At 30.5% G+C, this 57,671-nt stretch carries 44 protein-coding genes, 2 pseudogenes and 1 other annotated feature (2 of these 47 cut by a window edge); of the genes and pseudogenes, 7 read left to right on the top strand and 39 right to left on the bottom strand.

The genetic code is table 11. The annotated features are described in order from the left end of the window. The 7 genes from BR66_RS0116105 to BR66_RS0116065 form a co-directional block, all read right to left on the bottom strand. On the bottom strand, nucleotides 1–1,143 hold the 5' portion of the coding sequence (locus BR66_RS0116105; RefSeq protein WP_026883810.1) for an ABC transporter ATP-binding protein. It extends 651 nt beyond the left edge of the window; only the first 1,143 of its 1,794 coding nucleotides appear in the window; it begins with the start codon at nucleotides 1,141–1,143; its stop codon lies beyond the left edge, outside the window. Nucleotides 1,144–1,660: 517 nt separating this feature from the next. Then, on the bottom strand, nucleotides 1,661–3,097 hold the full coding sequence (gene proS / locus BR66_RS0116095; RefSeq protein ID WP_026883809.1) for a proline--tRNA ligase: 1,437 nt from the start codon (nucleotides 3,095–3,097) through the stop codon (nucleotides 1,661–1,663). Between the two features lie 63 nt (nucleotides 3,098–3,160). Next, nucleotides 3,161–3,367 (bottom strand) — a binding site (T-box leader). Nucleotides 3,368–3,578: 211 nt separating this feature from the next. Continuing rightward, nucleotides 3,579–5,993 carry a beta-glucosidase family protein gene (locus BR66_RS0116090; protein ID WP_026883808.1) on the bottom strand — a complete coding sequence of 805 codons (2,415 nt, stop codon included), beginning with the start codon at nucleotides 5,991–5,993 and terminating at the stop codon, nucleotides 3,579–3,581. A 290-nt stretch (nucleotides 5,994–6,283) separates the two neighbouring features. Beyond that, complete coding sequence (locus BR66_RS0116085; protein ID WP_051624275.1) at nucleotides 6,284–6,922, bottom strand: hypothetical protein; 639 nt, start codon at nucleotides 6,920–6,922, stop codon at nucleotides 6,284–6,286. Nucleotides 6,923–6,942: 20 nt separating this feature from the next. Beyond that, on the bottom strand, nucleotides 6,943–9,369 hold the full coding sequence (locus tag BR66_RS0116080; RefSeq protein ID WP_026883806.1) for a beta-glucosidase family protein: 2,427 nt from the start codon (nucleotides 9,367–9,369) through the stop codon (nucleotides 6,943–6,945). 65 nt (nucleotides 9,370–9,434) lie between these two features. Continuing rightward, entirely contained in the window at nucleotides 9,435–12,332 is a 2,898-nt protein-coding gene (locus tag BR66_RS24110; protein WP_051624274.1) for a beta-glucosidase, read from the bottom strand. A 277-nt stretch (nucleotides 12,333–12,609) separates the two neighbouring features. Then, nucleotides 12,610–13,491: a LysR family transcriptional regulator gene (locus BR66_RS0116065; RefSeq protein WP_026883805.1), complete on the bottom strand. Its 882-nt coding sequence runs from the start codon at nucleotides 13,489–13,491 to the stop codon at nucleotides 12,610–12,612. A gap of 231 nt (nucleotides 13,492–13,722) precedes the next feature. Here BR66_RS0116065 and BR66_RS0116060 point away from each other — a divergent pair, with 231 nt between their 5' ends. From BR66_RS0116060 to BR66_RS0116045, 4 genes are all read left to right on the top strand, one after another. Continuing rightward, on the top strand, nucleotides 13,723–13,953 hold the full coding sequence (locus BR66_RS0116060; RefSeq protein ID WP_026883804.1) for a FeoA family protein: 231 nt from the start codon (nucleotides 13,723–13,725) through the stop codon (nucleotides 13,951–13,953). Nucleotide 13,954: 1 nt separating this feature from the next. Then, on the top strand, nucleotides 13,955–15,715 hold the full coding sequence (gene feoB, locus BR66_RS0116055; RefSeq protein WP_026883803.1) for a ferrous iron transport protein B: 1,761 nt from the start codon (nucleotides 13,955–13,957) through the stop codon (nucleotides 15,713–15,715). 40 nt (nucleotides 15,716–15,755) lie between these two features. Then, on the top strand, nucleotides 15,756–15,917 hold the full coding sequence (locus tag BR66_RS25325) for a FeoB-associated Cys-rich membrane protein (RefSeq protein WP_084156541.1): 162 nt from the start codon (nucleotides 15,756–15,758) through the stop codon (nucleotides 15,915–15,917). Nucleotides 15,918–16,117: 200 nt separating this feature from the next. Further along, nucleotides 16,118–16,507, top strand: a complete 390-nt coding sequence (locus tag BR66_RS0116045; protein ID WP_026883802.1) for a SatD family protein — start codon at nucleotides 16,118–16,120, stop codon at nucleotides 16,505–16,507. Here the strand turns inward: BR66_RS0116045 and BR66_RS0116040 are convergent. Both BR66_RS0116040 and BR66_RS0116035 read right to left on the bottom strand, forming a co-directional pair. Further along, nucleotides 16,490–17,323 (bottom strand): DUF3307 domain-containing protein, encoded by an 834-nt coding sequence (locus tag BR66_RS0116040; protein ID WP_035796466.1) that lies wholly within the window; start codon nucleotides 17,321–17,323, stop codon nucleotides 16,490–16,492. The two genes, BR66_RS0116045 and BR66_RS0116040, sit on opposite strands and share 18 nt — an antisense overlap. Nucleotides 17,324–17,325: 2 nt before the next feature. Next, nucleotides 17,326–18,093 (bottom strand): SatD family protein, encoded by a 768-nt coding sequence (locus BR66_RS0116035; protein ID WP_084156540.1) that lies wholly within the window; start codon nucleotides 18,091–18,093, stop codon nucleotides 17,326–17,328. Between the two features lie 148 nt (nucleotides 18,094–18,241). On the opposite strand from BR66_RS0116035, the gene BR66_RS0116030 reads away from it, so the two are divergent. Beyond that, nucleotides 18,242–19,225, top strand: a complete 984-nt coding sequence (locus BR66_RS0116030; protein WP_026883799.1) for a DMT family transporter — start codon at nucleotides 18,242–18,244, stop codon at nucleotides 19,223–19,225. Here the strand turns inward: BR66_RS0116030 and BR66_RS0116025 are convergent. The 18 genes and pseudogenes from BR66_RS0116025 to BR66_RS0115940 form a co-directional block, all read right to left on the bottom strand. Then, entirely contained in the window at nucleotides 19,222–20,049 is an 828-nt protein-coding gene (locus BR66_RS0116025) for a methyl-accepting chemotaxis protein (protein WP_026883798.1), read from the bottom strand. The two genes, BR66_RS0116030 and BR66_RS0116025, sit on opposite strands and share 4 nt — an antisense overlap. A 138-nt stretch (nucleotides 20,050–20,187) precedes the next feature. Beyond that, complete coding sequence (locus BR66_RS0116020; protein WP_026883797.1) at nucleotides 20,188–20,652, bottom strand: chemotaxis protein CheX; 465 nt, start codon at nucleotides 20,650–20,652, stop codon at nucleotides 20,188–20,190. Continuing rightward, nucleotides 20,634–21,509 carry a response regulator gene (locus BR66_RS0116015; RefSeq protein WP_026883796.1) on the bottom strand — a complete coding sequence of 292 codons (876 nt, stop codon included), beginning with the start codon at nucleotides 21,507–21,509 and terminating at the stop codon, nucleotides 20,634–20,636. Before BR66_RS0116015 ends, BR66_RS0116020 begins: the two co-directional genes overlap by 19 nt. A gap of 177 nt (nucleotides 21,510–21,686) precedes the next feature. After that, complete coding sequence (locus BR66_RS0116010; protein ID WP_026883795.1) at nucleotides 21,687–22,316, bottom strand: class I SAM-dependent methyltransferase; 630 nt, start codon at nucleotides 22,314–22,316, stop codon at nucleotides 21,687–21,689. 185 nt (nucleotides 22,317–22,501) lie between these two features. Further along, the gene (gene rbr / locus BR66_RS0116005) at nucleotides 22,502–23,095 is read right to left on the bottom strand and encodes a rubrerythrin (protein WP_026883794.1); all 594 of its coding nucleotides are present in this window, start codon (nucleotides 23,093–23,095) and stop codon (nucleotides 22,502–22,504) included. 161 nt (nucleotides 23,096–23,256) lie between these two features. Beyond that, nucleotides 23,257–24,363: a DNA alkylation repair protein gene (locus BR66_RS0116000; protein WP_026883793.1), complete on the bottom strand. Its 1,107-nt coding sequence runs from the start codon at nucleotides 24,361–24,363 to the stop codon at nucleotides 23,257–23,259. 202 nt (nucleotides 24,364–24,565) lie between these two features. Next, nucleotides 24,566–24,757, bottom strand: coding sequence for a hypothetical protein (locus BR66_RS0115995; protein ID WP_026883792.1), 192 nt, complete (start codon nucleotides 24,755–24,757; stop codon nucleotides 24,566–24,568). 67 nt (nucleotides 24,758–24,824) lie between these two features. Then, nucleotides 24,825–26,537: a methyl-accepting chemotaxis protein gene (locus tag BR66_RS0115990; protein ID WP_026883791.1), complete on the bottom strand. Its 1,713-nt coding sequence runs from the start codon at nucleotides 26,535–26,537 to the stop codon at nucleotides 24,825–24,827. A 288-nt stretch (nucleotides 26,538–26,825) separates the two neighbouring features. Beyond that, nucleotides 26,826–28,031, bottom strand: coding sequence for an EAL and HDOD domain-containing protein (locus BR66_RS0115985; RefSeq protein WP_026883790.1), 1,206 nt, complete (start codon nucleotides 28,029–28,031; stop codon nucleotides 26,826–26,828). 204 nt (nucleotides 28,032–28,235) lie between these two features. After that, the gene (gene galU, locus BR66_RS0115980) at nucleotides 28,236–29,102 is read right to left on the bottom strand and encodes a UTP--glucose-1-phosphate uridylyltransferase GalU (protein ID WP_026883789.1); all 867 of its coding nucleotides are present in this window, start codon (nucleotides 29,100–29,102) and stop codon (nucleotides 28,236–28,238) included. Between the two features lie 225 nt (nucleotides 29,103–29,327). Next, nucleotides 29,328–30,092, bottom strand: a complete 765-nt coding sequence (locus BR66_RS0115975; RefSeq protein ID WP_026883788.1) for a GGDEF domain-containing protein — start codon at nucleotides 30,090–30,092, stop codon at nucleotides 29,328–29,330. 33 nt (nucleotides 30,093–30,125) lie between these two features. Beyond that, nucleotides 30,126–31,364 carry an alginate O-acetyltransferase AlgX-related protein gene (locus tag BR66_RS0115970; protein ID WP_035796464.1) on the bottom strand — a complete coding sequence of 413 codons (1,239 nt, stop codon included), beginning with the start codon at nucleotides 31,362–31,364 and terminating at the stop codon, nucleotides 30,126–30,128. A gap of 24 nt (nucleotides 31,365–31,388) precedes the next feature. Further along, a complete protein-coding gene (locus tag BR66_RS0115965; RefSeq protein ID WP_026883786.1) occupies nucleotides 31,389–32,813 on the bottom strand; it encodes an MBOAT family O-acyltransferase in 1,425 nt (474 codons plus the stop codon). Nucleotides 32,814–32,827: 14 nt separating this feature from the next. Continuing rightward, entirely contained in the window at nucleotides 32,828–33,847 is a 1,020-nt protein-coding gene (locus tag BR66_RS0115960; protein ID WP_026883785.1) for a glycoside hydrolase family 5 protein, read from the bottom strand. A 19-nt stretch (nucleotides 33,848–33,866) separates the two neighbouring features. Beyond that, nucleotides 33,867–35,018, bottom strand: a complete 1,152-nt coding sequence (locus tag BR66_RS0115955; protein ID WP_026883784.1) for a hypothetical protein — start codon at nucleotides 35,016–35,018, stop codon at nucleotides 33,867–33,869. 14 nt (nucleotides 35,019–35,032) lie between these two features. Then, nucleotides 35,033–37,333 (bottom strand): glycosyltransferase, encoded by a 2,301-nt coding sequence (locus BR66_RS0115950; protein WP_035796462.1) that lies wholly within the window; start codon nucleotides 37,331–37,333, stop codon nucleotides 35,033–35,035. 463 nt (nucleotides 37,334–37,796) lie between these two features. Beyond that, a pseudogene (locus BR66_RS24105) lies at nucleotides 37,797–38,996 on the bottom strand (PTS transporter subunit EIIC); the annotation flags it as partial. 223 nt (nucleotides 38,997–39,219) lie between these two features. Beyond that, nucleotides 39,220–40,242 carry an FtsZ/tubulin family protein gene (locus BR66_RS0115940; RefSeq protein WP_026883782.1) on the bottom strand — a complete coding sequence of 341 codons (1,023 nt, stop codon included), beginning with the start codon at nucleotides 40,240–40,242 and terminating at the stop codon, nucleotides 39,220–39,222. 460 nt (nucleotides 40,243–40,702) lie between these two features. Here BR66_RS0115940 and BR66_RS0115935 point away from each other — a divergent pair, with 460 nt between their 5' ends. Continuing rightward, the gene (locus tag BR66_RS0115935; protein WP_026883781.1) at nucleotides 40,703–41,512 is read left to right on the top strand and encodes a MerR family transcriptional regulator; all 810 of its coding nucleotides are present in this window, start codon (nucleotides 40,703–40,705) and stop codon (nucleotides 41,510–41,512) included. A gap of 353 nt (nucleotides 41,513–41,865) precedes the next feature. Here BR66_RS0115935 and BR66_RS0115925 read toward each other — a convergent pair whose 3' ends face one another. Beyond that, complete coding sequence (locus BR66_RS0115925; protein ID WP_026883780.1) at nucleotides 41,866–44,535, bottom strand: V-type ATP synthase subunit I domain-containing protein; 2,670 nt, start codon at nucleotides 44,533–44,535, stop codon at nucleotides 41,866–41,868. 452 nt (nucleotides 44,536–44,987) lie between these two features. Between BR66_RS0115925 and ftsE the strand changes: the two genes are divergently transcribed. Further along, nucleotides 44,988–45,671 (top strand): cell division ATP-binding protein FtsE, encoded by a 684-nt coding sequence (gene ftsE / locus BR66_RS0115920; protein WP_026883779.1) that lies wholly within the window; start codon nucleotides 44,988–44,990, stop codon nucleotides 45,669–45,671. 272 nt (nucleotides 45,672–45,943) lie between these two features. Here ftsE and BR66_RS0115910 read toward each other — a convergent pair whose 3' ends face one another. The 11 genes and pseudogenes from BR66_RS0115910 to BR66_RS0115860 all read right to left on the bottom strand — a co-directional run. Continuing rightward, nucleotides 45,944–46,573, bottom strand: coding sequence for a helix-turn-helix domain-containing protein (locus tag BR66_RS0115910; protein ID WP_035796459.1), 630 nt, complete (start codon nucleotides 46,571–46,573; stop codon nucleotides 45,944–45,946). A gap of 4 nt (nucleotides 46,574–46,577) precedes the next feature. Further along, nucleotides 46,578–48,419 carry an ATP-binding protein gene (locus tag BR66_RS0115905; protein WP_026883776.1) on the bottom strand — a complete coding sequence of 614 codons (1,842 nt, stop codon included), beginning with the start codon at nucleotides 48,417–48,419 and terminating at the stop codon, nucleotides 46,578–46,580. A 1-nt stretch (nucleotide 48,420) separates the two neighbouring features. After that, nucleotides 48,421–49,401, bottom strand: a complete 981-nt coding sequence (locus BR66_RS0115900) for an alpha/beta hydrolase (RefSeq protein ID WP_242841172.1) — start codon at nucleotides 49,399–49,401, stop codon at nucleotides 48,421–48,423. 176 nt (nucleotides 49,402–49,577) lie between these two features. Continuing rightward, nucleotides 49,578–50,276 carry a response regulator gene (locus tag BR66_RS0115895; RefSeq protein ID WP_026883774.1) on the bottom strand — a complete coding sequence of 233 codons (699 nt, stop codon included), beginning with the start codon at nucleotides 50,274–50,276 and terminating at the stop codon, nucleotides 49,578–49,580. 40 nt (nucleotides 50,277–50,316) lie between these two features. Further along, nucleotides 50,317–51,816 (bottom strand): annotated as a pseudogene (locus BR66_RS24100) (ATP-binding protein); the annotation flags it as partial. A gap of 227 nt (nucleotides 51,817–52,043) precedes the next feature. Further along, nucleotides 52,044–52,385, bottom strand: a complete 342-nt coding sequence (locus tag BR66_RS0115885; RefSeq protein WP_026883773.1) for a hypothetical protein — start codon at nucleotides 52,383–52,385, stop codon at nucleotides 52,044–52,046. 13 nt (nucleotides 52,386–52,398) lie between these two features. Continuing rightward, nucleotides 52,399–53,025, bottom strand: coding sequence for a K(+)-transporting ATPase subunit C (locus BR66_RS0115880; protein WP_026883772.1), 627 nt, complete (start codon nucleotides 53,023–53,025; stop codon nucleotides 52,399–52,401). An 18-nt stretch (nucleotides 53,026–53,043) separates the two neighbouring features. After that, nucleotides 53,044–55,095 (bottom strand): potassium-transporting ATPase subunit KdpB, encoded by a 2,052-nt coding sequence (gene kdpB, locus BR66_RS0115875; RefSeq protein WP_026883771.1) that lies wholly within the window; start codon nucleotides 55,093–55,095, stop codon nucleotides 53,044–53,046. A gap of 52 nt (nucleotides 55,096–55,147) precedes the next feature. Next, nucleotides 55,148–56,818, bottom strand: a complete 1,671-nt coding sequence (gene kdpA / locus BR66_RS0115870) for a potassium-transporting ATPase subunit KdpA (RefSeq protein ID WP_026883770.1) — start codon at nucleotides 56,816–56,818, stop codon at nucleotides 55,148–55,150. 31 nt (nucleotides 56,819–56,849) lie between these two features. Further along, nucleotides 56,850–56,936: a K(+)-transporting ATPase subunit F gene (gene kdpF / locus BR66_RS26865; RefSeq protein WP_423219388.1), complete on the bottom strand. Its 87-nt coding sequence runs from the start codon at nucleotides 56,934–56,936 to the stop codon at nucleotides 56,850–56,852. A gap of 451 nt (nucleotides 56,937–57,387) precedes the next feature. Continuing rightward, nucleotides 57,388–57,671, bottom strand: partial view of a hypothetical protein gene (locus BR66_RS0115860; RefSeq protein ID WP_026883769.1) — the final stretch only. It continues 1,354 nt past the right edge of the window; 284 of the gene's 1,638 nt are visible here — the last part of the coding sequence; the start codon falls outside the window, past its right edge; the stop codon is at nucleotides 57,388–57,390.

The raw sequence follows: 57,671 nt of genomic DNA, 5'->3' as shown, positions 1-57,671 counted from the left end.
CACCGCTATATTTTCCCCTTTTTTAACTGTAAAACTAATATGCTGAAGTACATTTTGATTTTTCTCATATTCAAATGAAACATCTTCAAATGAAATTTCCCCTTGAATATCAGACTTTAATCCCTCTCCTTCATCCTTTTCTATCTCTTCGTCCAAAATATTGGCTACTCGTTTAAGTGAAACAGTCATTTTTCCCATATCTGAAAGTATTCTGCCTAGCTGCCTTACTGGCCATAGGAGCATTCCCTCATAAGTATTAAAAACCACAAGAGTTCCAAGACTTATATCCCCTCTAACTGCATAATAAATTCCAAATATAAGTACTAATCCAATTTGAACTGTACATAAAAAGTCAGAAGTTGCCCAATAGGTGGATAAAATATTGGCCACTTTGAAACTCAAATCTTTATATTTTTTATTTTCTTTATCAAACTTTTCAATTTCGTATTGTTCTCGTCCAAATGCCTTTACAACCCTTACCCCTGAAAGATTTTGCTCAAGTATTGATGTAAGAGCACCTTCTTGGTCATCAGCTTTTTGAAATGTATTCCTAACACTATTGAAAAATATAAAAGATGCTAAAAGTATTATTGGAACAGTTACCATAGATATAATCGTCATTTTTAAATTAAGCGATAACATCATAAAAAGCGATATAGCCACTATAAAAACGGCCCTTCCTATTTCAACCATTTGTACTGAAAAAAACTTTCTTATAGTTTCAACATCAGAAGTGCATCTTTGAATTAAATCTCCTGATTCCGCATTTACATGGTATTTATATGGAAGATTTTGAATATGGTCATATAACTTTACTCTTGTATTTCTTGCTATATTCTCAGAAGCCTTAGTGGCAAGCTTTCCTTTAAGATAAAGAAAAATACCTCTTAGACTTGTTAGTGCCACAAGGCATAAAGCACATATCCATAAATTTGACCTAAGAAAACCTCTACCACCAATTTTAGTTATAAAATTTTCTAAAACCTTTGGAACACTCATAGGACTTTTCCCTATAATTGAATCAATTGTAATTTTAATAACCATAGGTTCTAACAATGATATATATGTTGCTATACCAATGGCTAGTATTGCTAAGACATATAGTAACCTATTTCCTTTGGTAAGTTCTAAAAGCTTTTTCATTTATTTTGTCTCCCCCTTTAATGTTTATTTTTTTTAGTTTTGCTACCCATAAAAGATAAAAAAATAACTCCTCATATTAATATAATTTTCTTTTTTGTTCATTTTAAACAACTCCCTCTAAGAATTTTGTATATAAAAAAAGCCATAGGCATTATCCTACAGCTTCTTTATAGCGGAATCATTTCATTACAAATATTCCCATGAAATGAGTATAAAAAAGCCATAGGTATACAACCTATGGCTAGCTTTACATTAATAAAGTACTCTAAAAAGAATCAGCCAGGTCGTATATAATTATTAGTTTATTTGCATAAAAAGCAATGCCACTAAGTGTTCTGTTAACTAAAAAGTTTTTCATTATTTACGACCTCCTTTTTTATTTTACAATATTTATTATACTATATATAATTTAACATTGCAACAAAAATATTCTTTATTAAGACACTATGACACAAAAGTTCTCGTGATCAATGACTTTCTATTTTCTAAGTTGTGCCTTATTATTTTTTCAACATGCCTAATATGCTCTTCCCCAATAAACCATTTCCTTAGCTTTTTTACCGCAACAAACACAAGTGTCCGTTATTTCTTCTTGCTCAAATGGTATGCATCTTGAACTAGCTCCTGTTTCTTCCTTTATCTTTTCCTCGCATGCCCTATCTCCACACCACATAGCCTTAACAAATCCAGTTTTGTTTTCAACTATATCTTTAAATTCTTCCATAGTCCTAGCGCTGCTAGTTTTTTCTTCTAAAGACTTCTTTGCGGCTTCATACATAGCATTGTGCATATCTTCTAGAAGTTCTGGTATTTTTGTTTCAAGTTCGTCCATGGATACAAAAAGTTTTTCTCTAGTATCTCTTCTTACAAGTACAACCTGATTTTTTTCAATGTCTTTTGGTCCTACTTCAAGTCTTATTGGAACTCCCTTCATTTCATATTCGCTAAATTTCCAACCTGGCATTTTATCACTTATATCTACCTTAACCCTAGCTATTTTAGCTAATCTATCCTTAAGTTCATTTGCCTTATCTATTACACCCTCTTTATGCTGTGCTATTGGAACTATAATAACTTGGATTGGCGCAACTCTTGGTGGTAATTTTAAGCCTTCATTATCTCCATGAACCATTATTATAGCACCAAGTATACGAGTACTCATCCCCCATGAAGTTTGGTTAACATACTCAAGTTTGCCTTCTTTATTTGAAAACTGTATTCCAAATGCCTTTGAAAAATTTTGTCCGAAGAAATGTGATGTACCTGATTGAAGTGCTTTTCCATCATGCATTAAGGCTTCAATTGTGTAAGTAGCTTCAGCACCTGCAAATTTTTCTTTTTCTGTTTTTCTTCCCTTTATAACTGGTAATGCAAGTAGGTCTTTACACACATCTACATATATATTAAGCATTCTTTTTGTCTCTGCTTCTGCTTCCTCTTTGCTAGAGTGTATTGTATGTCCTTCCTGCCATAGAAACTCTGAAGTTCTTAGGAATGGTCTTGTGGTTTTTTCCATTCTCACAACGGAACACCATTGATTATATAACTTAGGCAAATCCTTATAAGATTGAACTATTTTTGCAAAATGTTCACAAAATAATGTTTCGGAAGTTGGCCTAATACATAATTTTTCTGTTAAATCTTCATCTCCACTTTTAGTTACCCATGCAACTTCAGGAGCGAAACCTTCAACATGATCTTTTTCCTTTTGAAGTAAACTTTCTGGAATAAGCATTGGCATATATACATTTTCATGATCGGTTTCCTTAAATTTCTTGTCTAAAGTACTCTGTATATTTTCCCATATTGCATAGGAATAAGGCCTAAAAATTATACACCCTTTAACACTTGTATAATCAGCAAGCTCTGCTTTTTTTACAATATCTGTGTACCACTGTGCAAAATCATCCTCCATTGAAGTTATTTGTTCTACAAGCTTTTCTTTTTTTCCCATTTTAAATTCCTCCTTATATATATGTACAAATAAAACAAAACAAAAAAAAGCCTTCAATCCCTACAAAGGGACCAAGGTTATCTCGGCGGTACCACCCTAATTAATATAATTAATTAAAAATACTCACTTAAGCTTTAACGGAATAACCGCTGCACTTTTAAATGCAGAACTCAAAGGTAGGTTCAAAATGGTCTTTTAGGAAGCTTTCACCCAGCACTCCCTCTCTTTTAAAAGATTTACATCTCTACTAATCCTTATCAACGTTTTTATATCATCAAACTTTTTTTAATTATAAAATACTTACTTGTATTTGTCAACCACACACACATAAAAATGCAGTGACAAGTGGCAAGTTGATGAAGATTTTTTTTACTAAAGTAAAAACTAATCTATTAAAATAAATTAGTTTGTTGATTCTTTTCTTTGTCCATTTTGCCCTAAGGCAAAATTTCCTTAACTTGTCACTTGTCACTCTTAATTTTTAACTTTTTTTGCCCTTAGCCATCTTACTTTTCTCTTTTATCAAATGATTCAACCCTTTAAAGAAATGACCATTTACTATCATCAAGATACCGTCAAGCATTTTCATATTTAAGGCACCACCTGTCATCCTGGCAATTCCTCTAAATGGCAAATGATATATAGACATCATGATAATATTAGCAGTACTTCTCTTTCCTATTTTTCTTAAAAACCAATGTAAGAAAACTATTATACGAAATACAAGTTTTGCAAATAGTCCTTTTGCATACTGGCACTGTGCAATAGTATCGTTATAACCAAGTGGTTTTGTTCTATCCCATGTGGATACTGGCACTTTACATCCAATCAAATTTTCAAATTCTTCTGTGCCAACATTGTTTACTTTTCCTGAATAATAAGATGGAAGTTTGTCTTTATCATAGGGAAGTTGTGCTCCCGTACCTTCCATAAAAATAGTATCCACTAATCTGATATCGTCACTTGATGCACCGATCATAATTTTATATTCTGCTGCCTCTATTTCCCATTTATTTGTTTTTACGTTAAAATAGCGGAATGTCTTATCGTCAAAAGGTATTGTTACAGTTTTCGATTCACCCGCATTTATAAATATCTTAACAAATCCCTTTAATTCCTTTTGGGGTCTGAAAACCTCTTCTGATCTACATCCTACGTACATCTGTGCAATCTCCATTCCCGCTATATTTCCAGAATTTAATAATTTGAAAATTACCCCTTCCTTGTTAACTTCAATATCTGAGTACTCGAAAGTTGTATAACTGAGTCCATATCCAAAAGGAAAAAGAACATCTATATCTGCTGTATCATAATAGCGATAGCCAATATAAATACCTTCTCTATATTCTACGCTAACTTCCTTATCCTGAAAATTATAAAATGATGGAGTATCCTCATAATGAATAGGATAAGTTTCTGCAAGTTTTCCTGAAGGATTCACATCACCAGACAAAACTCTTAATATAGCTCTTGCTCCTGCCTGCCCGCCTAAATATCCATGTAATAATCCTTTTACCTTATCAATCCATGGCATTTCTACTGCGGAGCCACAAGAAAGAATCGCCACAACATTAGGATTAACTTTTTGCAAAGCGTTTAATAGATCTATTTGATTCTCTGGAATTTTCATGCTTTTTCTGTCCATTCCTTCAACTTCAGTGACTTCATCAAGACCAATATATAAAAGAATTACATCTGCTTGTTTTGCAAGTTCACATGCCCTATCTATTTTTTTCTTACTTTTCTTTCCATAACGTTCAAAACCTGATTCATATCCAATACTGACAATTCCTGATTCATCAAAACAATCTAATGTGTGATCTAAAATTGTGGGATTTACAATAGATGATCCTGCACCCTGATACCGTGCCTCTTTTGCAAAATCTCCAATTACAGCAACTTTTTTATCATATTTAAGTGGTAATATATTCTCTTCATTTTTAAGAAGCACTATGGACTCTTCTGCAACTTTCTGTGTCACTCTGTGATGCTTTTCCACATCAAACTCCATATGTGGTTTCTTATATACTTCCTCTGTTGTAAGAATAAGTTCAAGTAATCTGTCTACACAATCGTCTAATACTTGTTCTTTAATTTTTCCACTTTTAATTGCCTGAATAATTTCTTCATCTGTCTCACCTGCAGTTGTAGGCATTTCTAGTTCATTACCCGCAACAAGTCCTGCTATACGATCATTGCTTCCTCCCCAATCCGTTATAACACAACCTTTATAATTCCATTCCTCGCGTAGTATATCTTGCATCAAATGCATGTTTTCATTGGTGTAGGTACCGTTGAGCATATTATAGGAAGACATTATTGCCTTAGTCTTACCTTCCTTAACTGCAATTTCAAATGCAGTTAGATAGATTTCCCTAAGAGTTCTTTCATCGACTATAGTATCAATAGCCATACGTCTCTCTTCCTTATTATTTACACAAAAATGCTTCACACAAGCTGAAATTCCATGTGACTGAATTCCTCTAATATAGCCTGCAGCCATTTTACCTGCAAGATATGGATCTTCACTGAAATACTCAAAGTTTATTCCGCATAAAGGATTTCTCTTCATATTAATTCCAGGTCCAAGAACTACATTAACTTTCTGTGCAATTGCCTCTTCACCAAGATACTCTCCTATTTTTTCTCCCATTTCTTCATTCCAACTATTTGCTACAGTGGCAGCTGTTGGAAAACATGTGGCTGGAATACCCTCATTAAGTCCCAGCTGATCCGCCGCTACAGCCTGTTTTCTAATTCCATGGGGTCCATCTGAAAGAAAAATACTATTGACTCCAAGACGTTCTATATCCTTGGTTTGCCAAAAATCTTTTCCTGACATTAAAGACGCTTTCTCTTCTAAAGTCATTTTTTTAATTAGGTCTTTATGTATCATCTTATATTCCTCTTTTTGTATTTTGCCGCGTTACCTAAAAAACAAGTCCCACCCAAACACTTTTAGTATAATTTATCTATCCAAGCAAATAAAACTATTTAGAACTATTATAATTGAAAACAACTGTATCATCAAGCAATGCATATCATTATTTTAAATTATATGACAAAAAATACCTCTTTCGGCTTTATTTGTAGACTTAATTTCACCAAATAAGAGGTACTTTGTTTAAACTTGTGAATGATTTATATATGCATTAACAGCTACCAAATCGTTACTGTCAGCTACCTTTATATATTATCTTGCTTTTCAGGCTCATTTTTGAAAATTATTTTAAATATAGGGAAAAATACCCAGAAAGAAATCGCAGCGTTTATAATCATAGTAATAGCATCTGATATTGTTTCACCAGCTGACCCCATTCCCAATGTGTTCATGAATAAGTGATATATCGGAGCTTTGTAAAGCCCCTGAAGAGCAGCAGCACCTATTGATATAATAATGTAAGCAATTACATACCCAAAAGCCGACTTCAAAATGTTGCTGTTTGACTTAAATGTTATGTTCCTCTGGACAAAAAAATTAATAATCTGTGCTATGGCCATAGATATTTGAACTGCAAGGAAATATGCAATTCCTCCCCCTCCTCCTGATGAAATTGAACCTGCTGCGTAATTGAATACATAATAGGCACTTCCATTAAGATTATGACCAATTTGACCAATCTGAAAATTTGTACCTACTAATGATGTATGTCCAAAGCCAACCTTAATCATAGGCATTAAAACCATTTGTAAAATCGTTATTCCATTACTCAGCATAAAAAATACTATGAATTGCGCAATATTAGGATGTTTTTCCTTGTATTTTGCCCAAATACCTATCTTTCCTGCAACTATTTTATTATTTTTATTTTCTTCGCTACTCATTTTCACAGCTCCTTTTGCACTTATGCTATTTTTTTAGCTTTTGCCGCCTTAACCATCTTACTTCTTTCCTTCAATAAATGATTCAAGCCTTTAAAAAAATGACCATTTACTATCATCAAGATGCCATTAAGCATTGGAATATTCAAAGCGCCACCTGTCATTCTGGCAATTCCCCTAAAAGGCATATGATATATAGACATCATGATAATATTAGCAGTACTCCTCTTGCCTATTTTTCTTAAAAACCAATATGCAAAAACAATCATGTTAAATGCAAACCTTGCAAATAATCCCTTTGCATATTTGCACTGTGCAATAGTATCGTTATAACCAAGTGGTTTTGTTCTATCCCATGTGGATACTGGCACTTTACATCCAATCAAATTCTCAAATTCTTCTGTGACCACATTGTTTACCTTTCCTGAATAATAAGATGTAAGTTTGTCCTTATCATAGGGAAGTGGCGCTCCTGAACCTTCCATAAAAATAGTATCTTTCAATCTGATATCGGCACTTGATGCACCAATCATGATTTTATATTCTGATGCTTCTACTTCCCATTTATTTGTCTTTATGTTGAAATAGCGAAAAGTTTTATCATCAAAAGGTATTGTTACTGACTTTGTTTCACCTGCATTTATAAATATCTTAACAAATCCTTTTAATTCCTTTTTGGCCCTGAAAATATTCTCAGATTTACAACCTACGTACAGCTGTGCTATCTCCATTCCTTGAGTACTCCCTGAATTGGTTAATTTAAATGTTACTCCATTCTTATTAACCTCTATACAAGAATACTCAAAAGTTGTATAACTAAGTCCATATCCAAAAGGAAAACGGACCTCTACATTGGCTGCATCATAATAACGATAACCAATATAAATACCTTCTCTATATTCTACACTCACTTCCTTACCAGGAAAATTCTTAAAGGACGGTGTATCTTCATAATGAATGGGATATGTTTCTGTAAGTTTTCCTGAAGGGTTCACATCACCTGACAAAACTCTGATTATAGCTTTAGCACCTGCTTGCCCACTTAAATATCCATGTAATAATCCTTTTACCTTATTAATCCATGGCATTTCAACTGCGCAGCCACAAGAAAGAATCGCTACAATATTCTGATTAACTTTTTGCAAAGCATTTAATAACTCTATTTGATTATCCGAAATATTCATATTTTGTCTGTCCAGTCCTTCAGCTTCAGTAACCTCATCTAATCCAATATATAAAAGAATGACATCTGCTTCTTTAGCAAGTTCACATGCCCTATCTATTCTTTTATTACTTTTCTTACCGTAACGTTCAAAGCCAGTTTCATATCCAATGCTAACAATTCTAGATTCCTCAAAACAATCTAATGTATGGTCCAAAATTGTTGGATTTACCACAGATGATCCTGCACCTTGGTATCGTGCTTCTTTTGCAAAATCTCCTATTACAGCAACTTTTGTACCATTTTTAAGCGGTAATATATTTTCCTCATTTTTAAGTAGCACTATTGACTCTTCTGCCACTTCCTGTGCCACTCTATGATGCTCTTGCATATCAAACTTCTTATGAGCTTTTTTATATACTTCCTCTGTTGTAAAAATAAGTTCAAGTAATCTGTCTACACTCTGGTCTAATACGTCTTCTTTGATTTTTTCGCTTTTAATTGCTTGAATAATTTCTTCATTGGTCTCCCCTGCCGTTGTGGGCATTTCTAATTCGTTACCGGCTATAAGTCCTGCCACCCGATCATTACTTCCACCCCAATCTGTGATAACACAACCCTTATAATTCCATTCACCCCGCAGAATATCATGCATCAAATGCATATTTTCATTGGTATAAGTACCATTGAGCATATTATAGGAAGACATTAGTGCCTTAGTCTTACCTTCCTTAACTGCAATTTCAAATGCAGTTAGATAGATTTCCCTAAGAGCTCTTTCATCAACTATTGTATTAATAGACATACGTCTCTCTTCTTGATTGTTTACACAAAAATGCTTTACACAAGCTGAGATTCCATGTGACTGAATTCCTCTTATATAACCTGCTGCCATTTTACCTGTAAGATATGGATCTTCACTGAAATACTCAAAATTTCTTCCGCATAAAGGATTTCTCTTCATATTAATACCAGGTCCAAGCAAAACATTAACCTTCTGTGAAACAGCTTCTTCTCCAAGATACTCTCCAATTTTTTGCCCAAGTTCTACATTCCAACTATTTGCTACAGTTGCAGCTGTTGGAAAACAAGTTGCTGGAACGCTAGAATTAAGCCCAAGGTGATCTGCTGCCGCTTCCTGCTTTCTAATGCCATGGGGCCCATCAGCAAGAAATATATTATTAATTCCAAACCGCTGTATATCCTGAGTTTGCCAAAAATCTTTTCCTGACATTAATGATGCCTTTTCTTCTAATGTCATCTGACTTATTATCTCTGCATATTTCATATATTCACCTCTATATAGATAGACTGCCTTAAGGCAGTCTATCTTTAGTATTTTTTATTAATAACTTAGATGTTTATACCTATCTCTTCATCATCTTTCTTCTTTTTACTTAAAGTAAAGAAGAAACCTGTACCAATAGCTAAAACAAAAACTATATCAACAGCAATTGTTATTTTAACCCATGTTGGAATATCGGTACTAATATTTGCTTTTATAGCACTGCTGTTTGCCACATTATATAAAATATTGTGAGAAGCATCTCTTAATGCCCATAAAGTATCATTACTCTTGGTATTTGCGTAAGGAACACCTAGTGGTGCAGCACCAGTAAGATAAATATCATTACCGCCCCTTATACCCATTTCAAAATCCATGTAAGGATATGCATTCAAACCTCCTCCGTTCATATAGAAATCAGTTTCTACCATGCCTTTAAAGCCCCATTCATTACGAAGTATCTGATTTAGAAGACCTGAACTTGCTCCAGCCCATGTATTACCTATACTGTTAAAGGAAGACATGGCTGCTTTGGCACCACCCTCTTTAACTGCAATTTCAAATGGCTTTAAGTAAATTTCACGAATTGCTTGTTCATTATCCCATATCATTACTCCGTTAGTACGATTAGTCTCCTGGTCATTTAAAGCAAAATGCTTTATATAAACATATCCACCTTTACTCTGGTATCCCTTAGTCACAGAAGCTGCCATATTACCTGAAACAAGTCCGTCTTCAGAATAATACTCAAAATTTCTCCCCCCAAAAGCTGTACGGTGAGTGTCCATAGCAGGAGCATACCAACCGGTAACACCATATGCCTTAGCCTCATCTCCAATACACTGTCCCATCATTTCAGCTAAGTTGACATTCCAAGTGGATGCAACTAAATCTTCAGCAGGAAATGCAATACCAGACACTTTTACCTTAGACATAAAATTAGTGATAGCTGAGGGTCCATCATAATCTAAAGTAGCAGGCTTACCCACTGACGCTATCTCTGTAGTTTTATATCCTCCATTTACTACCAAGCTAACCATATCATCCACGGACATCTGGTTAAGCAAAGTATCCCATTTTTTATCATTATAGTCGATTCCAGCATAATCTTTTAGTTTCTTTCCATTTTTCGCATCTGTAGTAGGTGCCGACTTATGCTTGTCAGCTGATACAGCATACCTTTTACTGTTAATATAATTAACAAAATTAGAATCTACAAGTTTACCTTTTACTGTAGATGTACTCCCATCTTGATTCTTAATAGAATAAGTTTTGCTTGCATCAATATCTTTAATATTTGCAAAACTATTGGCTCTAGAAAGATATGTAGATATACTTCCATTACCAGTGACATTACCATCAAGTTGGTTTACAGCTGTTTGCTTATCAGTGGAACGTGATGTTGAGTCAAAGACAACTTGAGAAAGGTTTTTTGAGCCTACATCAGCTATTTTTTCATGAGAATTATTCATAAGCATAAGCTTGTATTCACCTTGTTCAAGAACATATGATCCTTTTAAACTATAAACTTTATTAGAGTCATAAGAAGCCATATCTTCTACTTTAAATGAAAGAGTAACTGTTTCTGATTGTCCCGGTTTTATAACACCTGTTTTCCCAAAAGCACCAAGAACAATTGAAGATTTCTCTACTTTCCCTGTATACGGTGCAGAGTAATAAAGCTGAGCTACATCCTTTCCAGCGACTGTTCCAGTGTTTTTTACATTTACCTTTACAGAAATATTTTTATTATTCCATGTTAAACTGTTAGGTACAACTTCCTGCTTGAAGTTAGTATAGCTAAGTCCATAGCCAAGCGGATACTGTACCTTTTCTTTGTAGTTAATTGCACCTTCTGATGCTGCCGTTTCATAATAACGGTATCCCACATAAATTCCCTCTGAGTAATCTACATAATTGAGTCCAACTTTTTTTGAATCAACTGCCTGTGAGTATGAGCCATCAGCATTTTTGATTACATAGTCATTATTACCAAAGTTCTTAGTTGCAGGCGCATCTAAAAGGTCTGTAGCGTAAGTATCTACTGTTCTACCTGATGGATTAACAGCGCCAGATAAAACTTTTCCAATGGCATTGAATCCGTTTTGTCCTGGTCCTGCAATATTAATAACACTCTTAATCTGACTATAATCCTTCACCCAATTAAGCTCAAAAGTATTACTGCTATTAACAACAAGAATTACTTTACTAAAGTTTTTTGTAACAGCATCTACCATGCCTTTTTCTCTATTACTAAGTTCTAAATAATGTTTGTTTGCATCAAGATCATCTTTATTGCCAAATTTTTGTCCTGTAGCTCCCTGTGAACTTCCCTTTGGATTAAAGGTATCCTTACCATCCAAACTTGTTGGAAGGTCTGCACCTTCTCCACCTGCACGTGCAATGAATATAATCGCAGTATCAGAGTAATTCTTAGCTTGTTTCATTCTATCTGTTGAATAAAATGAAGCTTCTGGCTCTGGTATTGTCCAGTCTTGTCCATTCATTGCTACAGTTGGTCTTTGCATTTTTAATGCCACATAGTCGTTGTACAATTTTGTATTTACCTGAAAGCCTGCAGCTTCAATACCCGCTTTAGGTGTAACAGCAGTTGTTGTATCTGTTGAACCAGAACCTGTACCACCATATATCGGATTCGTAAAACTCCATCCGAAAACGTTTACCTTAGTCTTATTCGCATTTGATGTTTTCATCGGCAGAGTGTTGTCATTATTTTGAAGAAGTACAATTCCCTCATCTGCAATTTGTTCAACAAGTGATTTTGATTTATCACGAGCAGCAACTGCCTGTTTGCTAGTAACGTTAATTGTTGAAAAGTACGATGTAATTATAGCTGAAAAGTGTGCCAACGCTATATTTCCTATCATAACGATTACAAGTAGCACTGACATTACAGAGCATTTTATTATACGAGACTTTTTTCTACTCATTTTTTTATTTTTCATATTCTATATTCCCCCCATTAATAAAACTAATGTTTGTTACAATGATTTTTTTACTTCTCACTAACTTAAACACGCGTTTCCCCCTATATTTATTTGCTAATGCCATGTGCTATTTTACCCCATCACCATATTGTATTAATTTATCATAATCAACATATTTAATTTAACACATCTCAATAAGAACCTCTATCATCCAAAAGTTAGCGGTATAAACTTTTAGTTTACACCATAAAAAAGCCGTTTTGATTGGCTTTTTAGCACATCAAAACGGCCTACTTTATTCTTTTTTATATTCTTTTACATAACTTCGAAATAACGCTACTGCTTTAGACTGAATAACTCTTTTTCTTGTAATTAGATAAATATTCTCAGGGATTTTTTCCTTCAGTCTTATAATTTTTAGATTAGCATCCTTAATTGCCTCTTCAACAAAATCTACCGAAACTGCTACTAGTCCGTTAGCTTCACATAGTCTATGTGCAGTTATAGGATTACCAATTTCATATTTTATATGAGGTGTAAACCCATATTCTAGACATTTATCCACCAAACTATGCTCTTTACCTGGTTCCACAGATTTTAATACCAAAGATTCGTTTTCCAATTCCATTATTGAAATTTCATCTTTTACTGCTAGCGGATGCGTTTTAGAAACTAACACCACTAGTTCACCAAGTAAAATCAACTGATATTCACAATTTTCAATTTCTTCATGTCCCATAATAAAACCAACATCAAATTCTTCTTCTTGAAAAAGGCTACCGATAGAATATTCATCCGGAAATTCTCTTAATTTCATTGGGATATTGGGATAAATTTCAGAAAACCCAAACAACAAATCCACAGGCAAAGCCAATGTTGTAGCATAAGTAACCGCAACACTTAAATTTCCTTTTCCACCATTCATAATACTTATTTCCTTTTTAATATCTTCCATAAGATAGCATATATGTTTAGCTCTGGCATATAATAGTTCACCACATTCTGTAACTTCCATTCCATGTGGTCCTCTATAGAATAATTCTGCTTTCAAATCCGCTTCCAATTGTTTTATAGCCTTACTTAGTCCTTGCGGAGTAATAAATAAATCCTTGGCGGCCGAAGTAACACTTTTTTTCTCATAAACCTTGATGAAATACTCTAATGCCTCTGTATTCATAACTTTCCTTTATACGCATGTTAATGTTTAAGATAGTGATGTAATTATAGCATACTATATATATTTTTTACACTCTTACTTTTCTTCATTTCTATAACTTCTCACTAGTCACTTAGCTTATCACCAGGTAGCTCTTAACTGTTTTTATCATTGACACCCCCTGCTAATCATGTTAATATATAAATATAAATGACAATCATTTTCAATTACATTAAATAGGGGGGCGTTTAAATGAGTCTAAGCGAATTAAAACCCGGTGAGATCGGGATTATCAAAGATATTAATTGTGATGAAAAATTGACTAAGAGGCTACTTGCTCTAGGCTTTATCCAGGGAACTGAAATAAAGGTACAAACTTCAGCACCATTTGGTGACCCCATAATTGTACATGTTAAAGGTTGCAACATGGCAATAAGAAAAAAAGATGCCAATAAAATATCATTGGGATTGGAGGCTATATAGAATGATCACAGCAGCACTTATTGGTAACCCCAATGTTGGAAAAACTACCTTGTTTAATTCTCTTACTGGTTCTAATCAATATGTTGGAAATTGGGCTGGAGTAACAGTTGAAAAAAAAGAAGGCTTTTTAAATAATTCAATAAAAATTGTTGATTTGCCTGGAATTTATGCTATGGATACCTATTCAAATGAAGAAAAGGTATCAAAGAATTTCTTACAAAATGAAAAGGTTGATGTAATAATAAATATAGTTGATGCATCAAATTTAACTAGAAATTTATATTTAACAACCCAACTTACTGCTTTTAAAATACCTATTATTTTGGTATTAAACATGGTTGATGTAGCTAAGAAAAAAGGATTAAACATTGATTATAAAAAATTAGAAAAAGAATTAAATGTTAAAATTATTCCTATAGTGGCTTCGAAAAACACAGATATTGACAAAGTCATTGATGTGCTTAAAGAAGGCAATTTTTTTGGAGAAGCCATTGATAATGATTTTCATTTTAGAAATGAAGATGAGGCATATCAAGCTATTGAGGCTATATTAAAAAAATGTACACAACAAACTCCTAACCTAGGCAAAACACTTACTGATAAAATTGATAAAATATTTTTAAATAAATTTTTAGCTTACCCGATTTTTGCACTTATTTTAGTAATAATATTTTTATTTACATTTTCTTGGGTGGGTGGTCCACTTCAAAACCTTCTTGACAACGCAGTGAACGTTGCACTAATACCTGAACTTCATATACTTTTAGCTTCATCAAGTCCTTGGTTTAGTTCATTATTAATTGACGGAATAGTTGGAGGCGTTGGATCTGTTGTAGTCTTTTTTCCACTTATTCTGTCGCTATTCTTCTGCATTTCAATTTTAGAAGATAGTGGATATATGGCAAGAGCAGCATTTTTAATGGATAAGATAATGACTAAGATGGGTCTCTCAGGTAAAGCATTTATACCTTTAGTCATGGGTTTTGGTTGCAGTGTTCCATCAATAATGTCTGCAAGAACATTAGAAAGTGAAAAGGACAGAAAGTTAGCGGCTCTTTTAATACCTCTAATGTCCTGCAATGCAAGGCTTCCTATATATGTTTTATTAACTTCAGTATTTTTCCCAAAACACCAAGGTTTAGTTATAGGTTCCTTATACCTTTTAGGAATTGCACTAGCATTTTTAATCGGAATATTATTCAAAAATACTCTGTTTAAAAAAGATGATGAACCTTTAATAATAGAACTTCCTGATTATAAGTTTCCTGAAATTAAAAATCTTTTATTTCACACTTGGGATAAAGGTAAGGGTTTTATAAAAAAAGCAGGAACAATTATATTTTCAATATCAATAATTCTTTGGGTTCTTTCAAACTTTAGTTTTACTGGAAAATCAAATATAGATACAAGCTTTTTAGCATCTATCGGACGCTTCATTTCTCCTATATTTAAGCCTTTATGTTTTGGTAATTGGCAAAATTCAGTAGCTTTGTTAAGTGGTCTGGCTGCAAAGGAAGTAGTAGTAAGTACTATGGGTGTACTTTATGGTGCAAACCTTGCTAAGGTGATACCAACCTTCTTTACTCCCCTTACTTCATATGTATTTTTAGTTTACGTTTTATTATATCCACCTTGTATTTCTGCTTTAGCCACTATGAAAAAAGAATATGGGAATAAAATGGCTTTGTTTGCACTTACCTATCAGCTAGCACTAGCTTGGGTTGTTGCATTCATAGTATATAGAATTGGAATTTTACTTTAGACTATATTTATAATAATAAAAAATTATTGGAGGTTTTTTTATGATAATAGAAATAATAGTAAGTGGGCTTATAATTATTGCTGCAGTTGTTATATTTGTTAAGAATATAAAAAAACAAGCTTCAGGTGAGTGTAACTGTGGTAGTAGTAATTGCTCATCAAGTTGCGCTTCAGCAAATCAAAAAAAGAAAATTACTAAGTAATTTTAAAATTTTTAGGGATATGAGTTAGGTTTTACAAATCTAGCCCATATCCCTATTTTATTGGAATTTTCGCTCCAATAAAAATTCACCCTTACCTTGTCACTTTTCTTTTTCAAGTTCATATTATAGAGTATAGATTTAAGTATTAACTTGTAATCAGTTAATATTTATTTATTTACTTTAATATTGAGGAGATTATTATGAATTATTGCACTATTATTTGTGATATAAAATCATCTAGAAAACTAAAAGACAGGGACATAATTCAATATAAAATCATAGAAATGCTAAAAGCAGCTAATAATAATTTCGCAGAAATAATCGCATCACCTTTTTTAATCACACTAGGTGATGAGTGGGAAGGTCTTCTAAAGTATCCATGTAACTTCTTAGATATACTCTCATTTTTCAACACCTATATTCCAGATGTTAACTTTTATACAGGTATAGGCATAGGGAAAATAATTATTAACGATTTTGACCTAACGGTTAACCAATTAGATGGTCCATCATTTTATAGATCTAGAGAAGCAATAAATTATGCTAAATCAAAACAATTACCACTGGTTGTCTTATTTGATAACTGGTAACACGTTTAAAGTACTTATAACAATTCCCCCTGCAATAGCAGATATAAAACTTATAAATGTACCAATTAGAAAATATTCTGCAAAACTACTATCATCAAGTTTTTTAAATCTTGCAATTGATTTAGCTGTAAGTGCAAATCCAACCATAGATGGCTCACCTATGGCAATAACTATCATAATGAATATTCTCTCCAATACACCAATAATAAACCCACCATTAGCTATTCCACCCTTCTGCTCCATAGTTCTGCCAAATATATAAAAACCTTTATCTACAAGTTTTCTGTATTTATTAAAATTAATATAAGCTATAAATTTTTTTATGAATATTCCACTAAAAAAGGTACACAGTAAAAAGATGATAATGCTTATAAGGCACCTATCAGTGAACCCTATGGTTTGTCCGTATAATTTCAATACATTAATGTTATTATTCATAATATTTAAAGCTATTATTACTATTGCTCCTAGATGAAGTAGTTGATCAAATAAAAATAACAAAATACTAATTTCAAAAGATGGTCTCATTTTAATAAGATATGATTTTAATTCATCAATGAAAAAATGTACTAATGCTATTAAAGCTGCTAATTCTAATATTCTAATATAGTTTATTAAAATAATTAAATTTATACTTCTAGCCGCAGATAGGATTGTAATCATTAATAGAAAATGGGCAAAGCTATGTATAATATTACCTTTTATATTTTTAGCTGTGCTTCTACAAGCTCTTAGCATTAATATATTTTTACTCTGAAATACAAAGTCACCAAGAAAATGACTTATAAATAGTAGTAAAACAATTCTAAGATCCATTTTCATATACCTTCTTTTATTTTACAATATAATCTTAATAGACTTTCAATATTTAAATTATTATTTTTTATAACGAAATAATTTGATCCATTTATCTTTTGGCTTATATCCGCTTTAGAAATGCTTTCACCGTGTTTTACCATATTGTTATAAGAGCCAAGCTTATCATATAATTGTATTGTTTCCCACTGTTTTTCTGTAACTTTATGCTTTAAAATTTCGTTATTTTCAATCATAGAATTGATAATCTTATTAAATGTTAGTATTTGCTTTTGGTTATCGATTGTTGTAATAGCAACTTCACCAAGATAAGCAGTTTTATTTGGAAAGACCTGATTAAAACTCAAATCATCAGCATTAAAGTATACATTGTTTTTTTTGCTGCTTATATGCTTGTTATAAAACCTATTTTTATTTTTTGCTATATTAAGGGCTTCCCTTGCCTTTATAAAACACTCTCCATCCATAAGTCTTGTATCCTTGTAAATGCCAGTACTTATAGTTCCAATCCCAAACCCAGAATATACCAATATATCATCTTTTCTAAGAAAAGTTTGGAAAGTATTTATTATTTCATAGCCCTTATATGGTTTACTTAAAACAATTTGCCACTCATCACCTAAGGTCATTGTGATTGGTGTTAAAAGTAAGTCACTGTTTTTATTGTTCATGTATTCCAAGTATCCAAGTATTTCTTTTTGAATATAATCTCTGTTACTAGTATTCCGTGAGTCAACTATATCCATGTTAATAACTCCGTATAGCTTCATAGCATCATCCCTTAAAATATAATTTTCCTTATACACATTATATCATTATTGTTTTTACAAAAATAGTAAATAAATATTCAAATTTAATCTTTTTGCATTTTAGTTGTATAATAGATAGTAGTAATCCAACTATTTTAGGGGGCATTTTATGAAACAAGGTTATATTTACATTGCATTGTCGACTATTTTATTTAGTACCATGGAAGTTGCCCTAAAACTACTTTCAGGTCAGTTTAATCCTATTCAAATGAATTTTCTCAGATTCTTCATAGGTTCTGTTATACTTCTACCTATCGCTATTAAAAATTTAAAGTCCAGGCATCTTATATTAAATAAAAATGATTTTAAATTTTTTATGTTAACAGGTTTTATATGTGTTGTAGTAAGTATGAGCTTGTACCAATTGTCCATATTATACAATGAGGCCTCTATTGTTGCCATATTATTTAGTTGCAATCCTATATTTGTAATTCCTCTTGCACACTTTATGTTAGGTGAAAAAATATATAAACACACAATTGCTTCTTTGATTATTAGCCTTATAGGCATTGTGTTTATACTTAATCCATTTAGACTCACAGGTAGTATTTTAGGCATGGTCCTGATCTTTTTATCTGCCGGTTTTTTTGCACTATATGGTGTGGTAAGCACAAAACAAAGTTCAAGATACGGTGGAATTGTATGCAGCTGTTTTAGTTTTCTAATTGGTAGTGCTGAAATGTTAATATTAATACTAATATCAAAAATTCCTACTGTAGCTTCGGCACTTACCCAAGCAGGATTTAAATCATTTGCAAATATATCTATTGTACGTGGTATAACCTTAACAAATATACCTAGTTTAATTTTTATTGGTGTATTTATAACAGGTCTCGGCTATTCATTCTATTTTCTAGCAATGGAAAAAACATCTGTTGCAACATCCTCAATAGTCTTTTATCTAAAGCCAGCTCTTGCTCCTATTTTATCCCTTATAATTTTAAAAGAAGCTTTGGGTATAAACACCTTGATAGGTATTGGATTAATACTTTTAAGTTCTTTCATAACACTTTTATTTAATTCAATTAAATCAAAGACCACTTATTCAAATGAAGAAGAAAACCAAGAAGAAACAGCTACTGAAAATTTTTAAATTTCAGTAGCCAATTTATTTAAAATCATAGCATTTGAATTAAGTTCTTCTATAGATGCTGTGATTTCCTCAAAGAATGATGACTGTTCTTCATAAAAAGAATTTGATTCTTCTACGCCATTGGATATATTACTTACAGTTTTTCCTATTTCTTTCAATACTGAATCTATTTTTTTTATTGACTCGGTAGTTGAATTAGATAGTTTTCTTATTTCTTGAGCAACTACACTAAAACCTTTCCCTGCTTCTCCTGCTCTTGATGCTTCTATAGCCGCATTAAGCCCAAGCAAATTTGTCTGGCTTGAAATATTTTTAACAAACTTTACAATGTTATCTGTTTCTTTAGTAGTTTCAGAAGCTTTTTTTGCCTCCAAAATCATGGTTCCATTGGTAATACTTAACTGCTGTGACTTGGTTAGCATGTTTTGAACCGCTAAAGATATTTCCCCTAATGAATTAGCTAAATTTTTCGAGAACTCAATTACTTCCAATCTTCGCTCCATACTTTTTCCAGCCACAACACACCCTATTACATCACTACTAGAATTTTTTATAGGAACAGCGTAGGATTTAAAAGCAACATCATAAATCTCTTTTGGTACGTCCTTAATAATTACCTTACCTGTTTTTATTGCGTCAAAAATCGCTCCACCCTGAGGAACTAAATCCCCTACAACTGCTTTCATTGGCAATTCTTCATTAAGCAATAAACCCAAATATTTCTCCCTGTCTGTAATAGCAAAAGCTACATTCTCTTCAAAAAAATTATTTAAATAAGGTAATACAATGGAGAACGCTTCCAATACATTTTCATCTATATCCATAATACAATACCTCCGTTTTGCATTTGTTATGTCATATATATTATCGTACTATTTTCAAAAACATTCACTATGAATAAGGATGCAACAAGATTTTTACAAATAAATCTCATTACATCCTTATTTATGCTATTTTCTATTTTATGAAATTCTATCTATGGCTATATTAATTTCAAAAGGCAAACCTAATATTAGCATTTCCACACAAATCACCTTGTCTGAGCTTGCAGTGGCTGTAAAATCCCCATACATCAAAGTCGGTGTAGATATATCTATACTTATGTCTTCTTCTGAAAAACCCATAGATGCATTTGCTGTTAACATATTAGTAAGTTCCGAAATGGCACTTTGGGCCATTTCATCTAATTCACTAACTGGCATTCCCATCATCATAGAGGATGCAATTTTTTTAGCACACTCTACAGTGGTACCATAAATTACATTTCCTCTTAGATCACCAACAATTCCAACATTTATTAATACACCAGGACTTTTTATAGTCTTACCTTTAACAGATAAACTTTTTCTCTTAAGATCACTTATCCCAAGTTGTGGCATTATATTCATAAGTGAATCAAGAAATGGATTTATATATTTGACATCCATTCACTTGACCCCCTTTGAAAACCTATACTCATGTATATCTCTCCGAAATCTGATTTAGCAATTGCGGCTGTAACACTTTCAAGGTCTGGCTTAGATATATTCAATGAATTACCATGGAATATTGTTGGAGGTGCAACTCTAAGTCCAAATAATTTATTTTTCTTATTTACTACGGAACATGCATTTCCTGCAATTATATTTACTATTTCACCAATAACATTAAACATTTCCTGAGAATTTTTAGGCGCTCTTTTTAACACATTTGTAGAAAGCTTTTCTGCTGTCTCATAGGACAAATCAAATAACAACCTTCCAGAATATTTTCCTATTATACCCATAACTACTGAAATCCCTCTTGACACTAGTTCTACACTAGGAATTGTTTTTTCAGCAAATTCAGGTAATGTTTTTGTAAGCTTATTAAATGAATCTACAAAGCCTTCTTTAAATACTGTATAATATAATACTTCTAGCTCCTTGTACAGTTCTCCATCTGCCATAATCCTATTTATAATTAATGAAAGTTCTTCCTTATCAGCTGGTTTTTGAACATATCCGGCTACATGATTTTTTCTTGCCTTCCTTACTATTTCTTCATCCATCATAGAGCTAACTATTATAACATTTATATTTGGATCAATAGCGTGTACTGCTCTAGTGCATTCTAAACCATCTGTACCAGGCATAGTCATATCCATAGTTACAACATCAGGTCTTAATTTTCCTACTACTTCAATGGTTTCTTCTAATGAACTTGCATCCCCTATAACCTGGAATCCACTTTCTGTTAGTATATCTGTTAATAGAGCAATTGAAAAAGGTGAATCATCAACAACAACCACTTTAATTTCTTTCATTTTGACACCAACTTTCTCATTATTAATCCTTGCTTAAATTATACATTAGTTATAATATTTTCGCAATTGACATAATTATTACTTTAAGCTTTATATTTCAACTTATTATGCTATATGATAATATAATTATCGACATATACAGACATAAATTTAGTTTTTTAATGATTTAATGATGAATTAAATTTGATTTATAAAGCATATCCAATTTTTATCTTCTACTGTATACATTTCTATATTTCTAAAGCCTGCATCACTCAATATATTTTTTAATTCTTCAGGACTGAATATCTTCATATCCGACATAGCAACCCATTGGTCATTTCTCTCCTTAAAACTTTCACTTGAATACATCTCATTTATAATAATAAATTTACCTGTATCCTTTAGTACCCGTCTTACTTCTTTTAAGCTTTCAATAAGACTAGGCCAAAAATATATTGTTTCCACCGCAAATATATTATCAAATTTATTGTCTTCAAATGGAATTTGCTCTACACTTGCCTTAATAATCTCCACTTTTTTCTTATCAATAAACTCTTTATTATAATCCCTAGACCAATTCACACAATCCTCCGAATAATCCATGCCATATATTTTACCATCAGTGGCTAGATGTGCTAAACGATTAACCGTTCTTCCTCCACCACAACCTATATCCAATATAACATTACTCTTTTCAACCTTTACTTTTTGAAGTCCCCAAGTAGTCAATTTAAAATGACTTTCATTCATCTCATCTGCAACAACTTTACCAATCTCTCCTTGTGGTTTTCTACATTGTTTTAATCTTCTTGCTATTTCACTCATATTTTTCCACCTTTCTAATTAGTCACTAAAAAATAAACTAGTATTTCCAATGTAATTATTTAAAATGTTCACTGTCTATTTTATCTTGAATATAACATAAAAATAGGATATAAGTAGATTTATTTAAATAAATCCACTTACATCCTTTAATTATATCACTTGTCACTGGCTTGCAAATTTACAAATTAAAAATTATCGGCTAATAGCTCAAAATATGCTCGTGGATGCAAACAAGCTGGGCATATCTGTGGAGCTGATTCTCCTTCATAAATATATCCACAATTACTGCATTTCCATAATACAACTTCTTCTTTTTTAAATACATTATTATTATCTATATTATCAGCTAATTTTCTATACCTAGCCTCATGATGTTTTTCTACTTGTAGTATTGCCCTAAATGCAGCAGCTACTGCTTTAAAGCCTTCCTCTTCAGCAACCTTAGCAAACGTTGGATATAAATCAGTCCATTCTTCATTTTCACCACTTGCTGCGGCAATAAGGTTTGTTTTTGTATTTCCCTTGCCTAGACCTACAGGAAATGTTGCATTATTTATTTCTACTACATCATCATTTAAACTCTCATCTAAAAGTTTAAAAAATCTGTTAGCATGTTCTTTTTCATTTTCTGCAGTTTCAGTGAAGATATTAGAAATTTGTACATACCCCGCTTTTTTAGCTATTGAAGCATAATAAGTATACCTATTCCTTGCCTGTGATTCACCAGCAAAAGCCTTCATTAAATTTTCAGCCGTTTTTGTTCCCTTTAGTGAACTCATAAAATCTCCCCCTTAATTATGCACCTATGATAAAATAAGCTATAATCATAGCTGGTTATTTTTTCAAGATGCTTTATAACCCTACAACTATACATTTCTACATTTTCTCAAAAATTCCTTCCTATAGAATGAAAAATCACCAAGGTTTTATAATAATCTTGTTACTTGTTTGTTGCAACTTGCAACTTGTCACTTGCAACTTCTTCGCCATTTACAAATATCATAATTTTATGCTCCCCTGGATAATGACGCCTAGTAGTAAGATCTTTCCATCTATGAGTTTTCTCTCCGCTAATAATACTGCCCCCCAATACTGTTTTATCAGATAAAAAGAACAGCTTACGAGATGTCTTACCTGTTGCCTTTACATAATCAATTCCATATTCAACGCGTATATGTATTGGCTCACCTTCACGAATACATATTTCATAGTTAAGTTTACAATTATCCCCTATCTTTAGAATTCTAGTATCTAAAGACAATGTGGCACTTTGGGTAATAGGTCTATCTATGGACTCTCCATAGTCAAATAACTTCATCACTTCTGGATTTGCCTTACGTATTAATGTGCGTGCTCCACGACGGAGTATCCAATCAGTAAGTGAATTTACTCCTTTTAAACGCCTTATTGTGTCTAGAACAACTGAAGGATTATCCTTTGAAATATCATTTAAATTGTTAGCAACGCTTTTTCGCACATAAAGTGAAGGATCTTGTTTTAATTGTTCTAATATAGAAAGCACTAGCGTGGGATCACTTTTAAATACACCAATAGCTTCACCCCATGGCAATCGCGGCCGACAACCCTCGCTAGAAAGTCGCCTCACATGCTCATTACTATTCTTTGACCAAACTAACATCTGAGCCATCATTCTTTTGGGATCATGGATAATAAATGGTCTTACAGCAAATTCCGAGGAAGACCTTATAGTAAATCGTTCTAGTGCTTTCATGGAAAGTTCCCAATTTGCCTCATCCTGTCCATATACAGCAACGAAATCGGGAAAAAACAAGTATGGGAATCCCATGCATAACTCATCAATTTCAAACAATACATCAAGCGCATCCTTATATTCTTCTGGCAGATAGGCACCCAAAGTTTCAGTAATTCGTCGCATACGTTCCTTTAGTTTAAGTCCATTCCATGTATCATCAATTGCAGTAGCTAAAAATCCTTTCTCATTAAAACTGCCGTAGACTAAACGTACTTTCTCACTAAAATCCCGCAAAAATTCCTCATTATACATGTTTTTTAAGGGTTCTGCCATAATTTAATACTCCTTTTGCTCATTATTTATATATTTAATGAAATAAGCATATCATTAACCAAGTGACAACAGTATGTCATATTATAAACAGAGTTCTTGGTTTCAGGTGGAGTTTTTAGGCCGCAGGTCATCCATCTGAAACTTAGAAATCGTTAGTAAGGCGCGTAGCAGCCGTTATACTCTAGAGAGAAAGCGATTCACATCAAATCAAACCATTTTTATGTAAGCTATACCATATATTAATCACTATGGGTACGATTGTAACTAATATAATTAAAAATACAAGTCGTGGCGTAATTAATAAATGTCTTTTGCTTATTACATAAAATTCAATTATATCAGTTAGAACAATTATAATAATTGTTCTTAATAATAAGTCTTTAAAGAGTTCCATAATAACACCTCCTCGTATAATTATATATTTTAGCATTAAAATTCTACATATAATATTGGTTTCAATGTTACAACTTAAATTTTTGAATCATAGAATTTAGTTTTTCTGCAAGTATTGCTTGACCTTGAGATGCTTTTGTTATTTCTTGAATAGCCATAGCAGTTTCACTTACACTTGCTAATATCTCCTCTGAGCTTGCTACTGACTCCTCAGCTGTGGCCGATACGTTTTCAATTGCTTGTTTAATTTCTGATATAGTTCCATTTACTGAGTTCATTGAATCTCCAATATCAGTAGATATCTTGTTAAACTCTACAGCATCATCACCATATTGTTTGCTTGTATCTACAAACAATTTATAATCCGGCTTAACTTTGTCATCAATAAAACCTAATACATCTTTAGCATTACCCGAAAGATTTTCAAATGCTTGTTCAACTTTTACCGTTATATCTTGAATTCTTTGAACTGTGTCCGATGATTTTTCAGCTAGTTTTCTAACCTCGTCAGCTACCACTGCAAACCCTTTACCTTGCTCTCCTGCTCTTGCTGCTTCAATAGCTGCATTAAGTGCAAGAAGATTGGTCTGAGCTGCTATGTTTCCTATTTCATCTGCCATTATTTTAACTTCACTAACAACTTTACCTTCTTCAATTGCTTTTAATATGCTTTTTTGCTTTTCAAAATATAAGTCCTCTGTTGTACTTGAACTATTTTCAGCACTTATCCTAACTTGTTTTGCTTTTACTACTATATTTTTTGAAATCTCATTTCCTTCATGTGCTCTAACTGTAACTGAATTCACATTATCTGCAATGTTTTCTGTAGTTGCATTTACCTCTTCTGTGGTTGCACTTAACTGCTCCGCTCCTAGGGATACTTGTCTTACTGACTCATTGACAATTTCCATTTTTGATGATATTTCCTCTGTTGTTGCAGATAATTCTTCACTGGTAGCACTAATATCGCTTGAGCCTTCTGTTATTTCTCCTATTAGAGTTTTTAGATTTGTTATTGACTTATTTAAGGCTTTTGCTAAAGTTCCAATTTCATCTTTACTATCCATATCAATGGTTTTTGTTAAATCGTTTTCCCCAAGTGCTTCTGCAACCACTAAAACCTTTTTTATTTTTCTTGAAATCGCAACAGAAATAAATACTCCTAATGCAATAGCAATAAACAATCCTATAAAAATAATTTGAATAATTTGTCTTGTAGCACCATTATATGATACATTACTATTTTCATAATCAACCTTGGCCATACCAACAGTTAATGTTCTCTCTTTTTCTAGAATTGCTAATGCATCACTTGTAGCTTTTGTTACACTTGGATAGAGTTCATTTGCTTTATCGAAGTTGCCTGCATCAACTTGCTTAATTAGTTCATCTCTAGCCGTTCGATAAACCACAAGTGATTTTTCAAATTCTGCAAATTGTTGCCTATCTAGTTCAGCGGTAATAGTTGTCTTGTATTGTGTAATAAGTAAATTATCTTCAGCCTTATTAAGTTCAATATCAGCTTTGTTTTTTTTCAAGTCAATTTTATTATTATCATTAATAATTAATAATAAGTCTAATTTAGATTGTATTAAATTTGCTTTAACATTGACAATATCATTAACACCTATTAAATCCAAATTATAAATATTATTTGTATTTGTATTTATGCTTTTCATATTATTTATCCCAATGAGTCCAACGATACCTATAAAAAATGCTAATAAAATAAATCCTGATAATAGTTTCTGAATCAATTTTAAATTTTTAATCCATTGCATTAATAATCACCCCTCAAAATAAAATAAGATATTAACTTTTTATAACTATTCACTGTATATAACATTACACTAGTTGATTACTTTCGACAATATATTTATTATATTGTCGAATTTATTACTTATTTATTTTCCTAGGGATAAAAAAATAGAATGTAAGCAGATTTACGGTATCCAAGTCTACAAACATTCTAAAAATTATAATAATACTTGTGATAAATGAAATGAATCCAATTTCAACCGCAAAATATCATGCTTATAATATAAAAACATTACACCCAAATTCAATATCTACATATTATTTGACCAAAATAGTGCATCTATATAAGCTTGTGATATAAATGTAAAATCAACATTTACCTTTTTCGAGTATTTATATACTTCATCCCATTTACCACTTTCATATGAGCTCACAAGCCTTAATACATTATTCAGGTAGTTTTCTTCCCCTTTTAGTGCTAAATTAACTTCATCTGGAAGTCCTAGTTCTTCAATTATGCTTTCCATTGAAACATTAAGTATAGAGTCCATAAGTGAAACCATTCCCATAACATATGCATTATATGATAGCTCTGTATTATCATGTAAGCCAATACATATGTTTTCAGCAAACTTTGCCCTAATAAGTGAAAAGTTAACAATTTCATCAGGCTTTTCATTGTTTATATTACCCATTATAATCATGTAGAGCCATTTAACCAAATTTTTTTCCCCAAGAAGAACTATAGCTTGTTTTATTGACTTTACTTCAGCTCTAACACCCCAATAAGGCGAATTTATATATTTCAATAACTTGTAATATATAGATATATCACTCATTATTAAATTTTCTAAATATCTATAATCAAGTTCTCTACTGTTTAATTGCTTCATAATTTTAATACTCAAGATTTCATTTTTGGGTATATCCTTTCCTGCAAGCATTACAGGTTTACTGAAAAAATATCCTTGAAAATACGAATATCCATACTCTTTAGCCTCTTTATACTCCTCAACTGTTTCAACTTTTTCAGCTAAAAATTTCATCTTATTCATACCAATTTTCTCAATTATTTTTTTCCTTTCAATACCTTTGGTTATAGTAAAATCAACCTTTATAATATCTGCAAGTTCAATAAGTTCCCTATATTTTTCATGAAATACAAAATCGTCAAGTACTAGGGTATACCCTTTGTTTTTCAAATTCCTGCATGCTGAGATAACTTCAGATGTTGGCTCTATATTTTCTAATATTTCTATTGTCAAAATCTCAGGTGGCAGTACTGTTGCTACTTCTTTTTTTAAAAGTTCTTCAGTGAAATTTATAAAAGCTTTTTTTCCACCAGTTACATATTCCACTCCTAAAGAATAAAATGTATTTACTATAACATCTAATGTAGCACTATCCCCATCTGACCCTGTATAAAAATTATTGTCACTATTTCTAAAAAGTATCTCATATGCAACTACTCTATTTTCGCTATCAAAAATGGGCTGCCTTGCCAAAAATACATTCATTACTATTGCCTCCACTATAAAAGCTAAATTTGCATTAAGTTTGGACCTATATTCCAAACTTAACAATACTACAATTTACTCTTAATTAAATATTATAGCTCTATTTTTGGCATTCTCCTTTGCCTCATAAAGGCTGATACATTAGTTAATATTTATCATATCAGCCAGACCTATATTTGTTTTACTACTAGTGATCATATAAATTTATTTGATTGTTAATCCTTGTAGATAAGGTATGAGTTTCTCTTTCAATTCCTCATGTTTTAGTGCATATTCAATATTTGCCTGTATAAAACCAAATTTATCTCCGATGTCGTATCTCTTTCCTTCAAAAGAACAAGCGTAAATAGCTTCTTTTTTTGATAATTCTCCTAATGCATCTGTGAGCTGAATTTCTCCACCTTTACCTGGTTTAGTTTTCTCCAATATATCAAATATATCAGGAGTTATTATATATCTCCCAAGAATAGCAATATTAGATGGTGCTTCTTCTTTTTTAGGCTTCTCCACCATTGTTTTTACCTTATAAACTCCATCTTCAATTTCAATACCTTCAATAACACCATATTTTGATACATCATTCTCATTTACTGGCTGAACTCCTAAGATAGATGTATTATATTTATCATAACAATTTATCAATTGCTTTAAACAGGGCACTTTGCTATCTACTATATCATCTCCAAGCATTACTGCAAAAGCATCGTTGCCAACAAAGCTCTTTGCAAGGCTGATGGCATGCCCCAACCCTTTAGGTTCCTTTTGGCGAACATAATATATATTAACCATATTGCTTATATCTTGTACTATTTCTAATAATTCCTCTTTCCCATTGCTTCTCAGTTCATCTTCAAGTTCGGCTGACTTATCAAAATGGTCTTCAATACATTTTTTATTTCTTCCGATTATTATAAGTATCTCTTCTATTCCCGAATTCACAGCCTCTTCAACAATATATTGAATTGTTGGCTTATCTACTATTGGTAACATTTCCTTTGGCTGTGCCTTTGTAGCTGGTAGAAATCTTGTTCCAAGTCCCGCTGCTGGAATTACTGCCTTTTTTACACTCATACTAATATGCCCCTTTTTTATAATTATCATATTTCTGATTTTTATTTCTTCTTCTTCCATCATTCTTTCTATTTTTACATCTGACTTACCTGCCATATTGCACAGTGATAAAATTATCAATATATAAAAAACCAGACAAAGAAAAACAATCAAGTATTTCATATAATCACTCCGAAATTTATCATAATAAATTACTAAATTCAAATTTAAGATTTACCATTGATTTCAATTCACTCTTTTATACTTATTAGTAGCCCTCTTATCATCGTACATTCTCCTATCAGCTACTTGGAAAAGTTCTTTCATACTTTCCCCATCTTGTTTATTCACAGAAACCCCTATACTTACACTTATATCGTGCTTGCTAAAAATCTTTGTAACCTTTCTTTTTATGCAACATTTGATTTCTTCCATTTCTTCTTCATTTGCATGTGTCAACAATGCCAAAAATTCATCTCCGCCTATTCTACCTATAACTCCCTTATTCCTTATAGAATCGCTTATAGCTTTAGCCGACCTTACAATATATTCATCGCCAATTAGATGTCCCAAATTATCATTTATCATTTTAGTCCCATCAAGATCAAAGATCATCACATAAAAACCTTCATTTAAATCAATGTTTTTTTCAAAAATTTCTTCAATCCCTCTTCTATTATATAACCCGGTCATTGCATCGTAATATGCGTCTTTATAAAGAAGTGTTATACTATTTGCAGTAAATTTTGTCCAGTATATTGTAAAAACAACAAATATAATTCCGCCTAATGTAAAACATATTGGAATTATATCATTTATTTTACTGTTATTAAAAACTGATAGCATATCAATGAATGTTCCAATTGTAATCAATCCTAATCCTAAAATCATAGGAAAAAACAAGTACTTTTTATTTTTTAACTTTTCAGTACCAGAAGGTTTAATACATAATACATAAACTAGGAATATAATTGTAAATAAAAATACAACAACTTTTCGCAGTAAAATCATAAAATCCCCTATCCTTTTATTTCAGTGAATTTATTACTTATCCTGATAAAATCTGAAAAAATCAGGTGTTAAATCTTGTGGCGAATATGATATAAATACATAATCTAGATTTAAACTATTTACGTACTTAGGAATATCTTCTGGATAATACCTTGGATCTACTAAGTAGACATCTGAGCATACAGTTGATAAAAATGCTGCTAAAGGTACAGTTAATGAATCCTTAACAAATAGCATTTTAGGTCCATTAGGATTATTTTTATTAGTTATATGTGTAATTCCTTGATTTCCCAAAAGATAAGTATCATATTTATCTCCTTCTAATGAATATGTACCCTTATCAGTAGTAAATGGTGATACGGTTAAAAGTACATTTTCAAATCTTCCATTCATGTCAAATACCTGACTACCTGTTTTAGAATAATAATTGTATGAAGTTGCAAATTTAGGATACATTATTGTATAATCATCTACACCTGCGTATGATATTCCTGTTTTTCTCCCCATCGATCCCAAATATGAATTTTTATATGTTATAGAATTATAGTTATTTTTATTAGTATAAAATCCATCTGGATCTAAATTTAAACCATACTTGGTTTTAAAATCATTTACAAGTTGTCCAAATTCCCAAAACACAGTTTGTGTTTGCCAATGATGATCAGTTCTATAAAACATTTTATCTGGATCTATACCACTTTTATCTAAATTTTTACGCAAATCAATGGTATCTACATTATTTTGTTTAAGCAGCCCAAGAAATGCATCTGTTGTTTCATTTACATAATTATTAGGAAGTCCAGTTGAAAATTTAGTGTATCCAACCATATCCTTATCTGGAGGCATAACATAATCAAATTTTGTATTTTTATCTTTTAGGTTTTTTTTAAATGCTTCAGTTCTTTTAGCAATTGTATAAACTGGATTTGCTGCCTCAGCAAAATATGTATAATGTAAAATTCCAGTTTTATCTTTTACAACCTCAAAATTTGATTCTTCATTTTTGCACAACAATCTTTGCACATAACCATATGTTTCCACAAACGTATATTTATCAAGTACGCTGTCTTCTATTGTAGCCTCTAGTGCAGCTATCGTATCTTTTAGGGAATCAGAACTAGCTTTTTCTTTTGCTAAACATGCTACTAAAGGATTATAAGCATATATGAAATTTCCAATTGAAAATCCAATAATGAAAATAATAAATATTATTGATGTTATAGTTTTTTTGAAAAAATACTTTTTTATATTTCTTTTTCCAGTTCTATTCATATTTCTATCACGCGCCTTCCTTTTCTAAAATTTGAAATATATGAATGGATTGTATGTTCCTTTTATTATGTAAGAAATGGATATAAGGAACAAACCTATTACTGTTAATGGATATAAAGCTTCTATTATCTTGTAACCTGGTGCTTTATTTACAACTAGTTTATTTACTTTTTTAGCAATTGGAGTACATAATATAATAGCTGCAACAAAGAAAACGAAATATTCCTTTAGAAACATAAATATATAGCTGCTCCAAAATCCATTATGGGTCAAGCCAAACATACTTGCCATAAACTTCCCTGCTACAATTAAATCCTTTGAACGGAAAAGTACCCATCCAAGGTTTATTACAATTAATGCATACAAATGTTTAAAGGTATTTTTTATTTTTAAATCATCAAATGAGATTACTTTTTCTATAGCAATAAATACAAAATTCAGAAACCCCCACATTATAAAAGTCCAATTAGCTCCATGCCATACCCCTGTCAAAACCCATACTACAAATAAATTACGTATAAGCTTGTCTTTATTAGCTACTCTTGAACCTCCTAATGGAAAATAAACATAATCTCTAAACCATGAACTTAATGATATATGCCATCTGCGCCAAAACTCCGTTATAGATTTTGATATATATGGATAATTAAAATTTTCATCAATCTTAAATCCAAGCATAAGCCCAAGTCCTATTGCCATATCAGAATATGATGCAAAATCAAAAAATATTTGAAGTGTATATGAAATTGAACCCAGCCATGCAAGGGCTATGGGTACTGTTGTACCATTTGAATTCATAGTAAAAATTCTATCTGCCACAATGCCCATAGTATTAGTTATCAAAACCTTTTTTCCAAGTCCAGTAATAAATCTGCAGCAACCTGCAGAAAATTTTTCCCATGTATGAACTCTACTTGTTAGTTGTTCTCCAACGACACTATAACGTGAAATGGGTCCTGAAAGAATCTCTGGAAAAAATGCCACATACAAACCTACGTTAAATGGATTCTTCTGAACCTCTATTTTCTTTTTATACACATCAAAAATATAAGACATTGATTTAAATGTAAAAAAAGAAATACCAACAGGTAATGCCAAACTAGGAATTGTAAAATGTGCACCTGATGCTTCATTTACATTAGTCAAGACAAAGACCATATATTTAAATACAAAAAGCATACCTAAATTAAACGTACAATTTATTGCAAGTAAGACTTTTGATTTAATCTTATTTTCCATATATTTGCTAATAACAAGAGCAAATATATAATTAATTATAATAGAGATAACCATGATTCCCAAGAATTTAGTCTCACCCCATGCATAAAATAATAAACTGGCTATAAGTAATATTACATTTTGTAGCCTTCTGGAAAACGAAGAAACATAATATAATAATAAAAGTACAGGTAAAAAGTAAAATATAAATACAATACTCGAAAATAACACTCTTTAATCACTCCTTATTTTTTGGGAATAAGAGTCTTCAGCATCTCATAATCCCATTTTGAATCATTAGCATTATATATACCAAATTCTGAACACAATTCCCAATATCCCCAACTAAAGTCATGGTTTTCTGCTTGTTTTCTTACAGCCTCAGTCCATAATTCTCTATCATTTGCCGGCGCAAGTTTATTAGCTCCAAACTCTCCTAAAAATATATGGACATTGTTTTTATCAGCCCATTGTTTTGCCATATCAAACTGACCTTTCATGTGGGCCACTTCCTGTTTTGTTCCATCCCATGGTATATTATGGAAACTTTGAAAATCAAGATACTGATTAGCTTGAAATGTGAAATCATTTGGATCATAATAATGAAAAGAAACTATAATATTTTTATCTTTTGGAATAGAGAGAGCCTTCAACCTATCAACAGAATAATAATTATCTGGTCCTACAATTATTTTTCTAGTAGGATTTTTCTTTCTAATAGTTGCAACGCCTTCTCTTATATATTCATTCCAAAGTTCACCCTTAAGATTATCTTTAGGCTCATTTAACAATTCAAAAACAAGTCCTTTAGGATAATTTTTATATCTTGTTGCAAGTTGACTCCATACGCCTAAAAAACATGCTCTATACTTTTCAGGCTGATTCATAATTTCTATAAAATGATGAAAATCCAATATTATAACAAGATTATCATTAAGACCATACTTAACATACCCATCTATTTTTTTCATAAAGTTTTCATCAAGAGTATAATTGGGTGAATTTTTTGCATAATCAGAAAATCTTACGGGTAATCGTACGCTATCAAATCCGGCTTTCTTAATTACGTCAAAATATTTTTGGTTCATAGTAACATCCCATTTTTGTCCTTTAGGAGCTTCCAATGCATTCCCTATATTCATGCACCTATTAAAAGTAACTTCATCTTGAGCATCTTTACTTTTAGTTTCACTTTTATATAAAAATGAAACAGAGCTAACTATAACAACAATAAGCAAAGCTATTATCAATAATTTTTTTTTCATAATAAATTCTCCCAAACAATTACTTATTTACATATTTATCTTTCCACCAGAAAAACAATCCCATAAATGCACAGAACATTACTAAAACTATAATTCTTATTGTATTTATAGTTATTTCATTCAAAAATAATTTATATCCATTGGTCATTAAACTTGGAACGGAACTTGGATCAGGGATTCTTTGACTATTTCCATTTTTGTCTTTTGCATTTGGGCTTAGGGTCCAGGATTTAAATAATTTAATTTCCTTAATTTCACCCATTGATGTATCTCCCATCTTAGCAATAATCTTTATTTTTTGAGGTTTTACATTAGTTGATATCACAAGCCTGCCCTCATTAGTAATCTTCACCCCTTTTACTGGAGTTTTTAACTGAAATTTAATATTTTTATAATCCACCGTTAGCCCAGAATCACCATCTATAACTTTATATAATGCAATAGATTCACCTAATACTGGTACTTGAACATCTGAATCACCTGTAATATCATAATTTAATTTTCCAATTTTATCTATTTTTTCTCCATTATTTATCAATGAAAAATTACTCAATTCAAAGCTTTTTTCTTGATTTTCTTGTATCGTTGCTACTAAACCCCAGGAGACTATATTTGAAATAATATATTTCTTATCATTAGAAATTTGTCCTTTTTCTCCCAAACTACTAAATGGAATATATACAGTTCCTTTAAAGTTTTCAGGAATTTCAATGCTTCCATTAGATGGATGTACTCTCTCTAACAAATTACTTTTTTCTTCCTTAAGCATTACAGATTTATTATCAACTACCGTAAGACTAGTACCATTACTTTGTTGCATAACATAACTCAAACTTAAATAACCTTTTGACTTATTATTAATATCAAATGACAATGTTCCATAATTTGACCAATTGCCACTTATAACTTTGTATAAAACTGATGAATAATACCCTTTCTTAAATTTATTAGAATTTATATCTACATCTATATCCTTTAAATTATTCACAACAATTTTTGTGTTAGAGATATTCCCTATTGTATGTATATCATTTAGTGAAAATTGATTTAAATTATTATTGCTATATGGTTGTATGTATGTAGCTGCTTGTACATAAACAGTACTGTTGAAGATTAAAAATATCACAGAAAAAAATGCAATTGTTGTTTTACATAACTTACCAAAACTCATTTTATACCTCCATTTTATAAATATGCCATTTCATTAAACTCATCAGAAGGTTCTTTTTTCTTACTATTCTGATTCTTTTTATACTCATCAGACCAGTTAAGTATAATTTTTTTAACTTCCTCGTTTTCTGAAATCTCTTCATAGTTATCAACACTATAAAGCTGAACAGATTCATCCAATAGATTAACTGGTTTGCTTCTTCTATTTTGAATCTCATCATTTAATTTTTTCTTCAATGTACACTTTATATTAATTCCTTCACAAATATGAATGGTTATTTTATTAAGTTGACTGTACTTATGATATGTTTTTATCAATGCATATTGGTAATCAAAATTCATAAGCACTACTTCTCCACATTCTTTAGAATCAATCTTTTTTCTTAATTGGTAACGTGCACGTTTCCTATTATAGACAAATTTTTTCTTACTTCTTGTTAATATATTTTCCCTTAGATCATCAAAAATGCTACTGTTTTTATCAATAACTTTAGGTAATCCAGATATTCTGTCATAAATTATACATAGCAACTGTCTATAATCATTTTCTTCTATTCTCATTAGCTGAAATGCATATTTGGATTTTCCCTTTAGTTGTTCAAGATATATAATTTCTGCCTCAAACCCACAAGAATACATTTCCGTAGATATTTTAATGTCTACTAGTTTTTCTGCTGGTATATTTTCTGATTTATCAAGTATTATTGCTACTCCACCCTCTGATAAATCATATACAACGCCCTCAAGCTTCTTATCATCATAGGAAATACTACATTTGGCATCTACTAAAGATCTTTCAGATGATCGATGAGGTTTTCTCCCAATCATAAAAAATATTGCCATTAATACATTGTACAGATTAGCTACTAACCAAAATAATAGAATTAAATATGTTAAAGATCCCTTATTAAAAGTCAACTTAAAACAATTTACTATACCAATTAAAGATAATATTCCTAATATTATATGTGGGATAGCTTTTTTAATTTGATATTTTGTATCATTAACTGCTCCATCTTTTTTTGTTACCAAAAACTTATTTTGTGATATTCCCAATGTTTCTAATATCACAGGTGGTATCAGCGATGGAAATAAAATCGTATCATAAATATTAGTCCACTTTGTAGTTCTTATATTTTTCGATAGTAGTTTTAATGATGCATCATTAAGCAAATACATTGGTAACCAAAAAATAATTACTTGCAGAATTGTACACTTTACAACCACTACACCAAACACAGCAAACAAAATTGGAGAAATGATGTATATTAGCCTTTTTATCCCTGAATACCAATAAGAAATAGCCGACATGTAACTAAGTTTTTGCTTTAAATTCAAACCTTTTTTAAAAAGTATATTTAGTCTTCTTCCAGTTTGTATACAACCTCTTGCCCATCTTTCACGCTGTTTAATTAAACTTTTTAAATCTGCTGGTGAAAGCCCTGATGCCAGTACTTTATCAATTGCATAACATTTATAACCTTTACTTTGAATCTCTATTCCTGTGGCAAAGTCCTCAGTTATTGCTTTAGTATAAAATCCACCAATATCCTTTATTGCCTCACGAAGTATCATAGTATTTGTTCCACCATAAATAACGGAATTGCTCTTATTTCTAGACACCTGAATATCTCTATAAAAATAATCTTGTTCATTTGGAATTCTATTTTCTGAAAATAAATTAAACTGAAACAAATCCGGGTTATAAAAACTTTGAGGTGTTTGTATGAAACCTACTTTTTCTTCCGTAAGAAAATAAGGTACACATTCCATTAAAAACCCATGCATTGGAATCATATCTGCATCAAAGGTTGCAATCAATGGTGACTTTGAATTGGCAATAGCATTGTTTAAATTTCCTGCCTTTGAACCTTTTCTTTCACTTCGAGTTATATAATTAATCTTCATATGTTTTGCAAGTTGCTTCATTTCAGGTCTATCACCATCATCGCATATATAAATATGTACTTTTTTCTTATCTGGATAATCCATATTTATGCAACCATTTATTGTTTTATATAATAGTTTTACGGGTTCATTATACGTAGCAACAAAAATATCAACTTCGGGGAACAATTCTTCAGAAACCTCCGGTCTTTTAGGATATTCTATATTTGACATGTTATAAAAATGGATAGCTGCTTCAAACATCCCTATTATTTCTACTACTAATAATGCTATACCTGATATAAGTGATGCTTTTCCTAGCCCTAGTGGTATTGTCGCAGTGATTCTCCACACAAGATAAATTATTGTAGAAATTATTGTGCACAGAATCAAAAGTTTATTTTTATTTTCACGTATAAATTTTTTCATAATTTTTTTAGTTTAGAAACATTGCTCAGTATGATATGAATCAAAACTAAAATTCCCCCCTTTCAATTTTTCTTTCTCATTTCATCTTTAAAATCTAGTTTTTATACATTTTCAAACTTTTTCACCTCTGTTTTTCATATTAAGCGAGCTGATTTTTTCGTCATTGTGTGTCAGTTTAGATAGATTTTTGCAATTATTTGTTCTTTAAACTAACCTATTGAAATTATATGTTAGTTTAGCTAACATGTCAATGATTTTACAATATAAATGTTTTTAGAAGAAATATAATGTATTTGATACGTTGTATTTGGTGTTAATTATAAATTGCTTGTACAGTGGTGTAAAAAAATAAAACAGGTGCCAATTTTCAGCACCTGTTTTTAAATAGCTCATAACTCCGCCTGCACCTATTTTTTTACAACCGTACTATCGATTTTATATCCATCTTTTACTGTAAGTTTTATTTTTGTTTAATCTCAGAATTACCTGAAATTACTGGTTCTTTGTTCCCTAACATCATACTTGATGATTCATTATCATTAAAATCATCAGTTCTTCCTGGGGTAGGTAAATTAAATTTAATTATTGAAAAATAGAATAGTAAATAATAGATGAAAGCATATACTACTCCTATTAATAGTAATAACACAGGCTTTGTTGCTATTTTAAAATTCATCGCATAATCTATGGCTCCAGCTGAAAATGTAAAACCATCTTTAATCCCAAGTGCGGCGCATAATGCCATGGATACTCCAGTTAATAAAGCATGTATAATATATAAAACTGGTGCTAAAAAGATAAATGTAAATTCAATTGGTTCAGTTACTCCTGTTAGAAAAGCAGTAAATGCTATACCAAGAAGCATTCCTGTAACCTTTTTGCGATTTTCTTTCTTAGCAGCTGCAATCATAGCAATACATGCAGCAGGAAGTGCAAACATCATAATAGGGAAAAATCCTGTCATATAAGTTCCCGCAGTTTTATCCAGTGAAAAGAATCTGTGTAAATCTCCGTTTACTATTTTTCCAGATACATCCTTAAATGTTCCAAATTGAAACCATATCAAAGTGTTAAGAACGTGATGAAGTCCAAGTGGAATAAGTAATCTATTTAAAAACCCATAAATGAAAGCACCAACAACACCTGCATTGGCAATAAAATTACCAAAATTATTTGTGGCAGTTTGGATTAGTGGCCAAAATAGTCCGGATATTACTCCAAGTATCACAGAACAAGCTGAAGTAACTATAGGTACAAATCTTTTGCCTCCAAAGAAACCAAAAAAATCCGGCAAGTGGACACTTTTATACCTGTTGTAGAGATTACCCGCCATAATACCAATTATGATACCACCGAGTACACCCATATTTATTGTTGTATCAAATGCTAAAGCTACATTGTTGAAAATCAAATATCCAACAACAGCTGCAAGTCCTGCTACACCATTATTTTCATCTGCAAAACCTACTGCAATTCCTACTGCAAATAGCAGTGATAAATTATCAAAAAGTGCATTTCCCGCAGCAACCATCCATAGAATATTTAGCATGTCTGGCTTACCAAATCTTAAAAGTAACCCCGCAGCAGGCAAAACAGCAATAGGTGTCATAAGTGAGTTGCCTAGTTTTTGACATGCGGATAATAGTGCGTTTCTTTCAGACATTATAAAAACCTCCTCTAATATAAGTAATATAATAAGTATTAAAGATAACGTAGAGAATTAATTACACTCCCGTACCTGTGATGATTATCTTCTACGTATCTAAATAAAATCTATGCATGTTCCCATAAAATTCTTTTTTATTGTTAGTATTAGTTCTATTGAAATTGTTTCTAACTTGTCTGTCTCAGATAATACATTTGCGCAGTATCAATTTATTATCTTATTATTCAAAAGAAAACTCTAATGTTTCGTTTGCTTCCAAATCATCACTATCATCATCAAAATCTATTATGACACTTCTTATTTTACCTCTTGAGTGTTCTCTTTTAGACCTATCATCTAATGCCAATTTTATCAATTTGATTGATTCAGTGGGAGTTTCACAGCCGCCAAGAACAACCACATTAAATGAATTATTATAAGTTGTATATGTACTCTTATAAACTTCAAAGCATTTAGCAATTTCATTTGAATCATAACTATCTACTTTTAAATTCACACCTAAATAATCACAATCGTATATATCTGGTTGTGCAAATACACTGTTCTTTATAGAAAAATCAATAGCTGTTCTCGCATCTTTTAATCCCTCATAAAGTTTTAAAACAATTCCAACTCCATCGGCTGTATTTATTCTAAACGAATCTTTTTTATCAATATTTCCATCCCCATGAACACCCATCAAGTTATATGCTAAATCTAAACTTTCAACTACCTCTTTATTTATTTCTGAGTATGCATTTCTTTTATTGTTATCTACAAACTTAATATCGTTAGTTAAATCCATTATGCTATTGATATCATTCCAACATTCTAAAGTGTTTTTGAACGCCAATTGATCTTCAGATAAACTTGGTAAAATTCCTACTATATTAATTTTTGTAGTTGGGATAGCAGAAGTAGCTATTTGGATGAATGTTTTTATTGCTCCAGAGCCTGTTCCGCCTGCAAAGCTTGTAAATATAACCATAACTTCTGTTTGAGAATATTTTTTTAATAAAGTTCCTATTGCATTTGCATTATCTTTTATCATTTCTTTTGATCTTTTTCTATCTCTCCCTGAACCATCAGTACCTGGATATAAATAAACATTTTTACCTATATTTGCGTTCTTTAATGGTTTAATATCTAATGAGCTACTATTAAAAAATAACCCATTGTAAGAGCTGTTTTTACTCAATAATCCATCTACAATATTTCCTGCGCCTTGTCCTAATCCAACTAATAACATTTTACTTTTTTCCATAATTGACTCAAGCCTCCATTTTTATATACTTCTCAATAAATAAGCCAATTTGATAACACATTTTACCAGCTAAATTCGAATGAACTTTCTTGATTAAATATCAAAGATATTAGTTGTTTTTAGCCTAATTCCTTACAGTTTTAATTCCAATACTGGAAGGTGATAATTTTGCTAAGATTTAACTATTAAACATTTATGTTTATCTCCTTAGCTATGTTTTTAGGTAGTAACTCAATTATAAAAAGAGTTTTCATAGATGTATTTTTTATCTTCGGAAAATTATTCAAGTATTTTCGCTCATTTATAGCCTGGAATCTTTTATTATAATTGACATGCTAGTTAAACTAACTTATTATTATCATATGTTAGTTTAACTAGCATGTCAATTATTTTACAAAAAATATTTTGAGTTAAATCATTATATTTAATTTAAAAGATAATAAAGGGGATTTAAAACATTATGAATATTGAAGATAATAATATGAAACTTGAACAGGAGGATATTATAAATGTCAAGAAACGTGGCGAAATATTATATTACACAATTACCCAAGTAGCTACTTTGTTAGAACAAGAAGAAAGTAATATATTATATTTTACTCATGTTTTTGATGATATTTTAAATATAAAAATATCAGATAAAAAATTAATATATACAGACAAAAACATAGATAAGCTTGAATTCTTAATTAATTTAAAAAATAAAGGACTAACTATTAAAGAAATTCAAAAATATTGTGACGGATTATCCTTTGATAGCGGGAGCCTATTAGCTCCAAAAGATGATACTACAATATCTGTTAATGAAATGGCCGAAACAATTTCAAAATCGCAAAGTGAACAATTTGATAATCTAAAAGAGTATTTAGGTAATAAAATTGAGGCAAATAATGAATTGATTTCTCAAAACATTGTAAATCTAATGGAAGAGGAGCATAAGAAACAATTTAAGTTACTTAAAGAAGATATATTAAATGAAATTAGTTCTAAATTTGATGGACAGAATAATACTGATGGATCTTTAAGCAATGAAATTTCAACAAAGATAGATAAATTAATAACTGAAAAGCTTTCACTAGAAGATAATATAAAATCAGAATTTGAGAAGTTAAATGAAATGGATATATCTATGGAGAAAAAAATAATTGCTGAAATTAAAAAGTATTATACTGTAATGTTTCAAACTTATTGTGGAGAACACGAACTAGAGAAAAAGAAGGGCAAGTCACATTTCTTATCAACAATATTTACAACTAATGACAACAAGTAATTGCTGAATACCTTTTATCATAAATATGTAATTGAATTTAATTATGCATAAAATTGCGGGAAAAGCACGTTTAAAATTTATAAATGATACATAAGGATTTTAAACATATTGAGAGGGAGTGTAAATAATTTTATGCATTCTCTTTCTTCCAACAAATAATCATCTTGCCTTTCATGTCTCTCTTTCAAGATCCGCTTCCATTTCTGCTTCTGAAAATTGCTAAATAATACCGCTAACTTATCTTTCATGTAAAAATAAGCATCCATAGATTTTATTTACACAAATCATGGATGCTCCCATTCTTTATTTAATATTAAACATTATAGCTCATTATATCGTTTTTTTTTTCGCCCTTATGTTGTTCTATATTTGTTAATAATCTCATTTTGTTTGCTTTTATAATTCTCTATTTTTTTGAGTTCTTTATTATTGTCTAAACTTGTAGCTTTTGTTATATTTTTATGTCCGAACATTCTCTTCTTCTTAGTATCCCACATGTCTTTAGCTTCTTTATAATCTCTCTTATTGCTTATTTCCATTTCATCTAGATATTTTTGTGCCAGCTTATATTCTTCAATTTGTGATTTGGCTACACTGTTATTTGTAGTTTTATAGAACGAGTTGTTCAAAATTGACACTCCAAAAATATTGTATTTCCGTACTATGTCTAATTTCACCTTAGCAACTTCTAGGCGCTTTCCCTCATCCTCTAATTCAATTATTTGTTGGTTTATATCTATTCCTCTTTGAACTTCAGCCCTTTTATTTTCAATATTATACAATTCGTTTATATCCATAAACGAATTGGCTATATTATGCTCCATATCTGCCATAGCATTTTTAGTAATCTCCATCACTTCGTTTTCCTTTAATGAATTATATAGTCCCAAATTCCTTTTTTTATCCACGTCATTGTATAATTTTGACATGTAAACCATATATTTTATTTTATCGTCAATATCACTTTTATCTAACACAGCAAATGTACTAATTTCATTATCTAAATTTTTTATAGTGATATCTATTTGGGCCACTTTTCCTTCACAAAAATTCTTGATTTCCTTATTACCATTTTGTTCAATAATAGTATTTAATTCATTCTTAGCTTTAAGATTACAAAGAAGTTCCGTTTTGAGTTGTTGTAATGTCTTCTTTGGAGTTTTATTCTTACTTTCCAAAATATCACTACGAGAATTGCCTGCTACATTATAATTATCTTTAGCTTGTTCAGGGTTTGCTGCATTACTCATAGTATCTTTAATTACTTTTTCTTGTTTCGTTTTATTACTATTCTCTGCTATTTTTAAAGTTTTTTTGGTTTCTTCTTTTTTATTTATATTATTTTCTTTTTTCTTTAATATCTCCTCGTTAAATACAATTTTTTCAGCTTTATCATCCAAATGAGAATTTTCATCTATATCAATGTGTAGCAAGTTACTATTCTTGCTAATAATCTCATCTCGTTTGTTTTTATACTTAAAAATCTTTTCAAATTGCTTTTTAGCATCTAAACTTTCCACATCTGATATATTTTTAGATTTTAGTAACACTTTCTCTTTATTATCATATACACTTTTAGCTTCATTATAATCATCCCAATTACTTATTTTTATTGATGCTAAATCACTTTTAACTTGATTATACTCTTTTATTTCTTTTTCATATTTTTTCTCATAGGAATTTTTAAATAGCTCATTGTCTTTATGTTTATCCCTTGTAGCTATTATAGTTCTATATTTATCTAGTATTTCTAGCTTTCCTTTAGTACCTTCTAAAATCTTTACTTCTCTTTGTAATTCAAATAAATCTTTCTGTAACTTTATTTCTTTTTTAATTTCCGTTATTCTAATCTCTATGTTATATAATTCACTTATAGCATTTAAATAGCTATACATACTTGAATTTATATCTTCCATAGCACTTTTAGTGATTTCATTTATTTTTTTTTCTTTATCACTGTCATTTAGTGGATGTTTTTTTTCAATGTATCTTTCCTTATTTCTTAATTTTTCTCTTAAATACTCTATTTTATCATCATTTTCACTCTCATCAATTACACCGATTGCATTAATTTTCTTATCTATATTTTCTATATTTAAATCTATTACTTTTGCTTTTTCTTTACAGAAGAAGTGTGTAGTTTTATCATTATCATATAAATAAATATTTTTTAATTCATCCATAGCTTTAAAATTACAAATGTATTCTTTTTTTAGTTGATCTAATTTTCTTATACCAATATCTTTATATTTTTGATAAGAGCTATAAGAATCAGAAATCTGATTGCTCTCCATATTAAGTTTAGTTATGATTTGTTCAAGTTTTTCTATATTATTCTTACTGCTTTCAATTTTTTCTCCTAATTCCGTTTCATCTTCGATATCTGTTGTTTTTAATATTTCCTTAGTTTTTTCATATTTAGCTATTTTATCTATGTTTTCATTTAATATATCTTCATCAAATCCAGATAATTCATATTTTATGTATATCTCATTAAGAGCCTTAGAAGCATTTTTCACTTCCTCTAAATTTATTTTCTCTTGATTAAGAATATTTATTTTATCACTTGTTTTTTTTATTTTGCCTTGTAAACTTTTAATACTTTGAGTCAAGTTATCTTCACTTGGAAACTTACCATATATCTTGCATAATTCTTGTACTTTTTTATGCTCTGCTTCATTTATACCTTCTATTTGTGGAATTTGTATATTGCCAACCCATCCATAATTTTCTTTATCATCATCATGATGATCTTCTGACCTCTTTTCCTGATTCACCGTAATATAAATACCATTTAATCTTTCTTTAATAATATCTAATCTACAGGTTACTTCTTCACCATCTATAACATGTTTTATGTATAAAGGATATGGCAAATTTTCTTCTAAATTAATTTTACTTTTTTCATCCATTATTTCTATTAAATTAGAATTTTTTATATCCACTCTTGTCATTAATGGTTTAATTAAATATTTTTTGTTTAATATTAATTCCACTGTATTTATATTAGTTTTTGTTTTCACTTTATTATCTCCTTTTTCATCCCATAACTAGCGTCTGTTAACTTTATGCTCCTGATTCATAAAATCAATATTAATTTGTTATGAAATATATCATTGAATTTCTTTAATCTGTTTTGATTTGTTTGGTTCGCAGTGGTTTGAATCTAGACTTTTCCAACCGCTCTAATGATTTTTATATTTACCCTGTTATACTTCAATTTAATAAGCTATAGTTGTCCATATAAAAATGTATTTTGCTGAACCATGATTGATTTTTTTATAAAATAATTGACATGCTAGTTAAACTAACATATTATTATAATAAGTTAGTTTAACTAGCATGTCAATCGTAATGAAAAATTTTGGACAATAAAGGAGACAATGTTTATTAAATAATCCCAACTAGTTATAAATATACCATTTAACATATTATATCATTTATAAAAAATTTTAAGAATTGTCGAGGGAAAAGCATGATTGCATTTAAGAGTGTTAGTAAAGTATATGATAATGATGTTCTAGCGCTTTCAAACATCAATATACAAATAGAAAAGGGTGAATTTGTCTTCCTTGTTGGACCAAGTGGCGCTGGTAAGTCAACGTTTATTAAGTTGTTAATCAAGGAAGTAGATGCTACCTCAGGTAGTCTAATAGTTAATGATAAGGATTTAGCTACTATTACAAGGAAACAGATTCCATATTATAGAAGAAAAATAGGAATGATATTTCAAGATTTTCGATTGATACCTACTTTGAACGTGTATGAAAACGTAGCATTTGCAATGAGAATTGTTGAGGCAGGTCGTAAGGAAATAAGAAAAAGAGTTCCACTAGTTTTAGCTATGGTTGGTTTGGAAGATAAACACAAAGCTTTTCCCAATCAGCTTTCTGGAGGAGAACAACAAAGAGTTGCAATAGCAAGGGCAATAATTAATAATCCAATTATTCTAATAGCCGACGAGCCTACTGGAAACTTAGATCCCGAAACAGCTCATGAGATAATGTCAATTTTAGCTGATGTTAATAGCGCAGGTACAACTGTTCTTATGGCAACTCATGCCAAAAATATAGTTAATAATATGAAAAAAAGGGTTATAGCTATAGAGAATGGAGCATTGTCAAGGGATGAGGAAAGAGGTAGATATGATGAAGTTTAGTACTATTCAATTTTTTATAAGAGATGCTACTAAAAAATTTTTTAATGTTATTATTACCATTATTCCCAGCTACATATACATAAAAATAACGTATATAGATTTGATTTACGCAAATCTATGTACGTTCTCATCTAGTTTCCAACCTGAGACTTTTCTTTCTCTACTATATACCAGTTCTAAATTTTCATTTGTTCCACTTTATATTATAGTTATTTAAACTCACTTAAAATATCATAAAAATCATATGTTATTTTAAGTATTAATTCTATACTCTATTGTTTTTCAATTCTAATATGATTTTTTTCTACATTAAGTTCATAACAAAGAATATAATCAGTTGTAACATTATATAATTTAGCTAATTTTATAATGTTTAGAGTAGGTGGAATTGTTTCACCAGATTCATATTGTGTTACAGTTGTTCTATGTATATCTAAATATTTGGATATATCATCTTGAGTTAAATTATTATTTTTCCTCAATATTTTCAGTCTTTCAGAGATTGTGTTTTTTTTGTTATTGAAAAATTCTAATGATTTAATTATGCCTTCTATAAATATTATTAGTTTTTCAAAATCAGCATTTTTTTCATAATAATTTTGTATTCTTAAATTTTCTAGCGACTGAATTCCAGTAATTTCTTCCCCATATCCAGTAAAAAGTATTATATATAAATCATTATCATATTTTCTTATTTCATCTATTACGTCTTTCGCAGTAAACTCATCTATATAGTAATCTAATAATAATATATCAAATTTTTCATTTTTTAATTTTTTAAGTCCTTCCTTAGAACTGGTAAAACCTTCAACATAATATTTATCACCCAAAAAACTTTTTATTGCATCAACTATCCCAGAATCATCATCAATAATAATTATCTTTATTCCACTGTGTATCATTATATTACTCCTCCCCTATTATCGGTATTTTTACAAAAAAAGTCGTTTCTTTATCATTTGTGTCAAAGTATATTTCGGCATTAAACCTAACCTTAATTATTAATTTTGATATATACAACCCAAGCCCATTTCCATTTTTACCTTTTGTAGTAACCATTCTAGTGAATATTCTTTCTTGGATTTCCTCGGGAATTTTAGGTCCTGTATTTCTTACAAAGAAAATGATATTACTATCTATTTTATCAACACCAAAAGTTACTATATTGTGATTTTCACTAGACTCAATAGCATTAGTTATAAGATTATTTAAAACTTGTAAAAGAGAATTAACATCACCATTAATTTTTTGCATAGGATTAATATTTATTTCCTTTACATATACACACTTGCTTTTTTTAATTTCAAATGCCATTAGTAATGTGATTTTCTCATCAAGTTCTTTTATTGAAAAATAGACTTCGGATGTTTTACTATATTCTGTTACTTGACCTTTTACTACATCTATTATATTAGACATATATATTAGATATTCTGTTATGTTCTGTTGCCAATCATTAATTTCATCTAATGATATTGTTATGTCAGTAGCGTCGCTACAATTTTTTTGTATATATTTGTAAATTTTTCCTGTATTCCTCTTGATTACCTGTATGCCCCCTGCTGAACTCATTAAAGGTGTTTTCAGATTGTGAGCTATTCCACCTATCAATTGATTTAAAGATAAAAGTCTTTCTTTCTCAATTAATTCAATTTGATTCTGTTTAATAAGTTCAATATTTTTTTTATAAACAGTAATATCTTTAAACACAAGTACGGTGCCAAGAAATTCACAATTTAATATTACTGGATTGACATGTACTTCAAAATATTTAATTTCACTAAAATATTTGATTTCACCATTATTATTTATTAATATTTCAATTGCTTTAATATTATTGTTTTCTGATTCACTTATTGAATTCAGTAAACTATCTTTATATTCATATATTTTGCTAGAACTTATCATTTCATTGAAATTCTTATATTTTTTATTGTCTATTAAAAAATTATTTATAAATTTTTCGTTGTATTCTATAATATTAAGATCTTTATCCAAAATAATAATTGAGTCTGATGCAAACTCAATTATATTTTCAAATGCGAACTTATATCTATCAAACTTCAAACTAATACCGAATATTCCATATTTAAATGCAATATATAAAACTCCCGTAAATCCAATTGGAATTAATATAATCCAATATTCCCAACTATTGTCTAACCCTATAGCTCTAAAAATAACATTACCTAAAATTATATAGCTAATACAAGGAATCATAATAATAATATTAAATAGCCTATATTTTTTCATAACAAAAGACTTCTCTTTAAAAAAAGAATATACTAAAAAGAAAATTCCTGCTAACATATATGGTACGGTCCATGTTGCTAACTCCCTAAAATATGTCACCAATTCTTCTGGTGTTTTTGAATAGTTGCTCTTTATTGGTAAGAATATAAAATTTAGAATTGAAGGTATAAATAGTATACAATATATTATTTTCTTTTTGTCTTTATGAATTATATTTGTATTAGATAATCCGTAAAGCAGTATGAAATATGGCACCATATTATTTACAATTGCCACCAGAATAGCATTTATAGAATACATTACGTTTATAGTTTCATGACTAATGCTTACTATGGTTATACAAAATTTCATAATTCTTTCTTGTAAAACTACAGAAAATGCTCCCAACCCGGTTAAAAAAAATATTGCTGACATCCATACAGTTGATTCCGTTCTATTAGCTTTTATGATGATAATAAAAGCTAATGTCCATAATAATATCCATACAATTACCATATTAGTGCACTCTCTTATCTATAAATTTCAAAACATCTTTTTTAACCTTATTTTTTGAAAGTACAATTCCAGAATGACCACAACTATACATATATCTTTGAGGTTTCTCCCAATTTTCCCATAATACATCTGTATCCTTATTAATAACATATTTATCGTATCTTCCTGATACAAGAAGTATTTTATTAATATCTATTATTGGTTTTTTCAGACTAGGGTTTATAACATTCCAACTTTTCTTTAATAAATCATAAGTAAAATTATTTTTCAAAAAATCTTTTTTAATGTACTTACCAACTTCTGTTTCAAACATTGTAAATGATAGATCATTAGCGTAAAACAATGATATTAACACATCAATATTTTCTTCAACTTCGCTGAGTAAGTTGGAAATTATTCCACCCAAACTCAAACCAATAATAATAATTTTTCCTTTTTTTTTAGCTTTAATAAAACTTATTAAAGCTCTAATATCGCTAACCGATTGCTGAACAGACTTTAAAGTTCTGCTTACATTTGCACTTGAAAAATATTCACCACTATATAGCGATGTATTAGTTGATCTTTCCATATGAAATGGTAGCACATAATTATAAATATTATAATTTCTTTTAATAAAACTATCTAAAAACACTTTACTTAATCGGTTTAAATTATCTGCCCTCCAACCATGTATAAAAATAACATTTACATTATTATCTGTAATTATTTTTTTTCTATAATGAAATATAGAATATTTATTACTCTCCCCATTTTCCACTTCACTTAAAAATTTTATTTTTCCTATCTCATAACTTTTATCAATTCTACCTTTATCACAATATATTTTGGGCACAATTGGCTTATTATAAAATTTTAAGAAGTCACTGTTAAGTTTACATACCTCCTCCTCTACGTAATTAAACTGATCAGTTTTACTGTACTCTTTATGAAGACTATGTATGCCGTAGCTATCTGCTATATTAGATATTATTCTCATCATGATAAAAGTCTCACTTTCTTTTTATATCTCATTTGCAATATAATGTGTTATTATTCAATTATAACGCATTATGCACTAAAACATAAGCATATCAATTCAGAAAAATTTAATTTGTAATCTTCACTAATTTTATTTCAATTTCCAATAAAAAGCTTTATTACGAAATTTCAAATTTGCTACTCATCTACTAATTTATACCCCACCCCAACTTCTGTATAAATATACTCTGGCTGAGCAGGGTCCTTTTCTATCTTTCTTCTAAGCCCTGCCATAAAAACTCTAAGTGATTGAGTTTCATTTCCAATTGCAGACCCCCAAATTTCATTAATAATAAAATTGTGGGTTAATACCTTTCCTGAATATTTACAGAGCAGTTCCATTATTTTATATTCTATTGGTGTCAAATGTATTTTTTCATCATTTATTATTACCTGTCTCTTAATAAAATCAATGCACAACTTTTTAACTTTAAAAGTATCCATACTTTTATCTTGAGTTTCGTTTATAAAAAAGTGTCTAAGTGCTACTCGTATTCTTGCCAGTAATTCTCCAATGCCAAATGGTTTTGTCAAATAGTCATCCGCTCCCTTGTCTAGTGCTTCAACTTTTTGTCTTTCATTTTCTCTTGCAGAAACAATTATTATAGGAGTTTTTGACCATTCCCTTATTTTAGCTATAACCTCTATTCCGTCAATATCCGGAAGTCCAAGATCCAATATTATGAGATCTGGATTATGTGACAAAGAAAGCGCTATGGCTTCAATTCCATTATCAGTTTCTATGCACTTATATCCTTGTGCTGATAATGCCGCTATAATAAAGTTCCTAATATGTTTATCATCTTCAACTACTAGAATATATGGTTTGTTGTCCATCCTTATTTTCTCCTTTAAATCAATATTTTAATTTATCCCATTATTGTTTTGGAATATAAAACCTAAATGTAGCACCGTGTTCTTCATTATTAAAAGCTTCAATTTTGCCACCATGTGCCTCAACTATGGAGTTGCAAATAGTAAGCCCAAGCCCTACTCCACGTCTGGAATCTGATATTTTACTTCCATTTGTAAAAAATCGATCAAAAATATAGGGTAATATTTCATCTGAAATACCGGTGCCATTATCAATTACTTCAAAAAACACATTTTTGGCTTTTTCATAAACCTTTACTTCAATGAGAGCTTCCTTGGGAGTGAATTTTATAGCATTATCAATTAAATTTATTAGTACCTGCTCAATTAAGCTTCCATCCATAGGGAGCAATATAAGATTTTTCGGCATATTTACCTTGATTTTATTTTCATTATGTTGTTTATTACTTATATGAATTGACTCAGAAATAACTTCCTCTACTGCTTCTAAATTCTTATTTATTTTCATTTTCCCTTCATCAAAACGAGTCATACTAAGTAAATTTTCAACTAATCTTATAAGCCATTCCGTATCTCCATAAATGCCTTCAAGAAGAATCTTTTTTGTCTCCTTGGAAATAAGTTCTCCATTTTCAATAATTGTGCCTACAGCTCCCTTAATACCAGCCAGAGGACTTCTCAAATCATGCGAAATTGATCTTAATAGATTACCCCTTAATCGTTCACTTTCAATCTCCATTTTATAGGCTTCCTGTTCCTTTGAGAGAATTTCTCTGTCTAAGGCTATAACAATTTGACTTGTTACTGTTTCAAAAATGAATTTTTGTTCTGGCTTCAGGAATCCTTCAAAGCAAGATATCCCAATAACGCCCAATAATTTTTTTTGACCTTTCATAGGCATATAATAACCATGAGCTCTATAAAAAGTATTAGTTCCTGCTCCTGATTCTTTACCATTCAAGAACGTCAAATATGCCACTGCTTGTTCATCCTTACTTAAAATAATAGTGTCCTTGTCTTTTTCTTCAGCATCATAGATAGATGGAGCTTTCAGTTTGCTGTCCTCTTCTAAATAACACACTACTGTTCTGTTTAAAAGCCTTGACGTGTACTTAATTCCTATAGACACAACCTCATCGGTTCCTATTGCACTTAATAATTTTTTACTTACTTTATATAAAATTTGTGTTTGTTTTTCTCTTTCAGAAGTAGCAGAAGCTTCTCTTTGAATTTTAGTAGTAAGTGTTCCTATTGTAATAGCAACAATAAACATTATAGGAAATGTAACCAAATAACTTTTGTCATAAACTTGAAGAGAATATCTAGGTTCTGTGAAAAAAAAATTAAAAAGCATTACTGATATTATTGATGAAATGGTTCCTGTTAAATATCCGCTTGTTTTTATATATACCAAAATTACACCCAAAATATAAATTAAAATAATATTAGCCTCTTTAAAACCTATATGATAAAATATCAAATCAATAATTGTAGCTATTGTCATGATGATGCTCACTTTAAAAACTTCTCCAATAGATGTTTTAACCTTCGGTTTTATGTTTTTTGGTGTATACATTACCATATCACCTCTTCTATGTATGTTTATTTGATATTTCTCTATTATTTATTATATTATACCATTATAATATTTTTAAGACATATGGAAGAAAACATCACCTCAAATATGTTACTGACTGACTACTTTTTATGCCCTGCTCAAACAAGGAAAGTATTATTCAATAATTTGAATAATACTTTCCAATTGTTACATTATTGCTTTACAAAAGTATGGTCTACATTTTTATCAGTAAACTCAATTTTGCTTCCATAAACCTTTCCTTCTATAGGCGTCCGTCCATAATAATCTGCATTATTGTTCATAGTGATTTTTATAGTATTATCCTTTACAGCATATATTCCATATGAATAAAAATCATCTTTATATATAGTATTTATTATTGTACAATTGTTGTTTTCATCAAGTTCTAATATTACATTATTTTGTGATACATATTTCCCCCTATAAGAATTTTCCGTGTACGAATTTTTCTCCAATCCTACTAAAAAAACAATAGTTATCACGATGACTAATACATAGATTAACTTTTTCACTTTGTAAACCTCCTTACTTATTCTTCACAAGTAAAGCAATTTCAATATTTGATTTAAGTACATTTACTCTTGGCTCTCCAAATACCCCGAAGGTTCTTCCCTCTGTATATTTGTCGACTATTTTCTGAAGATCTGTTTCACTTATTCCTGATGCTTTTGAAACTGCTGGTATTTGAATCTTTGCAGATGCAGGGCTAATATCAGGATCAAGCCCTGATGCCGAACTTGTAAGTAAATCAGTTGGTATATCTTCTTTTTTGACTCCGGGATGTGACTTTAAAAAATCTTGTATATCTTTTTGAACCCTTTCTTGTAGAGCTTTATTAGAAGGAGCCAAATTTTGTGAACCTGAACCAACACCACTATAAGCTGTTTTCCCTGTCTTATCAGGTTTTGTATCTGCTTCTGTATACGTGTTATAATTCACTGATGAAACCCTTCCATGAAAAAATTTATCACTGGTAAAGTTCTGACCTAGAAGTGCAGAACCTACTTCTTTACCATCTGCTGTAATCATACTTCCATTAGCCTCACTGTGAAAAAACAATTGTCCTATACCTGTGATAAGTGCAGGATAAGCGAGCCCACAAATTACCATAAATACTATAGTTATTAATATAGATTTTTTTAAAATCTTCATAACGTATCTCTCCTCCTATTAAAACATTAATAATGGGCTTATTATCATATCGATTATTTTTATACCAATGAATGGTAATATTATACCTCCAAGACCAAATACAAGCATATTTCTTAAAAGAATTGCTTCTGATTTCATTGGTCTGTACTTTACACCTTTCATAGCTATTGGAATAAGTGCTGGTATTATTATTGCATTAAATATTAAAGCTGATAGTATAGCACTAGATGGGCTTTTAAGTCCCATAATATTTAATACATTCATCTGTGGTATAGCAAGTGTGAACATAGCCGGTATTATTGCAAAATACTTAGCTACATCATTGGCTATACTGAAAGTTGTAAGTGAACCACGAGTTATAAGAAGTTGTTTACCTATCTCTACCACTTCAAGTATTTTTGTTGGGTCTGAATCTAAATCCACCATATTAGCAGCTTCCTTAGCTGCAGTTGTTCCACTATTCATTGCAATGCCCACATCTGCCTGTGCAAGAGCTGGAGCATCATTAGTTCCATCACCAGTCATAGCTACAAGCTTTCCTTCTGCTTGTTCCTTTTTGATGGCTTCAATTTTGTCTTCAGGTTTACATTCAGCTATGAACCCATCAACTCCGGCTTCTTTAGCTATAGTTGCAGCAGTTAAAGGATTATCACCTGTACACATTATTGTTTTTATACCAATTTGTCGAAGTCTTGCAAATCTCTCAGGAAGTCCTGGTTTTACTGTATCCTTAAGGTAGATCACACCATATATTTTGTTATCAACACAAACTACAAGAGGAGTTCCTCCAAGTTTTGCAATTTTATTCACTGCCGCTTCTAAATCTTGAGGAATAATACCGCCCAGTTCTTTCACCATATTTTTTATGGCATCATCTGAACCCTTTCTAACTAAAGTTCCATCACTTAAATCCAGTCCACTCATTCTTGTTTGTGCTGAAAACTCAGTAAAATCAAGATTTTCATATTCCCTTGGATTAATGGTTGCTCCTAGCTTTTTGCCAAGTTCAACTATAGATTTTCCCTCTGGGGTATCATCTTTTATTGAACACATTACAGCATAATTTATAAGGTCCATAATTTTTGATTTACCAACTGGTATAAATTCTGCTGCAAGTCTATTACCAAAAGTGATAGTTCCAGTTTTATCCAGAATCATTGTATCCACGTCACCACAAGCTTCAACAGCTTTTCCTGACATAGCTATTACGTTAAACCTAGTAACTCTGTCCATACCTGCAATGCCAATGGCAGATAAAAGTCCACCTATAGTTGTAGGTATTAAACATACTAGCAATGCAATCAACGTAGATATTTGAATATTAACATGTGAATAAATAGCCATAGGATAAAGTGCTACTATAACAATAAGAAATATAAGTGTTAAACAAATAAGCACAGTATTAAGTGCAATTTCATTTGGTGTCTTCTGCCTTGATGCACCTTCTACAAGCTCTATCATTTTATCTAAAAATGATTCTCCTGGTTTAGCAGTTATTTTAATTTTTAGCCAATCGCTTACAACTTTTGTTCCCCCAGTAACAGAGGCAAAATCCCCACCATTTTCCTTCATTACTGGAGCTGATTCACCAGTTATAGCGGATTCATCAACCGAGGCAATACCTTCTATTACTTCCCCATCATTGGGAATCATATCTCCATTTTCAACTATTACTATATCATTTTTTTTCAGTTCATTTGCATTTATAGTTTTAACATTTCCATTGCTATCTATTAGCTTTGCTATAGTATCTTTACGCGTCTTTTTTAAACTTTCAGCTTGTGCCTTGCCACGTCCTTCTGCTACTGCCTCTGCGAAATTTGCAAAAAGTAATGTTATAAACAATATTACTGCTACAATAAAATTATAAACTCTCAAATTTTTGCCTTGATCTCCAAACAATCCTGGAAAAAATGTAAGTACTAAAGATATAAAGAAACCAACTTCAACCACAAACATAACTGGTTTTTTTATCATATATTTGGGGTTGATTTTCTTAAAAGATTCTATAACAACTTCATGTAATATATCCTTTGTAATAAATTTAGATTTTCTATTTTTATCACTCATATTTTTATTCTCCTTGTCTAATTATTTTCTACACTTCTAATATTCATAGTTGCTATAGTGTTAAATGCTCTGCAATTGGTCCTAGTGCCAATGCTGGCAAAAATGTTAAAGCACCTATTATTAATACTATAACTAACAATATTACAATAAACATTGTATTGTCTGTTTTAAATGTTCCATCTGTTATAGGTACAGACTTTTTAGCAGCTAAGGAACTTGATACTGCAAGAAGTAATATCATGGTTAAATACCTTCCAAACAACATTATAATTCCTGTACTATAATTCCAAAACATAATGTTAGTTCCAAGCCCTGCAAAGCTAGAACCATTGTTAGCAGCAGCCGACGAATACTGGTATACTATCTCTGATAGTCCATGAAATCCTGGATTGCTTACAGTGGCTAATGCAACTTTGGAGCTTAATGCTACCGCAGTTCCAATTAGAATAAAAAATGGATGCAACAATATTCCAAGTGCAATTAATTTTATTTCTTTTCCTTCTATTTTTTTCCCCAGATACTCCGGGGTTCTTCCAACCATAAGCCCACATAGGAATACGGTAAGGATTGCATACATGAGCATGTTCATGAAGCCCACACCTTTTCCTCCGAAAATTACATTAAGCATCATATTCCACATTGTTATAAGGCCACCTATTGGGGTTAATGAATCGTGCATACTGTTTACAGCTCCATCAGATGTAGCTGTTGTAGCCACGGCAAATAATGATGAGCCTGATATACCAAACCTGACTTCCTTACCTTCCATATTCCCCATACTCTGACTTAACCCAATTCTTGCAAGTGCAGGATTGCCAACTTTCTCAGCCGGATACGCTATAGAAAGTGTTGCTACTAGCAAAATACTCATGGCAATAAATATTGCTGTAGCTTGCTTTTTCTTCTTAATCATATGTCCAAAACATATTACTGTTGAACCTGCCAAAAATAAGATAGAAAATATTTGAACTGCATTTGTAAATGGTGTTGGATTTTCAAAAGGATGGGCAGAATTTGCACCGAAAAAGCCTCCTCCATTTGTTCCAAGCATTTTTATTGCTTCAAGACTTGCTACAGGTCCTAGTGGTATATCTTGAAGAGTTCCTTCTATAGTAGTTACTGTTTTATCAGCTGAAAATGTCTGTGGAACTCCTTGCTGAATAAAAAATATTGCTACTATAATTGAAACTGGAAGTAATATTCTTGTTATAATTCTTGTTAAGTCCACATAATAATTTCCGTGTTTTTTCTTTCCAGCAAGACCTCTCATAAATGCCCATGCTACTGCAAGTCCAGTTGAGGCCGCAACAAACATAAACGATGTAATTACAAGTGTCTGACTTAAATTCGAAAGTCCAGATTCACCACTGTAATTCTGTATATTTGTATTAGTAACAAAACTTATTACGGTATTAAATGTTAATCCCTGCTCCATTTTTCCTATACCATTAGGATTCAAAATAGGAATTGATTGTATTCTCAAAATCAAATAGGCCGCAAAAACCATTACTGCATTACTGGAAATTAATGCGATGATATATTGTTTCCAAGTCATTTCCTCTTTTGTTATACCAACGATTTTGTATATGATATTATCTATTTTATCAAATACAGGATCTCCAAAAGTCTTTTCGTGTTCTGCTACTTTGTAAAGATACTTACCAGCTGGAATGCAAAGCAGAACAAAAATAATAAGTATAATTGCCATTTGTAATGTTCCCATATTATTACCTCCACGTATTTTAAATAATTTTCTAAAACTTTTCAGGATTTAATAGTGCGTATCCTAAATAAACAAATAGTAAAGCCGCTATGATAACTAATCCAATCAAAATGAACACCTCCCTTTTTATTTTTTACTAATTTGTTTTTCAACAAAATTTGTAAACAAAAATAAAAGACCAAAACATACTATAAGAGAAAAAATCATTATTACATCTAGCATTTTTATTACCTCCTTTTATTGCACTTTTTTTAGGTTGCCTGTCCCTATCAATAGATTAATACTATCATTTACTATATAAAGATTGGATTAAGATTGTCTGCCCTAGTATTAAGATTGTATAAAGGTTGGACTTTGATTGTATAATAATCAAAATAGCTAGAAATTTTAACGGATAAGTGCTATAAGAAAAAATTAAAGTTACATGTTTTAATTAGAATTATTAACATAATTCTAATTAGCTTCATATAATACATTAACTCAACTTCCTCCAATTAAAGCCTCATATATAAATTTGTAAAATTATATAAAAAAAATAACCTGGCAAGTTTCCTAGGCCAGGTTATCTTTTATAGAACAATTTTAAATGCTTTTTTCCAAGCAAAAATATTTACTAATAACGCTATTATTATATAAATAAACACGCCATATTGAATGGTAGTTACAAAAAAATGTATTAAGGCCATAACTCCAAGTATAATCATCATAGGTATAATTATCATGCCTTCACCCTGTCCTCCAGTTCCATAAGCTTCTGAAAAAGGCAACGCCTTTTTAAATAAACTAAAGCAAACTACAACATAAATCAACATAATTAAAAATATTAATATTAAATCTGGAATTATCCTGATTC

Source organism: Clostridium akagii DSM 12554 (assembly GCF_000686725.1).
In the GTDB taxonomy this organism is placed as follows: domain Bacteria; phylum Bacillota; class Clostridia; order Clostridiales; family Clostridiaceae; genus Clostridium_I; species Clostridium_I akagii.
Note: the sequence above shows the minus strand (reverse complement) of the source record. Positions and strands in the feature narration are given on the sequence as shown.

Bases quoted from the DNA above. Each gene is read 5' to 3' on its own strand.
- proS (WP_026883809.1), bottom strand. From the start codon at position 3,097: ATGGGAAAAAAAGAAAAGCTTGTAGAACAAATAACTTCAATGGAGGAT.
- BR66_RS0116090 (WP_026883808.1), bottom strand. From the start codon at position 5,993: ATGATACATAAAGACCTAATTAAAAAAATGACTTTAGAAGAGAAAGCG.
- BR66_RS0116085 (WP_051624275.1), bottom strand. From the start codon at position 6,922: ATGAGTAGCGAAGAAAATAAAAATAATAAAATAGTTGCAGGAAAGATA.
- BR66_RS0116080 (WP_026883806.1), bottom strand. From the start codon at position 9,369: ATGAAATATGCAGAGATAATAAGTCAGATGACATTAGAAGAAAAGGCA.
- BR66_RS24110 (WP_051624274.1), bottom strand. From the start codon at position 12,332: ATGAAAAATAAAAAAATGAGTAGAAAAAAGTCTCGTATAATAAAATGC.
- BR66_RS0116065 (WP_026883805.1), bottom strand. From the start codon at position 13,491: ATGAATACAGAGGCATTAGAGTATTTCATCAAGGTTTATGAGAAAAAA.
- BR66_RS0116060 (WP_026883804.1), top strand. From the start codon at position 13,723: ATGAGTCTAAGCGAATTAAAACCCGGTGAGATCGGGATTATCAAAGAT.
- feoB (WP_026883803.1), top strand. From the start codon at position 13,955: ATGATCACAGCAGCACTTATTGGTAACCCCAATGTTGGAAAAACTACC.
- BR66_RS25325 (WP_084156541.1), top strand. From the start codon at position 15,756: ATGATAATAGAAATAATAGTAAGTGGGCTTATAATTATTGCTGCAGTT.
- BR66_RS0116045 (WP_026883802.1), top strand. From the start codon at position 16,118: ATGAATTATTGCACTATTATTTGTGATATAAAATCATCTAGAAAACTA.
- BR66_RS0116040 (WP_035796466.1), bottom strand. From the start codon at position 17,323: ATGGATCTTAGAATTGTTTTACTACTATTTATAAGTCATTTTCTTGGT.
- BR66_RS0116035 (WP_084156540.1), bottom strand. From the start codon at position 18,093: ATGAAGCTATACGGAGTTATTAACATGGATATAGTTGACTCACGGAAT.
- BR66_RS0116030 (WP_026883799.1), top strand. From the start codon at position 18,242: ATGAAACAAGGTTATATTTACATTGCATTGTCGACTATTTTATTTAGT.
- BR66_RS0116025 (WP_026883798.1), bottom strand. From the start codon at position 20,049: ATGGATATAGATGAAAATGTATTGGAAGCGTTCTCCATTGTATTACCT.
- BR66_RS0116020 (WP_026883797.1), bottom strand. From the start codon at position 20,652: ATGGATGTCAAATATATAAATCCATTTCTTGATTCACTTATGAATATA.
- BR66_RS0116015 (WP_026883796.1), bottom strand. From the start codon at position 21,509: ATGAAAGAAATTAAAGTGGTTGTTGTTGATGATTCACCTTTTTCAATT.
- BR66_RS0116010 (WP_026883795.1), bottom strand. From the start codon at position 22,316: ATGAGTGAAATAGCAAGAAGATTAAAACAATGTAGAAAACCACAAGGA.
- rbr (WP_026883794.1), bottom strand. From the start codon at position 23,095: ATGAGTTCACTAAAGGGAACAAAAACGGCTGAAAATTTAATGAAGGCT.
- BR66_RS0116000 (WP_026883793.1), bottom strand. From the start codon at position 24,363: ATGGCAGAACCCTTAAAAAACATGTATAATGAGGAATTTTTGCGGGAT.
- BR66_RS0115995 (WP_026883792.1), bottom strand. From the start codon at position 24,757: ATGGAACTCTTTAAAGACTTATTATTAAGAACAATTATTATAATTGTT.
- BR66_RS0115990 (WP_026883791.1), bottom strand. From the start codon at position 26,537: ATGCAATGGATTAAAAATTTAAAATTGATTCAGAAACTATTATCAGGA.
- BR66_RS0115985 (WP_026883790.1), bottom strand. From the start codon at position 28,031: ATGAATGTATTTTTGGCAAGGCAGCCCATTTTTGATAGCGAAAATAGA.
- galU (WP_026883789.1), bottom strand. From the start codon at position 29,102: ATGAGTGTAAAAAAGGCAGTAATTCCAGCAGCGGGACTTGGAACAAGA.
- BR66_RS0115975 (WP_026883788.1), bottom strand. From the start codon at position 30,092: ATGATTTTACTGCGAAAAGTTGTTGTATTTTTATTTACAATTATATTC.
- BR66_RS0115970 (WP_035796464.1), bottom strand. From the start codon at position 31,364: ATGAATAGAACTGGAAAAAGAAATATAAAAAAGTATTTTTTCAAAAAA.
- BR66_RS0115960 (WP_026883785.1), bottom strand. From the start codon at position 33,847: ATGAAAAAAAAATTATTGATAATAGCTTTGCTTATTGTTGTTATAGTT.
- BR66_RS0115955 (WP_026883784.1), bottom strand. From the start codon at position 35,018: ATGAGTTTTGGTAAGTTATGTAAAACAACAATTGCATTTTTTTCTGTG.
- BR66_RS0115950 (WP_035796462.1), bottom strand. From the start codon at position 37,333: ATGAAAAAATTTATACGTGAAAATAAAAATAAACTTTTGATTCTGTGC.
- BR66_RS0115940 (WP_026883782.1), bottom strand. From the start codon at position 40,242: ATGGAAAAAAGTAAAATGTTATTAGTTGGATTAGGACAAGGCGCAGGA.
- BR66_RS0115935 (WP_026883781.1), top strand. From the start codon at position 40,703: ATGAATATTGAAGATAATAATATGAAACTTGAACAGGAGGATATTATA.
- ftsE (WP_026883779.1), top strand. From the start codon at position 44,988: ATGATTGCATTTAAGAGTGTTAGTAAAGTATATGATAATGATGTTCTA.
- BR66_RS0115910 (WP_035796459.1), bottom strand. From the start codon at position 46,573: ATGATACACAGTGGAATAAAGATAATTATTATTGATGATGATTCTGGG.
- BR66_RS0115905 (WP_026883776.1), bottom strand. From the start codon at position 48,419: ATGGTAATTGTATGGATATTATTATGGACATTAGCTTTTATTATCATC.
- BR66_RS0115900 (WP_242841172.1), bottom strand. From the start codon at position 49,401: ATGATGAGAATAATATCTAATATAGCAGATAGCTACGGCATACATAGT.
- BR66_RS0115895 (WP_026883774.1), bottom strand. From the start codon at position 50,276: ATGGACAACAAACCATATATTCTAGTAGTTGAAGATGATAAACATATT.
- BR66_RS0115880 (WP_026883772.1), bottom strand. From the start codon at position 53,025: ATGAAGATTTTAAAAAAATCTATATTAATAACTATAGTATTTATGGTA.
- kdpB (WP_026883771.1), bottom strand. From the start codon at position 55,095: ATGAGTGATAAAAATAGAAAATCTAAATTTATTACAAAGGATATATTA.
- kdpA (WP_026883770.1), bottom strand. From the start codon at position 56,818: ATGGGAACATTACAAATGGCAATTATACTTATTATTTTTGTTCTGCTT.